At 36.5% G+C, this 57,671-nt stretch carries 40 protein-coding genes (1 of these 40 running past the window's edge); 28 read left to right on the forward strand and 12 right to left on the reverse strand.

Annotated features, from left to right (window positions below; translation table 11 throughout):
* The first annotated feature begins 113 nt into the window (after window positions 1-113).
* Entirely contained in the window at window positions 114-362 is a 249-nt protein-coding gene (locus ABEB31_RS13665) for a hypothetical protein (protein ID WP_347052182.1), read from the forward strand.
* A gap of 44 nt (window positions 363-406) precedes the next feature.
* Here the strand turns inward: ABEB31_RS13665 and ABEB31_RS13670 are convergent, their stop codons facing one another.
* Entirely contained in the window at window positions 407-610 is a 204-nt protein-coding gene (locus ABEB31_RS13670) for a hypothetical protein (protein ID WP_347052183.1), read from the reverse strand.
* Window positions 611-735: 125 nt separating this feature from the next.
* Entirely contained in the window at window positions 736-2,163 is a 1,428-nt protein-coding gene (locus ABEB31_RS13675) for an FAD-dependent oxidoreductase (RefSeq protein ID WP_347052184.1), read from the reverse strand.
* A gap of 198 nt (window positions 2,164-2,361) precedes the next feature.
* On the opposite strand from ABEB31_RS13675, the gene ABEB31_RS13680 reads away from it, so the two are divergent.
* The 6 genes from ABEB31_RS13680 (at window position 2,362) to ABEB31_RS13705 (ending at window position 10,487) form a co-directional block, all read left to right on the forward strand.
* Window positions 2,362-2,556 (forward strand): hypothetical protein, encoded by a 195-nt coding sequence (locus tag ABEB31_RS13680; protein WP_347052185.1) that lies wholly within the window; start codon window positions 2,362-2,364, stop codon window positions 2,554-2,556.
* Window positions 2,557-2,763: 207 nt separating this feature from the next.
* Window positions 2,764-3,399: a hypothetical protein gene (locus tag ABEB31_RS13685; protein ID WP_347052186.1), complete on the forward strand. Its 636-nt coding sequence runs from the start codon at window positions 2,764-2,766 to the stop codon at window positions 3,397-3,399.
* Window positions 3,400-3,569: 170 nt separating this feature from the next.
* On the forward strand, window positions 3,570-4,013 hold the full coding sequence (locus ABEB31_RS13690) for a hypothetical protein (RefSeq protein ID WP_347052187.1): 444 nt from the start codon (window positions 3,570-3,572) through the stop codon (window positions 4,011-4,013).
* 676 nt (window positions 4,014-4,689) lie between these two features.
* On the forward strand, window positions 4,690-7,878 hold the full coding sequence (locus tag ABEB31_RS13695; protein WP_347052188.1) for a SusC/RagA family TonB-linked outer membrane protein: 3,189 nt from the start codon (window positions 4,690-4,692) through the stop codon (window positions 7,876-7,878).
* A gap of 11 nt (window positions 7,879-7,889) precedes the next feature.
* The gene (locus ABEB31_RS13700) at window positions 7,890-9,314 is read left to right on the forward strand and encodes a SusD/RagB family nutrient-binding outer membrane lipoprotein (RefSeq protein WP_347052189.1); all 1,425 of its coding nucleotides are present in this window, start codon (window positions 7,890-7,892) and stop codon (window positions 9,312-9,314) included.
* Window positions 9,315-9,506: 192 nt separating this feature from the next.
* Window positions 9,507-10,487, forward strand: a complete 981-nt coding sequence (locus tag ABEB31_RS13705) for a YheT family hydrolase (RefSeq protein ID WP_347052190.1) — start codon at window positions 9,507-9,509, stop codon at window positions 10,485-10,487.
* Between the two features lie 138 nt (window positions 10,488-10,625).
* Here ABEB31_RS13705 and ABEB31_RS13710 read toward each other — a convergent pair whose 3' ends face one another.
* A complete protein-coding gene (locus ABEB31_RS13710; RefSeq protein WP_347052191.1) occupies window positions 10,626-10,943 on the reverse strand; it encodes a hypothetical protein in 318 nt (105 codons plus the stop codon).
* Window positions 10,944-11,157: 214 nt separating this feature from the next.
* On the opposite strand from ABEB31_RS13710, the gene ABEB31_RS13715 reads away from it, so the two are divergent.
* Window positions 11,158-12,576, forward strand: a complete 1,419-nt coding sequence (locus ABEB31_RS13715; protein WP_347052192.1) for an MFS transporter — start codon at window positions 11,158-11,160, stop codon at window positions 12,574-12,576.
* A gap of 96 nt (window positions 12,577-12,672) precedes the next feature.
* Here the strand turns inward: ABEB31_RS13715 and ABEB31_RS13720 are convergent, their stop codons facing one another.
* The 5 genes from ABEB31_RS13720 to ABEB31_RS13740 all read right to left on the reverse strand — a co-directional run bounded on the left by ABEB31_RS13720 (window position 12,673) and on the right by ABEB31_RS13740 (window position 22,719).
* A complete protein-coding gene (locus tag ABEB31_RS13720) occupies window positions 12,673-13,908 on the reverse strand; it encodes a sensor histidine kinase (RefSeq protein ID WP_347052193.1) in 1,236 nt (411 codons plus the stop codon).
* Between the two features lie 8 nt (window positions 13,909-13,916).
* Window positions 13,917-20,291, reverse strand: coding sequence for a HAMP domain-containing protein (locus ABEB31_RS13725; RefSeq protein ID WP_347052194.1), 6,375 nt, complete (start codon window positions 20,289-20,291; stop codon window positions 13,917-13,919).
* A 60-nt stretch (window positions 20,292-20,351) separates the two neighbouring features.
* On the reverse strand, window positions 20,352-20,783 hold the full coding sequence (locus tag ABEB31_RS13730; protein ID WP_347052195.1) for a response regulator: 432 nt from the start codon (window positions 20,781-20,783) through the stop codon (window positions 20,352-20,354).
* The gene (locus tag ABEB31_RS13735) at window positions 20,783-22,231 is read right to left on the reverse strand and encodes a sensor histidine kinase (RefSeq protein ID WP_347052196.1); all 1,449 of its coding nucleotides are present in this window, start codon (window positions 22,229-22,231) and stop codon (window positions 20,783-20,785) included. Before ABEB31_RS13735 ends, ABEB31_RS13730 begins: the two co-directional genes overlap by 1 nt.
* A 110-nt stretch (window positions 22,232-22,341) precedes the next feature.
* The gene (locus tag ABEB31_RS13740) at window positions 22,342-22,719 is read right to left on the reverse strand and encodes a response regulator (RefSeq protein WP_347052197.1); all 378 of its coding nucleotides are present in this window, start codon (window positions 22,717-22,719) and stop codon (window positions 22,342-22,344) included.
* Between the two features lie 452 nt (window positions 22,720-23,171).
* Between ABEB31_RS13740 and ABEB31_RS13745 the strand changes: the two genes are divergently transcribed.
* The 6 genes from ABEB31_RS13745 (at window position 23,172) to ABEB31_RS13770 (ending at window position 29,706) form a co-directional block, all read left to right on the forward strand.
* Window positions 23,172-24,680, forward strand: a complete 1,509-nt coding sequence (locus ABEB31_RS13745; RefSeq protein WP_347052198.1) for a DEAD/DEAH box helicase — start codon at window positions 23,172-23,174, stop codon at window positions 24,678-24,680.
* Window positions 24,681-24,845: 165 nt separating this feature from the next.
* Window positions 24,846-25,226: a response regulator gene (locus ABEB31_RS13750; protein ID WP_347052199.1), complete on the forward strand. Its 381-nt coding sequence runs from the start codon at window positions 24,846-24,848 to the stop codon at window positions 25,224-25,226.
* A gap of 444 nt (window positions 25,227-25,670) precedes the next feature.
* Window positions 25,671-26,663 carry an L-histidine N(alpha)-methyltransferase gene (gene egtD, locus ABEB31_RS13755; RefSeq protein WP_347052200.1) on the forward strand — a complete coding sequence of 331 codons (993 nt, stop codon included), beginning with the start codon at window positions 25,671-25,673 and terminating at the stop codon, window positions 26,661-26,663.
* Window positions 26,664-26,673: 10 nt separating this feature from the next.
* On the forward strand, window positions 26,674-27,858 hold the full coding sequence (egtB, locus tag ABEB31_RS13760; RefSeq protein WP_347052201.1) for an ergothioneine biosynthesis protein EgtB: 1,185 nt from the start codon (window positions 26,674-26,676) through the stop codon (window positions 27,856-27,858).
* Between the two features lie 51 nt (window positions 27,859-27,909).
* Window positions 27,910-29,085: a MalY/PatB family protein gene (locus ABEB31_RS13765; RefSeq protein ID WP_347052202.1), complete on the forward strand. Its 1,176-nt coding sequence runs from the start codon at window positions 27,910-27,912 to the stop codon at window positions 29,083-29,085.
* Between the two features lie 201 nt (window positions 29,086-29,286).
* A complete protein-coding gene (locus tag ABEB31_RS13770; RefSeq protein WP_347052203.1) occupies window positions 29,287-29,706 on the forward strand; it encodes a response regulator in 420 nt (139 codons plus the stop codon).
* 15 nt (window positions 29,707-29,721) lie between these two features.
* On the opposite strand, the gene ABEB31_RS13775 is transcribed toward ABEB31_RS13770, so the two are convergent.
* The 4 genes from ABEB31_RS13775 to ABEB31_RS13790 all read right to left on the reverse strand — a co-directional run bounded on the left by ABEB31_RS13775 (window position 29,722) and on the right by ABEB31_RS13790 (window position 35,031).
* Complete coding sequence (locus tag ABEB31_RS13775) at window positions 29,722-31,233, reverse strand: PAS domain-containing sensor histidine kinase (protein ID WP_347052204.1); 1,512 nt, start codon at window positions 31,231-31,233, stop codon at window positions 29,722-29,724.
* Between the two features lie 195 nt (window positions 31,234-31,428).
* The gene (locus ABEB31_RS13780; protein ID WP_347052205.1) at window positions 31,429-31,572 is read right to left on the reverse strand and encodes a hypothetical protein; all 144 of its coding nucleotides are present in this window, start codon (window positions 31,570-31,572) and stop codon (window positions 31,429-31,431) included.
* A gap of 48 nt (window positions 31,573-31,620) precedes the next feature.
* Complete coding sequence (locus ABEB31_RS13785; RefSeq protein WP_347052206.1) at window positions 31,621-31,995, reverse strand: hypothetical protein; 375 nt, start codon at window positions 31,993-31,995, stop codon at window positions 31,621-31,623.
* Window positions 31,996-32,403: 408 nt separating this feature from the next.
* Window positions 32,404-35,031 (reverse strand): glycoside hydrolase family 3 C-terminal domain-containing protein, encoded by a 2,628-nt coding sequence (locus ABEB31_RS13790; protein ID WP_347052207.1) that lies wholly within the window; start codon window positions 35,029-35,031, stop codon window positions 32,404-32,406.
* 282 nt (window positions 35,032-35,313) lie between these two features.
* Here ABEB31_RS13790 and ABEB31_RS13795 point away from each other — a divergent pair, with 282 nt between their 5' ends.
* The 14 genes from ABEB31_RS13795 to ABEB31_RS13860 form a co-directional block, all read left to right on the forward strand.
* A complete protein-coding gene (locus ABEB31_RS13795; RefSeq protein WP_347052208.1) occupies window positions 35,314-36,348 on the forward strand; it encodes a LacI family DNA-binding transcriptional regulator in 1,035 nt (344 codons plus the stop codon).
* 312 nt (window positions 36,349-36,660) lie between these two features.
* On the forward strand, window positions 36,661-38,826 hold the full coding sequence (locus ABEB31_RS13800) for an alpha-glucuronidase family glycosyl hydrolase (RefSeq protein ID WP_347052209.1): 2,166 nt from the start codon (window positions 36,661-36,663) through the stop codon (window positions 38,824-38,826).
* 176 nt (window positions 38,827-39,002) lie between these two features.
* A complete protein-coding gene (gene uxuA, locus ABEB31_RS13805) occupies window positions 39,003-40,166 on the forward strand; it encodes a mannonate dehydratase (RefSeq protein ID WP_347052210.1) in 1,164 nt (387 codons plus the stop codon).
* 157 nt (window positions 40,167-40,323) lie between these two features.
* Window positions 40,324-41,436, forward strand: coding sequence for an endo-1,4-beta-xylanase (locus ABEB31_RS13810; RefSeq protein ID WP_347052211.1), 1,113 nt, complete (start codon window positions 40,324-40,326; stop codon window positions 41,434-41,436).
* 247 nt (window positions 41,437-41,683) lie between these two features.
* Window positions 41,684-43,123, forward strand: a complete 1,440-nt coding sequence (locus ABEB31_RS13815; RefSeq protein WP_347052212.1) for an MFS transporter — start codon at window positions 41,684-41,686, stop codon at window positions 43,121-43,123.
* A gap of 24 nt (window positions 43,124-43,147) precedes the next feature.
* Window positions 43,148-44,173 (forward strand): glycoside hydrolase family 43 protein, encoded by a 1,026-nt coding sequence (locus ABEB31_RS13820; protein ID WP_347052213.1) that lies wholly within the window; start codon window positions 43,148-43,150, stop codon window positions 44,171-44,173.
* A gap of 33 nt (window positions 44,174-44,206) precedes the next feature.
* The gene (locus ABEB31_RS13825; protein WP_347052214.1) at window positions 44,207-44,926 is read left to right on the forward strand and encodes an NUDIX hydrolase; all 720 of its coding nucleotides are present in this window, start codon (window positions 44,207-44,209) and stop codon (window positions 44,924-44,926) included.
* A 277-nt stretch (window positions 44,927-45,203) separates the two neighbouring features.
* Window positions 45,204-45,860 (forward strand): fructose-6-phosphate aldolase, encoded by a 657-nt coding sequence (fsa, locus tag ABEB31_RS13830; RefSeq protein ID WP_347052215.1) that lies wholly within the window; start codon window positions 45,204-45,206, stop codon window positions 45,858-45,860.
* Between the two features lie 562 nt (window positions 45,861-46,422).
* Window positions 46,423-49,512 (forward strand): SusC/RagA family TonB-linked outer membrane protein, encoded by a 3,090-nt coding sequence (locus ABEB31_RS13835; protein WP_347052216.1) that lies wholly within the window; start codon window positions 46,423-46,425, stop codon window positions 49,510-49,512.
* Window positions 49,513-49,524: 12 nt separating this feature from the next.
* Window positions 49,525-51,462: a RagB/SusD family nutrient uptake outer membrane protein gene (locus tag ABEB31_RS13840; protein ID WP_347052217.1), complete on the forward strand. Its 1,938-nt coding sequence runs from the start codon at window positions 49,525-49,527 to the stop codon at window positions 51,460-51,462.
* Between the two features lie 168 nt (window positions 51,463-51,630).
* Complete coding sequence (locus ABEB31_RS13845; RefSeq protein ID WP_347052218.1) at window positions 51,631-53,361, forward strand: glycoside hydrolase family 43 protein; 1,731 nt, start codon at window positions 51,631-51,633, stop codon at window positions 53,359-53,361.
* A gap of 73 nt (window positions 53,362-53,434) precedes the next feature.
* Window positions 53,435-54,670: an SGNH/GDSL hydrolase family protein gene (locus tag ABEB31_RS13850; protein ID WP_347052219.1), complete on the forward strand. Its 1,236-nt coding sequence runs from the start codon at window positions 53,435-53,437 to the stop codon at window positions 54,668-54,670.
* 61 nt (window positions 54,671-54,731) lie between these two features.
* Complete coding sequence (locus ABEB31_RS13855; protein WP_347052220.1) at window positions 54,732-57,449, forward strand: alpha/beta hydrolase-fold protein; 2,718 nt, start codon at window positions 54,732-54,734, stop codon at window positions 57,447-57,449.
* Between the two features lie 18 nt (window positions 57,450-57,467).
* A protein-coding gene (locus ABEB31_RS13860) for a glycosyl hydrolase 115 family protein (RefSeq protein ID WP_347052221.1) crosses the window boundary here: on the forward strand, window positions 57,468-57,671 show its 5' portion. The gene runs 2,325 nt beyond the window's last position; the window shows 204 of its 2,529 coding nt (coding positions 1-204); its start codon is at window positions 57,468-57,470; the stop codon falls past the right edge of the window.

The following is a 57,671-nucleotide window of genomic DNA, read 5'->3' on the forward strand; positions in this document are numbered from 1 at the left end:
TATAAAGTGTTGATAAATAATTGATTGCAGATAGTGTTAAATTCTTCATTTGAATGATTAATTGTTTTAAATTTATCATTATATGAAAGTTAAATAATCGAAACTATTTGCAAATGGAAAGAGCTATACAATTACAGGTTCGCAAGGAACTAGACGGAAAGCAGGAAGTAAATGTAATTAAACTCAAAGGCAGTTTAATTACCAAAGGTTACACTGATATTATACACATCAGCGATAAAGATGAAGAGTTTTACATCAATTCGTTTGCTACGAAGATTGAAGCACGTAATGAAGTAAAAGAATTTATTCTTGATTTTATAAGTAAAGAAAACTTAAGTAATACAATTAGTGTTCTGGCATAAAGCAATTTACGCCAGAACACTAATTAATAATTATGATATTATTTTTATAGAGAAGCTGTAAAAATATTATTTTGATCCAGATATATCTGCTGATCCTGAAAAGCGTTATCTGGTTTTTCATCCCAATCTCCCCAGTCTCCTACATAAGTTTTACGAAATATAAGCTCATTATTATCTCCGTTAAAAACCAAAGTGCGGTTGGTACGAGTTTCGTTGTTTTCGCTGAAGTTGATCTGTAAATTTTTCATGGCGCAGTATGTTTGATTTGTAAGTCCAAAATTATAAAACCGCTGCATGAATTTTGTTACATGATAATTTCAATTTGTTATCTAATTCACATGTTTTCAGAAAACTAATATATAAAAGGATGTTTTTAATTCTTATTTTTTTTGTTTCTGCCACGTGGTTCATCGCATTCATGGAGTACGATTTCAGAATGTAAAAATTGTGCTGCGTCTGCAGAATCCTTTACTTTGACGGCACTTCGCTCCAGCATTTCGGCTTCAAAATCATTTAAAACCCTGTCTCTTATTCCAAACTCTTTCCATTTGGATCGGGCATTACAGCCTTTTAAAATTTTTCTGGCCAGTTTTAAAGCGTCTAATAATGCCTGATTAGCACCCTGACCTTTAAACGGACTCATAGGATGTGCTGCATCTCCTATTAAGGTCAATTTTTCATTTTTTTGTAAAGTTATCCGATCTGTAAGTTCTCTGTCATACACCGGATATCCCGAAATCAGTTTTTCATGTGTTACCTGTAAAATCTGCGGAATGGGCGAATGCCATTGAGTTCTGCGTAAAGCTTCTTCCTTAAGTGCTGTAGGTCCCTGTGCACTTAGTTTTTTAGCGTCATCTTCAGACATGGGAAAACTAAGCTGCCACATTACAGATTCTTTATCATAAGGCATCACATAAATTCGTTCGTTTCCATTTGCAGTCTGAAAGACGGTTGCAGAGTCTAATAGTGGACTTTCAATTTCTTCAAGTGCACTTAACGGGCAGATTCCTAAGATTACTATACAATCTAGATAACGAAGCGGTGTCCGTGTATCGCCGATGACCAATTTGCGAACCGTGCTGCGTATACCATCCGAACCCACTACCAAATCTGCTTTTGATTTTTTTATTTTTCCATTAAATTGGAAATTCAGTTCTATCTGATCTTCAGACTCTGAAAGATCAATCAACTGATGGCCCCAGTTTACAGTGTTTGGATCAAGTTGTTCCAGCAAAGCCATTCGTAAAGATTGTCTTGCAATATGAATATTAGTTTGTTTTGCCGGCATTTCATGCTGAGAATCCATCCATTTTCTGATTCCCCATTCGCCAAGAATTTTTCCTTCTGTATTATGAACCACATGCCTTGTAGAAATCACTCCATCTAATGACGTAATTCCCAAGCCTTTTATGGCTTTACTGGCCTGTTGAAGAGTTAATCCGTAACCCTGGGATCGGGCATCAAAATGATCATCGCGTTCGTAGATTGTAAACGGAATTCCTCGATGTAAACACGCAACGGCCAAAGCTACGCCGCCAATGCCGGCACCAATTATAGCAACATGGGGATAATTGTAATCTGGTTCAGGAAGGGTTTGGGATTGAATTAGACCGGAACCTGAACAATTAGAACATACATGTAGATGAGCTTTTGGAGCAACGGGCGGGGTATCGGTACTTGCTGATCTTTCATATTCGGCCAGTTCCATTTTATAACGACGCTGAGCCTTTTTAGTTAGTCCCCGATTAATCTTGCCTTGTCCATTACATTCCGTACAAACGGCCCACATCTTTTTTTGCATCAAATACTTGTATTATAATTTAGAACAACTATAGCTCTATGAACGCAAAATTAAAGAAATGTTAGCTATTAAAGTTCAAACTTTTAAAGTATCGCTATTATTAACAACCCTGTTATTTTATAATTTTTTAGAATGATTATATAAGCCATCTTAAACACAGATAAAGTAATTTTATAAAACATTTAAAACTAAGAAATTATGGACTCAAATAATCAGACTCAGAAAAATCCTGACAATAACAGGGCAGATCATCGAAGTGATACCAGAAAGCATCAGTATAAAGATCATGATGAAGTGTTGACAAACGACGAAAATTATGATCCGGAAACAAAAAAATTTAAAGGTGAAGAACCTGAATTCGATGATAAATTGAATAATGAAGAAAAAAAATAACCACTAAACGTCTCAAATTGTTTGAGACGTTTTTATTTTGGTAAGGTTTTACTGGTATAACTGGAAACAGGAGACATAAATCTTCTGCTGAAGTAATTTTTAAATGATAAAAGTTGCGAACAAAAAACATTATGAGTTGATTTTTTATAGATTTGTAAAAATCTAATACAATCCCACACTTAGTTGGGTAATTATAAAATACCAGGCATGAAATCGGTTACCTCATTTTTTTTACTTTTAATGTTTGTCTATTCCAGTTCTTATTCACAGTTGAGTTCAGATAAAATATTTGAGAGTTTTAAACAGGGTGAACGTACCAACTGTTCGTCAATCGCGTTTATCAAAGCTTCTTTAAATATTTATGGACTGGATAATCTTTTTATCAGCGAAAAGACAGCTGATGATTCTTATAAAATAACCCTAAAAAACAACGCGACATTTAATTTGAATAGTCGTGAATTAAATCGTGCAAAAGTCTCGGCGGATTTTGTATTTATAAAAGACAATTGTGATAGCGAAAAAATAATAGATTATGCTGTACTGACTTATGCTGTAATGGCAAAGTACAAGCAGATTATTGACAATGAAGCAACTTTTGAAGAAGCTTTGGAAGACTTAGAAGATGGTGCAGTTTATACGCCGACCATTTATAAATATCTGGGATTTAAATTAGGAAAACAAATTCAAAAGTTAAAACGCGAAACGGGAAGCGAATTCTGTGGTGTTGTGGCGTGGTCCAAAGCACACGCGGTTTTTGTCTGTGAGGATTTTATGGATTATTACGGAAATAAAAAGAGTATTTACATTAAATATCCAGGGCGTTTTAGAATTATCAAATCCTGATAATACGTACAAAATAAGCTAAAGTACTTCGCTTATCAGTAAATATTGTACTAATTTCCTTATCTGTATTATTATATTGTTACAATATTGGGAAAAAGGCATTAATAAAATTGCTTTTTAAGTTAATTTATATATTTTTGCTTTCATTGAAAAACCAAATCTATTAGAATATGAAGAGAAAAATTACTTTATTATGTGTCCTTTTCTTCTTGACGACGGCAGCTGTTTCAGCACAGGCAAAAAATGCACCAAGAAGTATCATCAGTACAACAGCTTTAATCCGTAAATACCATGATCAGAAAGAATTGAGTGGTATGCAAAAAGGAGAACTTTTAGAATTGTACATTGAAAGAATTAAAGTTTTAGTGAAAACCCTTCCATATATTGCTTTGGTTACTAAACCAGGTGTTACAATGGCAGATTTGGGAATTCCGGACGATAGTGAAAATAAAAAAATATTAGACGGACAAGCAGAAGGAACTACAACATTCCTGGATACAACTGTAGAATTTCAAAGAAAAATGATGCCGTATTCTGATAAAGGAAATTTGATTGCTGCTATTTTATTTTACGAAAACACATTGAAATCTTTACACGAGTTTAACGAGATGTAATACCTTTTTTCAAAGTAAATTATAACCTCCAAAGTCATTTGATTTGGAGGTTTTTTTGTGTTTATACTTTTCTTTTTCTGCAATTTAATTCAATAACTTCTTTCGCTAAATGTTTAAATATTGATTTATTTGATCTTTTATAGGCGGAAAATTCATTTTCAATACATTAAATTTTTAGTATAATTCTTATAAAATATAAAATTTTAGCCAATGGTTAAGTATTTTATTTTTAGTCATTTACATTCAGCTCTTGAACTTAGTTAACAATTCTTTGACAAAAAATTCAGTTAAAATTTGCTAAATATCATTTTTAACATACTTTTGTTCTATCAAATTGGTAGAGTTTAAAAAGAGGGACTTCCTGTGATGTGCGATCTTCTCCCAGTATATTTTCAAAGACGAAAACTAAATTAGAGATTTACTAAGAGGAGTATTGAAAATTTAATTTTTCCTCTTAATCAGATATAAAACTTAGAAATAAAGTCCGAATGAGAATTTAAGAATGTATAAGCCAGTTAAATAAATAATTAAAAATTAATAAAATGAAAAAACGAATGTGCAGATAAGAGAAAAAATTTCTGTTTTTACAGAAATGACGAAGCTTGAATAAATTGTCATCTTTAAGGAAGCTGCAAAAAACGAAACCTGCTGTCCTTGTTTAAAAAATAATTAAGTAATGAAAAAAACATTAAATTGCTATATAGGGTTGTGCATTTTGTTGATTTCCATTGGGGTTAAAGCTCAGGAAACAAAACCATTAATTCAATCTAAACTGGAAGGAACGGTTATCGATGCCGTTACAAAAGAACCTATAATTGGTGCTTCTATAAATATCAAAGGCACTACTCACGGCGTTATTACAGATTTTGACGGGAAGTTTTTCTTCCAGACCGGACAAAAATTGCCTTATACTTTATTGGTGAGTTTTATGGGGTATAAAAAAGCAGAAGTGGTTGTAAATGATAATCCTGTAATCATTAGTCTCACCGAAGAAGAAAATAAATTATCCGAAGTAGTGGTTACCGCACTTGGAATTTCAAAAGAAAAAAAATCTTTAGGATATACAACACAGGCTGTAAAAGGTAACGAGTTAGTAAATTCAAAAGAGACCAATTTCTTAAACAGTCTTTCCGGGAAAGTAGCGGGTGTGCGTATCACCAATTCTCAGGGAGATATGGGATCTTCCCGTATTATTATTCGTGGAGAAACCTCTATTGCAGGAAATAACCAGCCGCTTTTTGTAGTGGATGGAGTTCCGGTAGATAATTCGCAATTGAATGCAGGAGGAGCAACGCGTGATTTTAAAAATGCGATTTCCGATTTAAATCCGCAGGATATTGAGACACTGACCGTTTTAAAAGGGCCAAATGCCGCAGCGCTTTATGGATCGCGCGCGGCACATGGTGTAGTTTTGATTACCACTAAGTCCGGAAAAGGTCAAAAAGGAATTGGAGTAAACTTTAGCACAGGAATAACCGTGTCGCAAGTGGCCACTTTACCAAGTTTTCAGAATTCATTTGGACAAGGATCAAACGGAAGGTTTAGTTATGTAGATGGTAAAGGGGGCGGAATTAACGACGGAGTTGATGAAAGCTGGGGACCAAAATTAGACGGTCGTCTGATTCCTCAATTTTCATCTAATGGTGTTGCGGTTCCGTTTGTAGCTCATCCTAATAATGTGAAAGATTTTTTTAATACCGGTATTACGTATGATAATAGTATATCGGTTGCGAAAGCAGACGAAAAATCAGATTTCCGTTTGGGAGTAAACAATCAGAAACAATTAGGAACCGTTCCTAATAGTGAAATTAATAAAACAAACGTTTCTTTTAATGCAAATTACCAAATTGCAAAAGGTGTAAAAGTAGGCGTAACCGGTAATTATATTGTTACAGAGTCACCGGCTCTTCCTGGTGGTCCTTCCGGAGGTCGTGCTGCCGGAGTAATGTTACAGTTTTTATGGTTCGGACGTCAGGTTGACATCAATGAACTGAAAAATAACAGAGAGGTGAACTGGAATAACAGTTATTACAGCAATCCGTATTGGAACGCTTATTATAACACTACAAGTCAACAACGTAATCGTTTAATTGGAGATATCCACTTAGATGCAAAACTGGCAGAAGGATTAAATTTTAAATTCCGCACAGGAGTAGATTATTACAACGACCGTAGAAAATACACGATTAAGTATGGTACAAACGGAACACCTTTCGGATCTTATGCCGAAGATGCTTATACGGTAAAAGAACAAAATACGGAAGGAATTTTTACCTATACGAAAAAGATTGCTGAAGATTTTACTGTGGATGCGCTTGCCGGATTTAATGTTCGTAGCCACAGCGATGCCAACAACTATCAGAAGGCACCTCGTTTAGCTGTGCCGGATTTGTATACCTTAACAAATTCACGTGATCCCTTAACCTCATCAAATACATTATCAAGACTGAAAGTGTATAGTACTTATGCTTCGGCACAATTTGGATATAAAAATTATGCGTACTTAAACCTTACAGCACGTAATGACTGGTCTTCTACATTGCCAAGCAGCAACAGATCTTATTTTTATCCTTCTGTCAACGGAAGTTTAATTCTTTCTGAAGCTTTGAATTTGAAAAGCAGTACGCTAGATTTCTTAAAAGTAAGAGGGGGCTGGTCTGAAGTGGGTAATGATGCAGATCCGTACCAATTGGCCACAGTTTATAATTTTCAGACTGCTTTTGACGGAAATCCGATTCAGACTTCATCTCAAAGAAAACTAAATGAAAATTTAAAACCGGAAACAACGCGTTCATCTGAAGTTGGCTTAGAAGCTTCTTTCTGGAAAAACAGACTTCATTTTGATGCTGCGTATTACAGCACGAACAGTTTCGATCAGATTTTAGAAATAAAAACTACAGCTTCCAGCGGTTATACTTCACAATTAATTAATGCCGGTAAAATTAATAATCAGGGTATTGAGGTTCAATTGGATGGAAATCCTGTTCAAACCGAAAATTTCAAATGGAATGTGGCTTTAAATTATTCGAAAAACAAAAGTAAAGTTGAAATTTTGGATTATGAGAAACAAATTCAAAACTATACTATAGGTACATCCGGAGGTGTCGATGTTTTAGCATCTGTAGGACAGGCTTACGGAGCGCTTTACGGAACTGCTTACGAGCGTGATGCCAGCGGAAACATTGTGGTGGGCGCCAATGGTTTGCCAAAAGCAGATCCGACAAAAAGAGTTTTAGGACATTATACGCCTGATTATTTAGCAGGACTTACTAATACGCTGACCTATAAAAATCTGGAATTGTCATTTTTAGTTGATGCCAGTGTAGGAGGAGAGCTTTTCTCAGGAACAAACAGAACCGGAAATTATACCGGAGTTTTAGCGCAGACTATGCCGGGACGTGATGCTGCTAATGGGGGATTAAGTTACTATTATCCTTCTGATAATACAGCAAATCAGAAAACTTTGGTAACTGGAGGAGCTGCTCCAGCGGGTGTTACCGTTTACGACGACGGAATGATTTTTAACGGAGTATATGCCGACGGAACTGCAAATAATAAAGTTATTAGTGCACAGGAATATTACAAAGCATCATACAACATTAGTGAAGCATACATTTACAGCTCTACTTTTGTAAAAATGAGAGAAATAAGACTTACTTATAATTTCAATAAGGATTTAATTAGAAAATTAGGATTAACGGGCGCAAGTCTTACTGCTACAGGCCGTAACTTATTCTTTATATACAAAGATGCACCAAACATAGATCCTGAAACGGCTTTCAACACAGGAAATGCTCAGGGATTGGAAAGTTTAGCTTTACCAACTACGAGAAATTTCAGTCTTAATCTTAATGTCAAATTTTAAAAAAACGAATCATGTTTAAAAAACTTTCATATATCGTGGTGTTTGCTCTGGCTTTCACTTCCTGCAGCGACAGTCTGGATGATATCAACAAAAATCCAAATGCAACGGAGACACCTCTGGCTCCGTATTTATTGACAGGATCACTAAAACAAGGGGCAGATTTATACTGGGGAGATGTGAACAATTTTAATTCTTCTTTGTTGTTTGTACAGCACTGGGCTAAAATTCAGTACACAGAACCAGATCGTTATGATGTTTCTAACGCTTCATTTACTACTTTGTGGGATAAAGGATATGCAACTCTGATTACAGATCTGAACACGATTATCAATTTTCCGGATGGTCAGGCCAATTCCAATTACAAAGGAATCGCTTTAACATTGCGTTCCTGGACATTTTTATTGTTAACAGATGCTTACGGAAGCATTCCGTATAAAGAAGCGGGTTTAAAGGTAACTCCGGCGTACGACACTCAAAAAGACGTTTATACAGGATTACTGGAAGATCTGAAACAAGCTCAGACGTTACTTAATACAGCAAGCGGAACAGTGAACGGAGATTTGGTTTATAAAGGCGATATCTTAAAATGGAAAAAACTGGTAAATTCGCTGCGTTTAAGAATTGCGTTGCGAATTTCGGATCGTGAACCTGTTTTGGCAAAACAGGCTGCGATTGATGCAACAGCTGATGCAGCAGGCGTTTTTACAAGCAATAACGATACCTTTAAGTTTACGTATATCAGTTCGCCGCAGCAAAATCCGGCTTCTGCCTGGTTTGAAACTCGTGATGATTTTCGTATTTCGAAAACCATGGTAGACAAATTAAAAGAATTTTCAGATCCGCGCTTACCGGTTTATGCACAATTACCGTCAGATGCAAGTGTAGGAACTTATGTTGGAGGCGCAAACGGATTATCAAACAGTGATGCTAATAGTCAGGGATTTGCCAAAACATCAAAACCCGGGACTTATTTTCTGACTTCGACATCTCCTGCTGTTATTGTTTCCTATTCTGAAACGCTTTTTAATCTTGCAGAAGCAGCAGCGCGTGGATACATATCCGGAGATCCGGAGCAGCTTTATAAAAATGCTATTACGGCCTCTTTTAATCAATTCGGAATTACAGATGCAGCAACGATTACAAATTATTTAAATCAGGCTTCTGTAAAATACGATGCAACAAATTTTGCCAAATCAATAGGGACGCAAAAATGGATTGCTTTTTACGGTCAGGGTCTGGATGCTTTTACCGAATGGAGAAGATTGGATTATCCTGTTCTGACAGCCGGTCCAAATACTGTCTTGGACGGACAGATTCCGTCTCGTTTCTTTTATCCGGGAACGGAGCAATCATTAAACGGAACCAGTTATCAGGCGGCAGTAGCTGCTCAGGGTAAAGATTTATTGACAACGAAACTATGGTTTGATGTAAAATAACCAGTTAATCCTCAAATTATAAAAATGGCGTCAACGATTTCAGTTGGCGCCATTTTACTTTTTATATTGAAATTATTTGATGCTAATAAACTTATATGCTCAGAGAAGTTGTTTTTACATAAAATAAAAAGTCAGTATCGTCTTATCTATTGATTGATTTCTTAGATTTGTATAACAACAAATTTTTGTCTTATGCCTTTAGTAGAACAGTCAGAATATAATTTTCCTTCTATACTTCATCGCAACAGGCATGTTTCTACCATTTATGCCGCTTTGTTCAAAAAATTTGAAGTTCCCGGGTATACCAGAGAAAAACAGGAGTTAAAAGATGGAGATTTTATCAACATAGATTTTATCCTGAATGATTCGAAAAAAGCCGTTATTTTATGTCACGGTTTAGAAGGCGATTCTCGCAGAACTTACAATAATAGCTGTGCTGCGTATTTTCAGCAGAAAAATTTTTCGGTTTTCGCATGGAATAACAGAACCTGCGGTGGAGAAATGAACCGTTTGCCAAGGCTATATCACCACGGTGCAGTAGATGATCTTGACGAAGTGGTTCAGTTTGTTTTAAAAAAAGGTTTTGAAGACGTTTACTTAATTGGCTATTCCATGGGAGGAGTCCAGCTTCTCAATTATTTAGGTTGGACAAAAGTAGACGAGCGTATTAAGGCAGCAGTTTCTATCTCGGTTCCAACGCATATTGCAACAAGTGCGGCCCAACTTAAGAAAGGTTTTAACCGGGTTTACCTCAAAAATTTTACTATTGATATTAAAAGGAAACTGAAACACAAAGCAGAACAGTTTCCGGATTTTATAAACCGCGATCAGATTGATAAAATTTCTTCTTTTGATGAAGTTGACCAGTATTTTACGGCGCCATTGCATGGATTTGCAAGTCGGGATGATTATTACCAGCAGGTTTCTCCCGAATTTTCTCTCGAAAACATCACGACTCCGGTTTTAATTATCAATTCACTTGATGATCCTTTTCTTGGCGAAAGATGTTATCCGAGAGTTATTGCCCAAAACAGTGCTTATGTTTATTTAGAAACCCCAAAATACGGAGGACATTGTGCCTTTCCTATGCGCAACTCCACTTATTCGTACGCTGAAAAAAGAGCGTATGATTTTTTTGAAACCTGTAAAATCAGAGAAATTATAAAATCATAGTTTTTGCAATGCAGCATTCTTAAAGAAAGTAAAAAGTCTTCGGTGTAAAAGAATGCAAATTCATGTATAAAATAAAAACATGTTCCTCTCATAAATGAAAAGAAACATGTTTTTTATTTTTTTCAGTACAGCTATTGCTTAATTGTGAACAGAGCTGTTTTCAGTTTTAATTGAATTGACAAGATTTTCTGCTCCGTTAGCAACAGATTCAAAATTGTCTTCCAGTCCAGACTTTATCACATCTTTGTATTTTGCAAGACCGATTCCGATAATTGGAATTGAAAGTTTTCCAATAAAAGAGGCCGCTTGTTTTTTACCTGTTTTATCAAGGTAAGCAGATAATAGTAAGGAACCTAGCGCTCCGCATAAAATATAATGTCCAGGAATATTGGCGATTTTACTTTCAATAAGTTCTCTAATTTCATCGAGGTTTTCCTCATTTATTAAATTTTCCATAAGAATTTTTCAGTTAATATTACAGTATACTAAACTAGAAGAATTACAGCGATTTTTGTTATATAATTAATAATCTGCCTTATATAATTAGCAGAGAATCTGTTTAGTTCTGTTTCAATAATTATATAAAAATCAACCTAATTGCTGTAATAATTAGCAGTTTTTAATTTTCGAAATTTAACCTGAAAATTATTTGGGCGCACAAATTAAAAATATGGAATCAGTTACGAAGGAAGAGAAGAAACAAATCAAAAAGAAGAAAAACAGGACAGCGGCTCATTTACTGCCTTGGGTAACGGCTGTAGCCATGTTTATTCAGTCTTTAGACGGAACAATTCTAAATACGTCGCTTCCATCCATTGCCAAAGACATGCAATATTCTCCTTCTCAAATGCATTCGGTTATTGTGATTTACGCATTGACTCTTGCCTTGTTTATTCCGCTCTCAGGTTGGCTGGCAGATAAGTTTGGTACAAGAACAATGTTTATGACAGCGGTTGCACTTTTCGTAGCCGGATCACTGTGCTGCGCACTTTCTGTAAATCTTCTTACTTTTAACTTATCCCGTGTATTGCAGGCTATCGGTGCTTCTATGATGGTACCTATTGCCCGATTGGCTATCTTATATCAATATCCGAAAAGCAAACTGCTGAAAACCATGAACTTTATTACCATTTTTGGTCTTTTGGGAATGGTGGTGGGACCCAGTTTAGGAGGATTTCTTTCTGATAATCTTTCCTGGCACTGGATTTTTCTGGTCAATGTTCCTATTGGAATCATAGGTATTTCAATGGCAAAAAGAATTATGCCCAATTTTAAAAAGGCAGTAGGAAAGTTTGATTTCCGTGGCCTTATCTACTTTAGTTTAGCGTTAATTGTGATTACTATGATGCTTGAACTCGTAAGCGGAGGTTTGACAAACTGGTTTATTATATTGGGAGGATTATTGCTTTTTAATGCACTCGCAGCTTTATATTATTATCATTATAAACATACTGAAAAGCCAATAATTGACCTAAGATTATTAAATATTAAAACTTTAAGAGTGGGCTTAACGGGCAGTCTTATAACCAGACTGGGAATCGGAGGACTTCCATTACTTTTGCCGCTTATGCTGCAAACTGGTTTTGGCTATTCTGCCTCGGTGTCGGGATTGCTTTTATTGCCGTCTGCACTTGCCAATGTGGCGATAAAGCCGTTTATGGTTCGTATTATCAAAGCTTTAGGTTATCGCACCGTTCTTATTAGTAATACGATATTACTCGGAGTCGTTTTAATTATACTAGGATTTGTAGAGCGTGATACTCCTTTAATTTATTATATTATTCTGATGGTTTTTTATGGCTTTTTTACTTCGATACAAATGTCGGCCATGAATACCATTACACTTGTCGATCTCGATGATAATACAAAAAGCGGTGGAAACACTATGCTGGTAATTATGCAGCAGTTATCGATAAGTTTCGGGGTTTCGGCGGCGAGTTTGGTTTTGTCTTTCTTTGGATCTGAAACTGTAGGATTTAGTATTGTAGAATCATTTCATTATACTTTCATTGTACTGGCAGCCATTACAATCCTTTCAAGTGTTACATTTCGCCGACTCAGTGATTCTGACGGGCGTGGTTATTTATAAAGGTCTTAAAACTAGCTTCTATAATTTCGAAAGAAAAAATTAAACTCTGATTCAGAAGATTTTAAGGTCTTTGCATCAGAGTTTAAATTGTAAAATTTATTGTGGAATGTAGATATTAATCGTTGCTCCCTGCATAGGTTGTCCATGTGCAGCAATCATTCCGTTATGGCATTCGACTATTCGTTTTACAATAGCGAGACCAATTCCTGTTCCTTCATAGGTGTCTTTACTGTGTAACCTTTGAAAAACACCGAATATTTTTTCACCGTGTTCAGGTTCAAAACCAATTCCGTTATCTTTAAAACTGATATGACAATAGTTTTGATGAGGCTGCAATTTATCATTCTGAAATTCTACTCCGAATCCGGTACGGCTTTTTATTTCCACCTGAAGCGGAATATCTTTTTGCGAAAATTTTAAAGCATTGTTTAAAAGATTTTCTGCAAGCTGAATAAATAGAAAAGGGATAATACTGACCATTCCATGAAAATCAGTAACGACGACCGCATTTTTTTCTTTTAAATTTTCTTCTAATGCCGTTTTGACATTTTCAATTATATGATTGAGGTCTGTATTTTCAAAAACCCGATCTGTCTCATTTGTATTAGAAAAGGCCAACAGATCGTTAATTAAATCACGCATTCTTTTTGCGGCATGCAGAATTCTGTCAAATTTTGCCTTACCGTCTGCACTCAGATTGTCATATTCACGGGTCAGAATCATATTGGTAAAAGTTTCAATCTTACGCAAAGGTTCCTGAAGATCATGACTCGAAATGTGGGCAAAGGCGTCCAGTTCTGCATTTTTCCTCTGCAATTCGGCCGCAAATTTTTCAATTGCCGCATATTGGGCAGACAATTCCTGATTGGATTTAATTATTTTGGCATTCAATAAATTGGTTTCCTGCTCTTTTTGTCGGAGTTCTCTGTTTTTTCTGTAGAGATCAGCAAAAACCATGACTTTCGCCTGAAGGATTTCAGACGAAAGCGGTTTTATCATATAATCAACAGCACCAGACTGATATCCTTTAAAGATATAATCGGATGTATTCATGTTTGCTGTTAAAAAAATAATCGGTACATCTTTAAGTTTATCGCTTTCGCGGATGAGTTCTGCTGTTTCAAATCCGTCCATGACCGGCATCTGCACATCCATCAGTATAATGGCAAAATCCTGGCTTTTTAAAAGTATTCGCAAAGCGTCCTTACCCGATGATGCTTCAACGAGTTCGTAGCCTTTATCGGCAAGTACAACCTGCAGCGACAGCAGGTTTTCCTTTTTGTCGTCTACTATTAAAATTTTTACCGGATATTTTTCAACGGAGTCTTTCATATCAGTAATTATTTTAGCCATACTCTCATTAAAGAAGATAATTGTTCCACATTAACCGGCTTTGTAATATAATCAGATGCTCCCGACTCAATGCATCGCTGTCTGTCACCCTTCATTGCTTTTGCTGTAACTGCAATGATAGTAAGGTCTTTATGTTTGTTGTTTTTACGAATAATTTTCATCGTTTCGTATCCGTCAAGTTCGGGCATCATGATATCCATCAGGACAATATCAATCGAATTATCGTCATTTAAAATTTCTATTGCTTCATGACCGCTTTCTGCACTTATAACATCTAATCCGAAACGTTCGAGGGCAGTAGTAAGGGCAAATAAATTACGCACATCATCATCTACAAGAAGCACTTTTTTATTTGTAAGCACATCTTCTTTCAAATAATAGGTTTCTATTCTTTGCTTCATTTCCTGCGGAAGTTCTGTATGAATACGATGCATGAAAAGGGCAGTCTGGTCTATAAGCTCTTCCATTGATGTTGCACTTTTCGTAATAATACTGTGCGCAAAACGGTTGAGTTTACTGCGTTGCTTTTTATTGACATCTCCTGCCGAATGAATGATTACCGCTGTTTCCTGACCGCTGATATTGTTTTCAAGATCGGTAATTAAATCCAGTCCGTCTGCATCAGGAAGAACTAAATCTAAAATAATGCAGTTAAAAGATTTCTCTTTTATAAACTGAATTGCTTCTTTGGCTGTTGCTGCTGTTACGATTGTAATATCTTCTCCATGAATGGCATTTTTAATTCGTTCCAGTTCATCCGGATTATCATCTACAACGAGCACATTTTTATCTTTTTTGTTTTTAAGATCGTGTATATCATTAAAAAGCGAATTTAAAATATCGTTTTTTACCGGTTTGATAAGGAAATTTCTGGCGCCTCGTTTCAGACCTTTGTTTCGCTCGTCCTCGCCCGAAATAATGTAGACAGGAATATGACGCAGTGTAAAATCGGTTTTTAACCTGTCCAGAATTTTCCATCCGCTGGTGTCCGGCATATTAAGATCCATAGTTATGGCATGAGGCTGAAAATGATTAATATAATCAATTACGTCATTTCCTTTGGTTGTCACAATGGCTTTTATATTGTGCTGATGGGCTCTTTCCAGCAGAATTTTGGCAAATGTAATATTATCTTCAACAATTAAAACAATGGTGTCCTCAGGTTTAATATCGGTTCGGTCATCACCAATTTCATCCGCAAAATACAAATCGATATCCGATTTATTGAAACTTGCAGAAGGAAGTGATTTCAGTCGGCTTTTTCCTGCGTGAAGCACATTGGTTTCATCATTAACTGTAATGTCGTCGATTTCAGGAATATGAACGAATTTCAATGGAAGGAATAGGGTGAATTTACTTCCGATATTAGAGTCACTTTCCAGTTCGATACTACCGCCTAATAAATCAGAAAGACCACGGCTGATAGAAAGTCCAAGACCTGTTCCACCGTATTTACGACTCGTAGATCCTTCGGCTTGTTGGAAAGCTTCAAAAATGATGTTTTGCTTTTCTTTAGAAATACCAATTCCGGTATCTGAAATTTCAAATGCAACCACTGCTTCGGCATTATCCAGACTGGCATTTTTGGTTTTCCAATTTTTTTCTGCTTTATAAATATTAAGTTTTACTTCTCCTTTTTCTGTAAATTTAAATGAATTTGACAATAAATTTTTAAGAATTTGGTTCAGTCGCTGTGAATCGGTTTCCATAACTTCAGGCAGGTTTTGATCCATGCTGATTTCAAAATTAAGATGTTTTGCCTGAGAAATAGGGTTGAAGGTCGATTCTACAAATCGGCTTATTTCATTAAAACTAATCGGGTTATAGTCGACAGAAATATAACCGGACTCAATTTTAGAAAGATCCAGAATATCGTTAATTAATTGAATAAGGTCATCACCGCATGAGTTAATTGTTTTGGCAAACTGAATTTGTTTTTCAGATAGATTTCCGTCCCTGTTGGCAATTAATTCATTCGCAAGAATCTGTAAACTGTTTAGAGGAGTTCTTAATTCGTGCGACATATTAGCAAGGAATTCCGATTTGTATTTGGAGGTTAAAGTCAGCTGATCTGCTTTCTCTTCCAGTGCTTTTCGGGCAACCTCAACTTCCTGGTTTTTAAATTCCACTTCTTCCTTTTGGTTGGCCAGCAAAATGGCTTTTTCTTCCAGTTCCTCATTTGTATTTTTCAATACTTCCTGCTGACTTTTCAGCTCACTTGCCAATGATTGCGATTGTACCAGTAATTCTTCTGTTCTGGAATTTGATTCAATGGTATTAATTACAATACCAATACTTTCTGTTAGTCCTTCAAGGAAATCCAGGTGAATCTGACTAAAAGTATCAAGAGAAGCCAATTCAATAACGGCTTTTAGTCTTCCTTCAAAAAGAACCGGAAGAATGATAACGTCTGTTGGTCTTGCATCTCCCAAACCAGAGTTGATTCGGATATAATCTTTTGGAATATTGCTTAAAATAATTCTTTCTTTTTCTACCGCAACCTGACCAATTAAGCCTTCGCCCATGGCATATTGCTCACGGGAATTTTTTCTTTTTATATAAGCGTATGAAGCGATCAGATTAAGTTTTGAATCCATAAAATCTTCGCCTTCTTCCAGAATATAGAAAAGACCGTGCTGTGCCGTTACAACCGCAGCAAGTTCTGATAAAATTTTTCTCGTTACAGCATTTAACTCTTTCTGACCCTGAAGCATTTGCGTAAACTTTGCTAAATTCGATTTCAGCCAGTCCTGTTCCTGATTACGAAGCGTTGTTGCTTTCAGGTTGGAAATCATCTGGTTGATGGTATCTTTTAAAGCTTCAACTTCACCTTTTGCTTCCACACCAATTGTTCGCGTTAAATCCCCTTGTGTTACAGCAGAAGCAACCTCAGAAATAGCACGTACCTGAGTAGTCAGATTTGCAGCCAGCTGATTAACGTTTTCCGTTAAGTTTTTCCATGTACCCGAAGCTCCCGGTACATTGGCCTGACCACCCAGTTTTCCTTCGGCACCTACTTCTCGCGCCACAGTAGTAACCTGATCGGAGAAAGTGGCCAGCGTATCAATCATTTCGTTAATAGTATCGGTTAATTGCGCTACTTCACCTTTGGCATCGATAGAAAGTTTTTGTTTCAGATTTCCTTTGGCTACCGAGGTTACTACTTTGGCAATTCCACGAACCTGACCTGTTAAGTTGGATGCCATAACGTTAACAGAATCCGTTAAATCTTTCCAGGTTCCTGCAACACCTTTTACTTCCGACTGTCCGCCCAGTTTTCCTTCGGTTCCTACCTCACGCGCTACACGCGTTACTTCAGAAGCAAACGAATTTAACTGTTCCACCATCGTATTGAATGTGTTCTTCAAATCTAGAATTTCTCCTTTTACGTCAACGGTAATTTGTTTAGAAAGGTCACCATTTGCTACAGCTTTTGTTACATCGGCGATATTACGTACCTGACCGGTTAAGTTAGACGCCATCTGATTCACCGAATCGGTCAAATCTTTCCAGGTTCCTGCAACTCCGGGTACGAAAGCCTGTCCGCCCAGTTTTCCGTCGGTTCCTACCTCACGTGCCACACGGGTTACCTCAGAGGCAAAGGCACGAAGCTGATCCACCATCGTATTTACGGTTTCCTTCAATTGCAGGATTTCTCCACGAACGTCGGCAGTAATTTTTTTAGACATATCTCCATTTGCCACGGCAATGGTTACCTCAGCAATATTACGTACCTGCGTGGTTAAGTTACCCGCCATTTGATTCACCGAATCGGTCAAATCTTTCCAGGTTCCTGCAACTCCGGGTACGTTTGCCTGACCTCCCAATTTTCCTTCTGTACCTACTTCACGCGCTACACGGGTTACCTCAGAGGCAAACTCACGAAGCTGGTCCACCATGGTATTTAGAGTTTCTTTTAACTGAAGAATTTCTCCACGCACGTCCACCGTAATTTTTCTCGACATATCACCGTTAGCAACGGCAATCGCCACATCGGCAATATTACGTACCTGAGCGGTAAGGTTTCCGGCCATTTGATTCACCGAATCGGTTAAATCTTTCCAGGTTCCTGCAACTCCCGGTACGTTCGCCTGGCCTCCCAGTTTTCCTTCTGTTCCTACTTCTCGTGAAACCCTTGTTACCTCCGAAGCAAAACCTCGAAGCTGATCCACCATGGTATTGATGGTATTTTTTAATTCTAAAATTTCTCCTTTTACGTCAACCGTAATCTGGAGCGATAAATCTCCTTTTGCTACCGCTGTTGTTACTTCGGCAATATTACGTACCTGACCGGTTAAGTTGGATGCCATCTGGTTTACCGAGTCTGTTAAATCTTTCCATGTTCCGCCGACACCTTCAACCTGAGCCTGACCTCCCAGCTTTCCTTCAGTACCAACCTCACGTGCTACACGGGTTACCTCAGAAGCAAATGAATTCAGCTGACCCACCATTGTATTAATAGTATTTTTAAGCTCAAGGATTTCCCCTTTGGTATCAACCGTAATCTGGCGTGATAAATCTCCTTTTGCCACCGCTGTTGTTACCTCCGCAATATTACGTACCTGACCGGTTAAGTTAGATGCCATCTGATTAACAGAATCGGTCAAATCTTTCCATGTTCCGCCGACACCTTTTACTTTAGCCTGACCTCCCAGTTTTCCTTCGGTTCCTACCTCAAGCGCCACACGGGTTACCTCAGAAGAGAAGGAATTCAGCTGATCCACCATCGTATTAATGGTTTTTTTAAGCTCCAGGATTTCTCCTTCGGCTACAGCCGTAATTTTTTTAGACAAATCTCCGTTTGCCACAGCCGTTGTTACCTCAGCAATATTACGTACCTGACCGGTTAGGTTGGAAGCCATCTGGTTAACCGAATCGGTTAAATCTTTCCATGTTCCGCCGACACCTTTTACTTTGGCCTGACCTCCCAGTTTTCCTTCAGAACCTACTTCACGTGCCACACGGGTTACCTCGGCACCAAAAGAGTTCAGCTGATCCACCATGGTATTGATGGTATTTTTTAATTCGAGGATTTCTCCTTCAACGTTTACTGTAATTTTTTTAGAAAGGTCACCTTTTGCTACCGCTGTTGTTACTTCGGCAATATTACGTACCTGACCGGTTAAATTAGAAGCCATCTGGTTTACAGAGTCGGTCAAATCTTTCCAAACGCCACCAACACCACGAACTCTTGCCTGACCACCCAGTTTTCCTTCCGAACCCACCTCACGTGCCACACGGGTTACCTCAGAAGAGAAGGAGTTCAGCTGATCCACCATGGTATTAATGGTGTCTTTAAGCTCAAGGATTTCTCCTTTTACGTCAACGGTAATTTTTTTAGAAAGATCGCCTTTTGCCACTGCTGTTGTTACATCTGCAATGTTACGCACCTGACCCGTAAGGTTAGATGCCATCTGGTTAACCGAATCGGTTAAATCTTTCCAGGTTCCTCCGACACCTTTTACCTGCGCCTGACCACCCAGTTTTCCTTCAGTTCCTACCTCACGCGCTACACGGGTTACCTCAGAAGAGAAGGAGTTCAGCTGATCCACCATGGTATTGATGGTATTTTTTAATTCCTGAATTTCTCCTTTTACGTCTACGGTAATTTTTTTAGATAAATCTCCTTTTGCCACCGCTGTTGTTACATCGGCAATATTTCGCACCTGACCCGTAAGGTTAGAGGCCATTTTGTTTACAGAATCGGTCAAATCTTTCCACACACCACCAACACCTCTCACTTTAGCCTGACCTCCCAGTTTTCCTTCAGTACCCACCTCACGTGCCACACGGGTCACCTCCATAGAAAACAAATTAAGCTGTTTTACCATTCCGTTTACTTCTTTTGCAATTCGAAGAAATTCTCCCTGAAGCGGATTCCCTTCAATAGAAAGCGGCATTTCCTGAGATAAATTTCCTTTTGCAACAGAAGTGATTACATGGGCAATTTCGATTGTTGGATGTACAAGATCTGAAATTAAGGTATTAACAGAATCAACACAGGAACTCCACGATCCGCGGGCGCCATCAAGAACAACGCGGTTGGTTAACTTTCCTTGTTTACCGATGCTTTTTCCAACTTTCTGAAATTCAAAAACCATTCTTTCATTCAAATCTATGATTTCATTTAAGGTATCACAGATAGATCTTTTCATTCCGTTTTGATCGGTAGGAAAACGTTGTGAAAAATTACCGTTTTTAACTTTCATTAAAATTTTTAAAAATTCGGCGTCAGATAGAATAGATTCTTCTTCTGATTCTTTTTTTCTTTTACGGCCGGATCCTTTTACCTCTGTAATTACAGGCAAAGCAATATGGATTTCGCTTTCGGCCGTTTTGTTAGTTGGTTTGGTTTTTTTCATAACTGGGGGAGTTGATATATTGGTTTGGGAGTATTGATTATTTACTGAAATGTTTTGGCGTTATATGTTTTCGTCTAATATTATTTTTCTCAGATGAAATTGCACAAATGCATCCATCGAGTCAGGTCTTTTGGTGTTGTCTGTATAATTGAGTGGTTTTATAATGTAGCCTGAAATGCCTAAATCTTCTGCGGTATCTCTGTCGGTACTTTCTGAAGAGGTAGTCATAATAAACACCTTTAGATTTTTAAGTTTATCATCTGTTCGTACTATTTTAAGGAATTCGATACCATTCATTTTTGGCATATTAATATCCAGCAGAATAACATCGGGTATAAGCGGACTTACTTCATCCCGCAGCATCTTTAAGGCTTCAAGGCCATTGTACGCCGTATGAAAAGCATAATCAATCATAAGCTTTTTCAAAGAACGCTCAACAGATATGATATCGAGTTCATCATCTTCAATAAGGAGAATTGTCGGGGTCTTCATTATATAGGAGTATTGCTCCAGGTGAAAATAAATTCTGTTCCTTCACCGGGACTGGATTTTACATTAATTTGTTCTTCTCGGTCATCTATAATTTTTTTGACAATCGCCAGACCGATTCCGGTACTTTCAATTTCGTTTTTTTCGCGCAATGTCTGAAAAATTTCAAAAATTTTGTGATGGTATTCAGGTGCAATCCCGATTCCATTATCTTTTACTGAAAACTGGTAAACTGTATCTAAATTTTCGCATTTAATCTCTATAACTGGATTTTCTGTTTTAGAATATTTAACAGCATTGCTAATCAGATTAGAAAATATCTGTTCGAGTTTTAAGCGTTCCGTATACAATTCAGGAAGACCATGAATGAGCAGCTTAAAATTTCTCGGAACAATTGACTGTGTAATTTCATATACAAGCGCATTTGTGTCAACCAATTCCGGATTTGTCCTGCGATTGATGCGCGCGTAATCGAGCAGCCCATTAATTAACGCTTCCATACGCTGGGTTCTTGCGGGAATTATTTTCAGATAGTTTTTTAAGGTAGGAGAGAGCTCATCTGATAAATCTTCTTCAATCCAGGAGATGACATTGTAAATCCCCCTCAATGGCGCCTTTAAATCATGAGAAACTACGTAAGCGAATTTATTAAGTTCTTCGTTTTTATTCTCCAGTTCATGAATGTTTTTCTCAAGTCGGTGCGACATTATATTTAATGACGATGAAAGTGCACTTAATTCATCATTCTTAGTGTCATTTACAATAGTAAAGTGTCCTTTGGAAATAGTATCAGCCTGATGTACCATAGAAGCAATGCGGTTGGTAATCATGATTACTATGTAGGCAGTGCTGCAGATTCCCACAAAAATGGTAAGTAAAAGAAAAATCAGAGAGTAGGTTCTCGTTTTGTTTAAGGAGTAGAGGAGCATATCGCTGTGGTGCCTGCGAATCTTATATTCGATTTTATCAAATGTCTTGAATTTTTTGCTTATCGAGTCATTAATATTTTTCCCGACATGTTTTTTTAGCTTGTTCTCAAATAACTGCATATAAGCAGATGAGTTTTCTCTTCTTGCAACTATCAGTTCCGAAGTATAATCAAGCCATTCATTATGCAGGGAGGTTATAGAATCCAGAATAGACGTCTGGACTTCATTGTTGCCTGTAAGTCTGCGTTGTTCGATAAGGTAACGCGGCACATTTTTCAGTCCGCTGTAATAAGATTCCAGAAAAGCAGGATCACTGGTTAGAAGAAATCCGCGGACTGCGCTCTGCATTTCAAGGATTGTGCGGTGTGTTTTATTTGAATTTCGAATGACAGCTTCTGAATGCGAAAGAAACTGGGAGTTAAGATTTACCTTACGTGCCATTCGATAATTCGTATACGAATCTGCTGCTGAAAGCAGGATAACGAGGATAAAGGCTAAAATAATCTGAGCTGATAGTTTCATAGCTGTTCTGCAAAAGCCAATATCCGGCGTTCTGCACTAAAAGTAACAAAAAAAATAATATAATTTATACCAATACCTGCGTCAGCATACTTAAAAAACGGTATGGATCATTAATGTACGTACTGCGTAAGAATCTTTTTTAATTCGTTCAGATCGCTCGGTTTTGATATATAGCCAGTTGCGCCATAATTTCTGGCTTTAATTTTTATTTCATCAAATAATGAAGTCGAAAAAATTATTACGGGAATATTATTTAAGATATCCTGTTGTTTGATCGCTACCAGAAATTCAAATCCGGACATAATAGGCATATTAATATCCAAAAATATGACATCGGGTGAAATTTCTTTTCTAATCAGTTTGTTTAGTGCCTCCACAGGATTTTGAAGGGAAGTATAATCTGCAGCTGAGACCGCCTGTAGCGCCTCCATAAAAAATTCGCAGTCATCGATATCATCGTCTATTTGAAGTACATTTTTATAAATCATAATTGTTTTTATTGTGTTATACAGTCCGCCAAGTTCGCAAAATTCGATTCTCAGTTAATAATTGAGAAATAGAATTGTTGCGTTAATTTATTTTTAAAATGGATTTATATGATCCGGCAGTTACGAAAATGTAATATCAAAAAGTGCCGGAAACCGTACTTTTCAAATGTGAACAAGAAAGGATTATAATAAATGTCTGTGTAAAGTTGCTGCATATATAATTTTGGATAATTCTTATGTGAAAATAAGGTATGTGTCTATCATGGATTTTATATAATTAAAGCTTCGACTTATATAATTAACATGCTAATTGTGGTAAATAAATTTTTTGAATTTTTAGAGAGAGAACTCATTTTATAATATATAAGTTTAATAATATAAGATAATGGAACAATCATATAATAATGTGTATCTGCACTATAATACATTTACAGGTATAAAGACAGCACATTATGGAAACGAAGATAAAATCCAAAAACTCATTTTACGCTTATCAGGAAAGAGATATTCATAAAATTTTTGACCACCTGATAGAAAGTGATACTATAAAATTATTATATCAGCTTCCGACAGGCGGAGGCAAAACGGTTGTGTTTTCTGAAATTGCCAGAAGATTTATTCAGGAGTTTAATAAAAAAGTAATAATCCTGACACATCGCAAGGAATTAGCGACGCAGACATCTGCAACTTTAAAAAAAATGGGTGTAAAAAACTGCATCATTAACAGTAAGACCAAAAATCTTAAAGAGGAATGTGATTGTCATGTTGCGATGGTAGAGACCCTTAGAAACCGAATAAAATCGAAAAAAATAAAAACAGACGGTGTCGGACTCGTAATTGTTGACGAAGCACATCACAATTCTTTTCGAAAATTAATGAGTACTTTCAAAAAAGCGTCTGTCATAGGTGTTACGGCAACTCCTTTTAGTTCTGATGTTTCCAAACCAATGAAAAAACATTATAAGGAACTCATAACAGGTGACACGATTTCAGATTTGATTGCCGATGGTTTTCTTGCTAAACCTAAATCGTATGTATACGAAGTAGAGCTCAATTCTTTAAAAACAGGATTGCATGGCGATTATACAGTAAATTCTTCTAATGAATTATATGGTTCAGATGCAATGCAGGAGCTGCTGCTAAAGGCTTATAAAGAAAATGCATCAGGAAAAAAGACGATTATTTTTAATACCGGAATTGCAGCATCACAAAAAGTATTTGAAACTTTTACCGCAGCCGGCATTCCCATAAGACATCTCGATAATAAAACCTCTGATGCAGATCGTAAAGAAATTTTGAAATGGTTTAAAAAAACAAAAGACGCCGTTTTATCTTCCATTTCAATCCTTACAACCGGATTTGATGAACCATCTGTACAAACTGTTATTCTTAACCGTGCTACTACGTCGATCACGCTTTACCATCAGATGGTGGGACGCGGCGCAAGGAAGCTTCCGTCAAAAAAGACTTTTTCAATTATAGATTTAGGTAATAACATCCAGCGTTTTGGACCCTGGGAAAACCCTATTGACTGGAAATTTGTTTTTGAACGTCCGGAAGAATTTGCCAAACAGCTTCATTATCAATCCAATGGTTCTTCTGTTCAGTCACATGGTATTTCTACAGAATTACGCGCACACTTTCCCCATACGTTAGAAATGACTTTTGATGTGGAAAGTAATTATCATGAGGCGGTTGATTTAGATAAAAAACCAAAAATTGTTATTCAGCAGTCTATCAGACAGCATGCAAAAATGTGCCTTGATAATGCTGAAACTTTATCTCAGGCAATTGCACTGGCAGAGTTATTACAGCCCGAGATCGACTGGCGTGTAAAACAGTATGTAAAATGTATTGATAACGCCAGTAAAAACTATAAAGAATGGCTGATGCAGGATTATCAGAACCGATTACAAGGGTTAATTATAAAGTTATTTCCCAGAATAAAGGCAGCAAGTTAAGATCAGAACGATAAAAATAGTGCGATAAATAATGTGCAAAGACCTGTTGTTGACGGTATAATCCCTTGATAAATTAGAATAAAAAAAATCATTTTTATTTTTGCCACTATATAAAACCTATATTAAAATTGATTCGTATATTGTAAATATAATAACAAGATTAAGATGAGTACGAAAGAAATACTTCTTGTCGATGATGATATCGATGATTTAGAAATTTTTATTGAGGCGATTGAGTCTCTTGATAAAAACGTGAAATGCCGAACTTCGCTAAGTCCAAAGCTAGCCCTTGAGGAACTCATTCAGGCAGATAATTTGCCTGACTTAATACTTTTGGATTATAATATGCCGCAAATAAATGGATTAGAATTTTTAAAACGACTACAAAGCGATACAAGACTTGCTGCCATAGAAGTAATAATTGTATCTACTCCCGAAGAGGAAGTTATGGTGCCGTGGCTGAATAAGAATGGTGTAAATGTTAAATATATATCCAAACCAAGTGATTTTGCAGAACTGAAAACAGTACTGAATGATATTTTGTAAATTTCATTCTGATGAACGTGACTGTTTATTAGATTACCCAAATTCTTGATTTTTCAAAGTAACGTAAATTATCGCAATATTGTTCCCTGACTTACTGTTATAGGATCTTGGCAATAAAGGCGTCTTATAATTAAAGTTTGGGCCTCGTGTCCCCATTTTTTTTCCGAGGTATACTCGGTCAGTACTTTTTTATATATAAAGTTCCGGTGAAGCATAATCATCGGAGTATTCTTCTGTACGTTTAAAAATTTTACTCTTATTTTTTACTCTTATTTTTTGCGTTTAAAGCAGGGATTCTTAATCTTGTTGTGCTATTTTTTTTACTATTATTTAAACAAAGAAGTTCAAACTGCCGGAATAAAAACGTATCTTTAAGTAGAGAGAAATTGTTGAAGTCTTCGGGCTCGCAAACTATATTACTATAAAGCAATAAAAAATATTACAATGAAATCACAATTAAATACCAATACTATATATATTAATGATGAGGTCGAAACTAATAATCAGTTTTTAGAAGATGTTTTAGACGGACTTCATCAGGAACCAAAGCATTTACAATCTAAATATTTTTATAATAAAAAGGGCGATGCACTTTTTCAGGAAATAATGGCTATGCCGGAATATTATCTTACGCGCTGTGAGATGGATATTTTCCAGAATAAAACGCAGGATCTCGCTACAATAATTACGGGAGACCATAGTCCGTTTGAACTGATAGAACTTGGTGCCGGAGATGCTTCAAAATCATTGCATTTACTACAATATCTTAAGAAAAACAAAGCTCAGTTTACTTATATGCCCATTGATATTTCGGGCAATATATTATCGGTTTTAGACAAGAAACTTCATGATACTATTCCAAATCTCGATATCACACTCCTTGAAGGTGATTATTTTGATATGCTCAAAAAGACATCCAAACTGTCTGCACGAAGAAAAGCCGTTTTGTTTTTAGGAAGTAATATCGGTAACATGGAACTAAGTGAGGCTGCCGAATTCTGTAAACAATTGCGAAAAAACCTCAACAAAGGAGATATTGTTTTAGTGGGTTTCGATTTAAAGAAGGATCCGAAGATTATTTTAAAAGCTTATAACGACCCGCAGGGAGTTACTGCAGCATTTAATCTTAATTTACTTGAACGAATAAATAACGAACTCAAAGCCAATTTTGATTTGACGCTATTCGAACATTATCAAAATTACGATCCATTAAGTGGCGCTTGCAGAAGTTATCTTGTAAGTCTTGACAATCAGAAAGTAAACATTGGAGCTGAAACTTTCCATTTTAAGAAAGATGAGGTTATTTATATGGAAGTTTCTCAGAAATTCTCATTGGATGATATGGAAAATTTGGCCGTCTCTTCTGGCTTTAAAACCATAAATACCATAACAGACAGTAAGGAATGGTTTGCAGATACTTTCTGGATCGCTGATTAATTATATTTTTATGAAAGAAGCTGAAACACTAAAAATAAGTACTGTATCACTTTTGGAACAGTATAAAAATATACGGGCACATTCTGAAGAAATCTGCCGTCCGCTTGAAATAGAAGATTATGTCGTACAGCCCATAGCAGATGTTAGTCCGCCCAAATGGCATTTGGGACATACCACCTGGTTTTTTGAAACTTTTATTCTGATGCCTAATTTTAACGGTTATAAAGAGTACAATTCCCAATATAATTTTGTTTTCAATAGTTATTATGAAACTGTAGGAGCAAGGGTCGTACGTACCGACCGAGGTAATTTAAGCCGTCCTTCTGTTGCTGATGTTTACAGTTACCGTGCTTATGTCGACCAGCATATGGAAGCTTTTTTACAAAATGAAATTGAAGACGAAGAGTTAATTGCTTTATTAGAATTAGGATTAAATCACGAACAGCAGCATCAGGAGCTTTTATATTACGATATAAAATACATTCTGGGTCATAATCCGCTTTTTCCGCCATACAGCAACCAACTTGTATTTCAAAAAAAAGAAATTCAGGACAATGGATTCATACAGATCAAAGAAGGTGTTTACGAAATAGGGTTTGAAGGCAATGGCTTTAGTTTTGATAACGAATCGGCCCGGCATAAAACTTATTTAGAAACCTATGAAATTGCGACAACATTGGTAAATAATGCTGATTATCTTCATTTTATTGAAGATGATGGATATTCTGATTTTCGTCACTGGCATTCTGAAGGCTGGGAATGGGTCAAACAGCAAAACGCAAAAGCACCGCTTTACTGGCATTTTATAGATGGAAAATGGATGCAATACACCTTAAATGGATTACAGGAAATTGATCCGGTTGCAGCGGTATGCCACATCAATTTTTATGAAGCATCTGCATATGCTGCCTGGAAAGGGATGCGCCTGCCAACAGAAGCAGAGTGGGAAGCGGCGTCTGATTTCTTTGATTGGGGCGAACGCTGGGAATGGACCAGCAGTGCTTATCTGCCTTATCCGGGTTATAAAAAAGAAGCCGGAGCGATAGGAGAGTATAATGGTAAATTTATGGTAAACCAATGGGTTTTACGAGGTGCGTCTGATGCAACTCCCAAAAATCACAGTCGTAAAACATATCGTAATTTCTTTCATCCAAAGCTTCAATGGCAGTTTAGCGGTATACGGCTTGTGAAATAATAGTTCAGGGCAACAGTTTTGTAACGTGTAATATTTAATTGAAGACATTTTATGAAGTACAATTTTGATGAAATCATTGATAGAAAAAATACAAATGCTATTAAATGGGAATCTTCGTCACTGGATATCTTACCAATGTGGATTGCCGATATGGACTTTAAAACAGCGCCTGAAATTATTGAAGCATTGCAAAACAGGATTTCTCATGGTGTTTTTGGGTACACTCAAACCCCTGAACATTTTTATATTTCTATACAAAAATGGTGGAAAAAAAGATACCAGCTTGCCATTGAAAAAGAATCGATAATTCCGGTAAGCGGTGTAATCCCGGCTTTGTCTGCTGCCATACGATCGCTTACAGAAAAAGGAGATCAGATTATAATTCAGCCTCCGGTTTACAATCATTTTTATAACAGTATACAAAATTGCGAACGTGAAATTGTCGAAAATAATCTAATTTATAGTAATGGCTCTTATTCTATTGATTTTGAAGATTTAGAACGAAAAGCAGCAAATCCAGGCACTAAATTACTTTTAATTAGCAATCCCCATAATCCTGTCGGGCGCGTGTGGACAAAAGAAGAATTGCTAAACATAGCATCGATCTGCCAAAAGCATAATATTATTGTAATTTCAGACGAAATACATTGTGATCTTGTATTTAATGAATACAGGCATATTCCATTTGCTTCATTAGACCATCACTCGGCTAAAAATACCATTACATTAGCATCCGTTAGTAAGAGTTTTAATCTGGCAGGATTGCAGGTGGGCTATATTTTTACACAAAACACAGCTTTTCTAAACGGCATAAAATCCATACTTCAAATGCAGGAAATGGAATTATTAAGTCCGTTTGCTATAGAATCCCTGATTGCCGCGTATGATAAAAGTGAAAAATGGCTGGAAGATTTAAAAGAATATATTTATCAAAATTATATTTTTCTGGCACAATTCATTACATCAGAACTTCCTCAAATTAAGGTTGTTCCGCTTCAGGCCACTTATCTGGTCTGGTTGGATTGCAGCGCTTTAAAAGTATCTTCAGATCAAATTGCAAAAAATCTTTTGGAAGATGAAAAACTCTGGATCAATTCAGGATCACTCTACGGAAATGCGGGCGAAGGTTTTCTCCGTATAAATATTGCCTGTCCAATTAAAGTGCTTTCTGAAGGTCTGGAACGTTTAAAAAGAAACGTAATAGCTACTTATATCCAAACAGATTAAGTGGAAAAATATATTTTAAATACCATTAAAGGCGAAATATCTTATAAAATTAAACAAAAAAGAAAACGCTAAATTGCCTTAATACGTGACCTTTACAAATTGGCAATGCGATTGAAGTTTGTTTTTTGCTTGGAGAATCAGTACTTTTACCGCATGCTAATTCAAATTGGATTAAATAAATCCTGAAAGACAATTTTGAAAATGAATAAATCTGGTGAAATTTTAGTGGTTGAAGACGATCAGGATGACCGTGATTTTCTTTCGGACATATTTGATAGTCTCGAGTATCCAAATAAAATTGTTTATTTTGAAGACCCTACTACTGTAATACCGTACCTTAAGTCTATGAATAATAGACCTTTTATGATTCTTTCTGACATAAATATGCCCAAACTTGACGGATTTGAATTAAGAAAACTGATCAATCAGGATAATCATCTTTCGAGGAAATGTGTACCCTATATATTTTTAAGTACTTCAGAAACTCCTGAAAATGTAGAAAGGGCTTTTGAATTATCAGCCAATGGTTACTTTAAAAAAGAAAGTAATTTTTCAGTTTATAAAAGTATGATCAGCGACATAATTACGTATTGGAAAAGAAGTTCAATTCCAATGGTATAAAAGCTGGGTGTACTTTTAAATTGCGTTACGATTTTGTTTTAAAGGAAGTGTAACCGTAAATTCTGCGCCATTATCTATTTCACCGACAGCATTTATTGTTCCGTTGTGTCTTTGTACAATTTTACGGCAAAGCGCCAGACCTAAACCATTTCCCTGAAACTGGTCTTTGGAATGAAGTCTTTCAAATTCGTTAAATATCCTTTCAGCAAAAATAATATCCAGTCCGATGCCATTATCTTTTATATGAATCTGAACATATTCAATACCTTCTTTCTCTACAATTGAAGATGATATGGTAATGCGCGGAGGCAGATCTGCCTTGGAAAACTTAAGGGCATTCTGAATCAAATTATAAAAAAGCTGATGCAAAAGGATTGAAGATCCCTCTACTTTTGGAAGTGGATCTGCGATAAAAACGGCATTTTTTTCCATTATAACCAATTCCAAATCGGTTTTTATACCCTCCAGAATCTCATTAAGATCGACATTTTTAATGCTTCTCACAGGATTGTTTAGAGTGGAATAAGCTAACACTCCTTCAATCATATTATTCATCCTGTCAGCAGAATAATGTATTTTATTAAAATATTTTTCGATGTCCGCATTAATCGTAGGTTCTACTTCTTTTCGTAAAAGATCCTGAAAAAACTTTATTTTTCGAATCGGTTCCCTTAGATCGTGACTCACAATATTGGCAAATTGCAAAAGATCCTCGTTCGAACGCTGAAGTCCCTGCGTATTGTTCGTAATTTGCTTTTTAAGTTCTTCTTCAAATTCTTTTTGTGTATGGATATCCTGCACAAGTCCAATTATTCTTTCGGGATTTCCTTCCGTATCATATAAATATCTGCCGTTTACTTTCACCCAGCGCGAGATATCATCTTTCTCTATAATTCGTGCTTCATAAGTAAGCTGATTGGTCTGTTTTGCTTTTTCATGTGCATTATTACGGGCTTCCTTATCATCGGGATGAATTTTAGAAATAAGATCCCAGCTAGTCATATCCTGGTTCTCAACCGACCAGATATGATTAAAGGTACCACAAGTGGTAACCTTTTTGGTTTTTAGATCGGCTTCGTAAAAACCAAGCCCGGACGATTCTATCGCCATTATTAATTTTTCTTCCGAAAGTTCTTTCTGATGTTTTGCCTGATGAAGTTCTGTCACATCTGTTCCGGTATTCATCACGGCATATACCGCACCTTCCGGATCAAAAAGCGGAATAAAACTGTAATTATAATAGTGCGTTTTTAGGGTTCCGTCAATTATTAAATCAACTCTTTTATCTGTAACATAAAAGGGTACACCAGTTTTGTAGACTTCTACAGCCTGATCGTGTATCAGTTGCGACTTAATTTCTGGAACCACCTCAATGTATTTTTTTCCAATTACATTGTCACCTTTTCCCCAGGCATTAATCATTGCAGGATTTACAAATTCTACAATAAGGTCCTCACCAGTATAAACCGCCAAAGGAAGCGGAGTAACCTTAAGTATTTCGTTTAAAAGATGCAAATTTTGATACATTAGAAAGTGATTGATATTTTAGACTAAATGTCCGATACTTTCAATGATGTACTGTTACATAATAATGAAATAAAAGTTACAGAACTTACGGGTCAAATTAAGGTTGTAGTAAAATGATTTTCTCAAATAAAACCGCTAAACTTCTCAAGTTGTATATTTCTCCAATTCTTAAAGTTAAGCTTACAGATTAACTCTTTATTCCAAACGATACGTCATGATATCTGTTCCTTTCACTTTTGTAATTATCTGTTTTACATTTGTTTCAATCAAATTTTCTTTGCCATTCTTACTATAGGCAACAAATTCGCCATTTGGCAATTTATCTGTTATTACATACATATGCCAGCCGTAGCCAGATGGCAACGACACTATTACATATCGTCCATTTTAAAGTTCGGTATCAATTGTCTTAAACAGATTTTGAAGTGGAAATTTATTGTCTCTGACAGTGTTGAACTTACGATGGAAACGGATGCCATTTAATAATAAATTATCAAAGTTTCCAAATGTGCCATCCATTTTATTTTCCCAAATCTTTTGGTAATTATAAAAGTTGGCATCTACTTTTTTGTTTAGCTTGAGCACCATTTCTATACTTGACGGAATACAGGATTTGTCATAAATCTGGCTATGTGTATTAATAGCTTCGTATTTATAAAGGAGCTTATCTGAGGATTGTTGAGCGATTGCTTCAGATATTGCGAATACAATAATTGCGGCAGCTGCAGCCCTTAAAAGAATTCTGCGGATTGTTTTTTTCATATTAAATAATTTATTTTATACTATTTAAATCATAAGGAAGTTTTGATCCCTTTAGAGAAAAGAACAGTTTCTTTACAGATGATCCGGATCTGATAAACTGCCGTGTTTTCTTCTGCCAAAGTACTATATCGGCGCAAGAATATTCTCTCATTCCGTTTCATAATTGTGTCAAAATGATGCTTATGAAATAAAATAGAAGTAAAAAAAATGAAAAAACAGCTGATCATTTAAAGGTTCCATTTTGTGTAGATATATTACTGAAATTTTATAACAGAAAAATATCTGTAAAGTATAAAATCAATATTGGGAAGCGCTGAGAGGTAGATTCTAAATGTATGATTGGGATAGAAGGAACAATAGGACTTGTCCCTTCATCTATCATCTTAGTTTATAATATTATAGTTTTTTTTATTTTATTAACTCAATAAATTGTGTAACAATAGTGTTATCTGTGACGTTTTTTTCGTCTGGCTGGCTGCCTCCGATGGCAATTTTGAGTTTCCCGCCATATACTTTTAAATCTCCATCAGAAGTAACATACGATAAATCTTCCGGCGAAAGTTTAAAAATAACCGTTTTGCTTTCTCCGGCTTTTAAACTTATTCTTTCAAATCCTTTAAGGCTTTTTAGAGGTGCTTTTATGTTCAGATCAGTATTTATAACATACAATTGCGCGACTTCTTCACCTTCGATTTTACCAGTATTTGTTATTCTAACAGAAACTTCCGTTTCAGCTACTTTTTTAATTGGAGAAGAAACTTTTAATTCATCATATTTGAAAGTAGTGTAACTAAGTCCATATCCGAAACCATACAAAGGTGTTCCCGAAAAGTAACGGTACGTTTTATTGTTCATGCTGTAATCTGCAAAAGAAGGCAAATCTGCATCACTCTTGTAAAATGTAACAGGCAATCTTCCCGCCGGATTGTAATCTCCAAAAAGAACATCGGCAACAGCTGTTCCTGCAGACTGACCTCCATACCAGGCGTTTAGAATTCCGGGAATATTTTCAGCTTCCCACGGAATGGCAATTGCGCTTCCTGTCATCATGACAAATACAACCGGTTTTCCGGAAGACTTTAAAGATTTTAAAAGATCTGTCTGAACTTGTGGCAGCAGGATGGAAGTACGGTCACCGCCGCTGAAACCAGGGAAATTTACCGGCATTTCTTCTCCTTCAAGTTGTGGAGATATACCGCCCACAAAAACAAATGCATCCGCATTTTTATGACGTTCTATTAGCTTTTTAAAGTCAGTTTTTTCAAAATTTCCAGTATTCAGGGCGACATTTGCTTTTCCTTCACCCTGCCAGTATTCCAAAACCAGCTTGTACACCTGATTCTTTTTGGTAATTAATTTAAAAGTCTTTTCTCCCCAGCGGTTTTTACTCCAGGCATTTACAACTTCTTTTCCATCTATTAAAAAGCGGTATCCATCATCGGCACTAATTTCAAAAGTGATAGAACCGTCACTATTTGCTGTAAAATTGGTCGTGTAACGTGCAGAGAAATGATTGGCTTTTATGTTATTGACAACCAGTGCACCTTCCTGCCAGAAATTATTGATTTCTGATTCTGTTCTGATTGTTTCAGGCTTTCCGGACAGATTGGTATTGTTGAAATATTCTGCCTTAAAACCTTGTTTTCCTTCATAAGAAAATTGTTTTTTAAGGTTTTGATAAACCAGTAAAGTATCATTCGTAAAATTAATTGCTTTTTCATAGACCACATCTGTATTGGCGCCTAATTTTTCTTTAATACCTTGCAGTACAGTAGTTAATTTACTAGGAGTTCCGTTGTAATTTCCCAAGATAGATATTTTGTTGTCAGCATTAGGGCCCAGGACAACAACCTTTTTCAGATTCTTTTTTAAAGGAAGAATATTTTGCTCGTTTCGAAGTAAAACAATCGACTGTCTGGCCATTTTCAGGGCATGATCCTGATGTTGCTTACTTTCCAGAACCGAAGCGGGTGTCTGTGCATATTTTACCATCGAAACCGGATCAAACATTCCCAGTCTGAAACGAATCATAAAAAGGCGTTTTACAGAAACATCTATTTGTTTTTCGCTGATTTTCCCGTCCTTTACTGCTTTTACCAGAGCTTTGTAAGCGTCTGTACCACAATCAATATCGGTACCGTGCAAAACAGCATCTGCAGAAGCACTTTCGGCATCGGGATGCGTTTTATGGCTTTTGAAGAAATCGTCAATGGCCCAGCAATCCGAAGTTACATAGCCATCAAATTTCCATTGATTTCTCAAAATATCCGTCATTAAAATATCACTGGCGCAACAAGGCTGTGTTCTAAAGGCATTGTAAGCACACATTACACCGGCTACTTTAGATTCTGTAATTAATTTTCTAAATGCGGGCAGATAAGTGTCCCAAAGTTCATACGGCGTAACATCCACATTAAAAGTATGGCGCAGTGATTCGGGTCCGCTGTGTACAGCATAATGTTTTGCACAGGCAGCAGCTTTCAGATATTTAGGATCATCACCCTGTAAACCCCGAACAAAAAAATCACCCAAAACTCCGGTTAGATAAGGATCTTCCCCATAAGTCTCCTGTCCGCGTCCCCAACGCGGATCACGAAAAATATTTATATTGGGTGTCCAGTATGTCAGGCCAAGGTAACGTTCATTGGTTCGGTTAAGTTCTACTGCTTTATTGTAAATGGCTCTTCCTTCAAGAGCAGAATAATCAGCCATTTTAAATAAAGAATTTTTGTCAAACGTTGCTGCCATTGCAATTGCCTGAGGATAAACAGTGGTTTTAAAAGGCGTTCTTGCGACACCGTGCAAAGTTTCATTCCACCAGTCGTATGCAGGGATTTCAAGCCTTGGAATCGCCGGAGCGGCATTTAGCATTTGAGCTACTTTCTCTTCCAATGTCAATTGACCAACCAGATCGTCTACCCGTTCTTCAAAAGTAAGATTAGTATTTCGGAATGTAAATTTCGGCGTTTTGTTTTGTGCCGAAACGCAAATTGACATCAACATAATAATCTGTAAAGCAATATTTTTTGTTTTCATCTAAATAAAATTTTATGGAAAGGAATTATGTTTTATATTCTGGAATAGCCGGCTAAAAGAAGTTACAACCGATTGTGTAAAGAAATGGAAAATAATTTTAAATTAAAATTTTTATCTGGTAATTTTTGTCAGTTTAATATTTTAAAAGTTAATTTTATACTATTAATTGGGTATTTTGATTCAGTTATAAATAAATCAGCATAAAGAAATAAGTATTTAAAAAGTATGAGAGCGCTTTAAGATGTCTTTAAATTATATATATTTACGCCTAATTGTATAATAATGGAAGAACATAGACATGTAACGATTTATGACATTGCCGAGAAACTTAATCTTGCCACTTCGACAATTTCACGCGCCTTAAAAGATCATCACAGTATTAGTGATAAAACTATAAAAAAAGTCAAAAAAACTGCAGAGGAGATGGGTTTTGTTCCCAATACTCTGGCTGCGGGATTACGGGGTAATAAATCTAAAACCATTGGTGTTTTAATTCCGACTATAACGCAGCCCTTTTTGTCCTCATTAATTAGCGGTATAGAAGTGACTGCCAGAAAATCTGATTATTCGGTTATTATCATGCAGTCGCACGATTCTTACGAAGAAGAGGTTAATATGGCAAAATCACTCTACAGCAGCAGGGTAAGTGGTGTAATTTGTTCCCTGGCAATGGAAACGAAAGATACATCACATTTCCAGCAGTTTTCCAATAATAATATTCCGCTTGTATTTGTTGACCGTGTTCCCAAAGGTTATAATACTTTCCGTGTCGTAATTGACAATTATACCGCAGGTTATAAGGCAACTAAACATCTTATCGATCAGGGTTGTACAAGAATTGCACATATGACAACCGGATCTGAATTTGGTAATCTTTATAACGAAAGAAAAAGAGGCTATGTCGATGCATTAGCAGAACACAAGCTGCCGTTGGTAGAGGAGTTAATTATTAAGCTGGATGCTATGACTTATGAAGAAGGAGTAAAGGCAAGCAATAAACTTTTTGACCTGAAACAAATCCCGGACGGACTTTTTGCTCCCGGAGATATTCTTGCCGTTAGTGCAGTGCAGACCGCCAAGAAACGCGGAATCAAAGTGCCGGAAGACTTTGCTATAATTGGTTTTAATAACGATCCTATTTCTGAAATAATCGAACCCAATATCTCAACGATAACGCATCCTGCAGAAAAAATGGGAAAAGCGGCCGCTACAATTATCATCGAAAACATTAAATCACTTAAAGAAGAAGAGGAAGCTAAAGAAATTACATTTCTGAATACAGAAGTTTTGGTACGCGAATCTTCCAGAAGAGGTTAGATTTTTAAATATCATAAAAAGAAGCTGTTGGAGTATTTTGACTCTCACAGCTTCTTTTTTTTTGCGAATAACTTTAGATCTGAACTATTCATTTGTTTTGTATCCTGATTCAAATTTAGGATCATTTGATTTTATAAAAATAGCAAAATTCAGAATTTAATTTTTTTTATTGAACATTTATTGTATTTTAGCACAACCGATTGCATTTGTTATAATATTTTTAATAATGTATTTTTTTATAGTTATTTTTTGATATTATATTAATTAATGATCAAATGCTTAATTTATAATTAAAGAGTGAACAGTGATAAAATGAAAAATAATAAGAAAATTTTTTTTGGAATAGTTGTTCTGTTTTTTGCGGTTTTCTCTTCAGCATCAGCTCAGAAAGATTATAAATTATGGCTTCAGTACGATTTAGTTGCGAACAAAGATTTGAGATCAAAATATCGTAATGAAATTAAAGGAATCGTTTCTTTTGGGAAAAGTGAAACGATGAGTATTGCATCCAGAGAATTAGAAGAAAGTTTGAATGCTATGCTTGGTGCTAAAATTGATGTTAACTTAAAATTAGAACAGTCTCCTTTAATTATTGGTTCGCTGTTTTCATTGAATTCAGACATCCAGAAAGCCGCACAAATAGATGCTACTCTAATAAATGACGAAGGTTTTGTTATTAAATCTATTTCAGTAAAAAATAAAAAACACATTCTAATCACCGGAAAAAAGGACATTGGCGTTCTGTATGGCGTTTATAGTTTTTTAAGATTGATTCAGACCAACAAATCCATTGAAAATTTAAACATAATAGATTCACCAAAAACTAACATCAGGATATTAAATCATTGGGACAATCTCGACAGAACCGTAGAAAGAGGTTACGCCGGATTTTCGTTATGGAACTGGCAGAAACTGCCGGATTTTATCGATCAGCGATATGTTGATTACGCCAGAGCCAACGCCTCAGTCGGAATTAACGGCACTGTCTTAACAAACGTAAATGCGAATGCATTGATCTTAACGCCGCAGTATTTAGAGAAAGTAGCTGCTTTAGCCAACGTTTTCAGACCGTACGGAATAAAGGTTTATTTAACTGCAAGATTTTCTGCACCAATAGAAATTGGAGGTTTAAAAACTGCCGATCCAAAAGATGCCGGTGTAATAAACTGGTGGAAAGAAAAGGCAAAGGAAATCTACAAAGCGATTCCGGATTTTGGAGGTTTTTTGGTAAAAGCCAATTCAGAAGGGCAGCCCGGTCCGCAGAATTACGGGCGCGATCATGTCGACGGGGCCAATATGCTGGCAGACGCTGTATCACCTTTTGGCGGTGTTATTATGTGGAGAGCCTTTGTATATTCGGAGCACGATGCCAATGACCGTGCGAAACAGGCTTATGCAGAATTTCAGCCGTATGACGGAAAATTTAAAGACAATGTAATCGTTCAGGTAAAAAACGGAGCGATCGATTTTCAGCCGAGAGAACCGTTTCATCCGCTACTTGGGGCAATGCCAAAGACGCCTTTAATGATGGAATTTCAGATTACGCAGGAATATTTAGGTTTTAGTACACATTTGGTTTTTCTGCCAAAATTATTTCAGGAGGTTTTAGAATCAGATACTTTTCAAAAAGGAAAAGGTTCAACCGTGGCAAAAGTAATAGACGGCACTTTATATAAAAATAAAATCACAGGCATGGCAGGTGTTGCCAATATTGGAAACGACCTTAACTGGACCGGACATCCGTTTGCGCAGGCCAATTGGTACGGCTTTGGGAGACTGGCATGGAATCCGTATTTGGACTCCGAAACTATCGCAGAGGAATGGATAAAATGTACTTTTTCTACTGATGATAATTTTGTTCGCCCAATAAAACAGATGATGATCGATTCGCGCGAAGCAGTTGTTAACTATATGACACCTTTGGGGTTACACCATATTATGGATACAGGGCATCATTACGGCCCGGGACCCTGGGTAAGTAATTTATCCCGACCGGAATGGAATCCCGTATACTATCATAAAGCAGATAAAAACGGAATTGGTTTTGACAGATCAAAAACGGGAACAAATGCCGTAGCACAATATGCGCCTGAAGCTGCTGCTATTTTTGATAATTTAGAAACCTGTCCGGAAAAAGATTTATTGTGGTTTCATCACGTTTCCTGGGATTATAAGCTTAAAAACGGACAAACTCTTTGGGACGGAATGGCGCTAAAATATCAGGAAGGTGTAAATGAGGTAAAAGCAATGCAGGATATCTGGAATAAATCTGAAAAATATGTAGACAGCCAGCGTTTTAGAGAAGTGCAAATGTTATTGAATATTCAACATAAAGAAGCAAAGTGGTGGCGGGATGCCTGTCTGCTTTATTTCCAACAATTTTCAGGTAAGGAATTACCGGCAGGCGTAGAAAAACCAACGCAGACTTTAGAATATTTTAAATCCTTAAAGTTTCCGTTTGCACTGGGAAATGGCTAAAAACTTCTGGAATTAAGTATAACCGATGAAAACGATTCGCTATAAGAAACAAGGTTCTTATATAAATTTTACGATTTTAGAAAAAAATCCGTTTAATCCGCGTTCCAGAAGTACAGTTTGAGGAAGAAACATTTTCGATTTTTAATTTTAAAAAAAGCACAAAAATCATGATCACAATGCAGCAGACAATGCGATGGTTTGGCCCGCAGGACAGCGTAAATTTAATCGATATCAAACAAGCCGGCGCAACAGGAATTGTAACTGCCCTGCATCATATTCCCGTTGGCGAAATCTGGACAGCTGAAGAAATTAAAAGCAGACAGGCAATCATAGAAAATGCCGGTTTAGAATGGTCTGTTGTCGAAAGTCTGCCGGTTCATGAAGAAATAAAACGAGCTTCTGGAAATTATCTTCATTATATAGAAAACTATAAATTAAGTCTAAAAAATCTGGCTGAATGCGGTATCAAAATTATCACCTATAACTTCATGCCCATTTTAGACTGGGTTCGAACCGATCATAATTTTATTAATCCCGATGGGAGTAAAGCGCTGTTATACAATCAGGAAGCTTTTACTTATTTTGATGTCTTTTTGCTGAAAAGGCCGGGGTCGGAAAACGATTATTCGGAAACGGAAAGAGAAAAAGCACTGGAATTTGGTAACAAACTTTCAGCAGCAGAAAAAGATTTGCTTTTTAAAAATGTATTGTTAGGGCTGCCGGGAAGTAAAATACATTTTACAGCAGAACAGATTCTCTCTTTATTAGATAATTATGCCGAAATAGACAATGCCAAATTACGGGAAAATCTTATCTATTTTTTAAAAGAAGTGGCGCCTGTTGCAGAAAGACTGGGTGCTAAATTAGCAATTCACCCGGATGATCCTCCTTTTTCAGTTTTAGGATTGCCCAGAATTGTTTCAACAGAAGAAGATATTAAAGCCATTTTTGAAGCAGTGCCATTACCAGCAAACGGACTTTGTTACTGCACTGGTTCGCTAAGTGCAGATCCTAGAAATAATCTGGAGAGAATTATTGAAGATTGTAAGGACAGAATTCACTTTTTGCACTTGAGAAACACCTTCCGCGAAAGCGCAACTGTTTTTAGGGAATCAGAGCATTTAAAAGGAGATGTAAATATGAGTGCGATTGTAGAAAAATTACTGCTGTTAATGAATCAAACCAAAGTAAGCCTGCCGATGCGACCCGATCACGGATTTCTGCACGCAGTTGATGAAGGAAAAGAAACGTATCCGGGATATTCTTTAACCGGAAGATTAAAAGGTCTCGCCGAATTGAGAGGTTTAGAAATGGGAATTGCTTATAAATTGAATAATTAAATATGTGTGATTTAAGTTTCCTAACAGGTTTCTAAAACCTGTTAGGTATTTTTTTGAAACCTACATTATACCTACGCCAAACCAGGCAGGTTTTTAAAACCTGTCGGTTTACGTTGAAATAACAAAACACTAACTATCAACCGAAAAAATAAAAACAATGAAAAAAATAAACCACTATATACTGCTATTATCTCTCACGGTTATAAGCAGCTGCAATGCTCAAAAAGCAAAGGAAAATAGCTTAAAAGATAGTTTTAAAAAAGATTTCTATATAGGAACTGCTTTAACGGTGGCTCAGATTGAGGAGAAAAATGCAAAAGAAGATTCTTTAATTAAAAAAGAATTTAATGCAATTACAGCTGAAAATGGCATGAAATCGATGTTTATCCATCCCGAAAAAGACAAATATGATTTTGCATTAGCAGATAAATTTGTGGCTTACGGTAAAAAGAATAAGATATTCCTTCACGGACATACGCTAATCTGGCACAGCCAATTGGCACCCTGGATGGAAAAAATTAAAGACAGCACCGAAATGAAGGCTTTCATGAAAGATCATATCACTACGATCGTTTCCAAATACAAAGGAAAGATCGATTCCTGGGATGTTGTCAACGAGGCGCTTAACGAGGACGGCACTTTAAGAAAATCCGTTTTTCTAAATACACTTGGTGAACGTTACTTAATAGATGCTTTTAAACTCGCAGCGGCGGCAGATCCGAAAGTGGATTTGTATTATAACGATTATAATATCGAAGAACCCGCAAAAAGAGCCGGCGCAATCCAATTGATTAAGAAAATAAAAGCGGCAGGGGGAAAAGTCGATGGAGTAGGGATTCAGGGACATTGGAGACTGGAAAGCCCTTCTGTTGAGGAAATAGAAAAAAGCATCGAAGAATATGCTGCTTTAGGACTTAAAGTTGCTATTACAGAATTGGATATTACCGTTTTACCGAATCCATGGGACCTGAAAGGAGCAGATGTAAATCAGAATTTTGAAGGAAGTGCAAAAATGAATCCCTATCCTAAAACACTTCCTGATTCTGTTCAGACGAAATTGGCAGAACGTTACGCTTCTATTTTTAAAGTTTTCCTAAAACACAAAGATAAAATAAGCCGCGTTACTTTTTGGGGAGTTCATGATGCGCAGTCCTGGTTAAACGACTGGCCTATAAAAGGAAGGACAAATTACCCGTTACTCTTTGATACTGCCTTAAAACCTAAAAAAGCATACAATAGTGTTATCAGCTTAAAGAGAGTAAAAAAATAAAATTTAGATCTAAATCCATTTTGTTTTTACATTTTTTCCAACAAAGTGGTGTTTTTAATCGATTTGACGTAATAAAGCACCACAGATTTGGAGAATATGTTTTTTTACTTACTTTTACACAACCGATTGTTTAAATGAGTTGTGGCTTTTATTGAGTTCTTTCTAAAGAAAAGTATTAAAGTCAGATGATTTATTTGTTACAGTAAAAAGCTAACCGCCAGACTAACCCGCAAACTACAAAATACCAATGAATAACATTTCACAAAAATTATCCATCAAAGAGAAAATTGGCTACAGCCTAGGAGATCTCGCTGCTAATTTGGTTTTTCAGACTCTGATGACGTACCTGGCTTATTTTTACACTGACATTTACGGATTATCGCCAACAGATTCTTCAATAATTATGTTGGTTGTCGGATTAATTGCCGCATTTGTTTTTAACCCGGTTATTGGCGTTTTGGCGGACAGAACAAATACAAGATGGGGAAAATTCAGGCCCTGGATCTTATTAACTGCCATTCCGCTGGGAGGAGTAGCTTTACTGGCTTTCTCGACCCCGAATTTTTCCTATTATGGAAAAGTGATTTACGCGATCGTTACTTATACTTTATTACTTGTTTTTTATGCCAGTAACAATTTGCCATATTCCGCTTTAAGCGGTGTAATAACAGGCGATATGAAAGAAAGAAACAGTATGTCGGCTTATCGTTTTGTGGCCGTGATGTTTGCGCAGTTTTTTGTACAGGTTTTTATGCTGGGAATTATTAAAAGTGCAGGAAATGGCGACAAGGCGGTAGGAATCGAAAAAGTAATGACAGTACTGGCCATTGTTGGAACCATCATGCTGCTGATTACTTTTCTGACTACAAAAGAGCGAATTATTCCAAAACCCGAACAAAAATCAAGTATCAGGGAAGATTTGACCGATTTGATGAAAAACAGACCGTGGGTGATTATGCTGACTCTTACAACATTGGTTTTTATCACTCTGGCAATGAAAGGCGGATCGTATGTATATTATTTTGAGAATTATGTGGATAAAGAAAAATTAACACTTTATATCCAGCCAATTTTAAATGTATTATCAGATGTTGGATTGAATTATTTTGGAAGCGATGCCGTTTCAGCAGGTTTTGGATTGTTTAATGCAGGCGGGATTATTTTTATGATTGTCGGAATTACTTTGTCTAAAACTTTGGCGGACAAATACGGAAAACGAAATATTTTCGGATTATTTTTATTCGTTTCGACTTTGTTCATTATGGCCTTTTACTTCTTTCCGCCAACCTCAATCGGTCTGATGTTTTTTTCACAGATTCTGCATGGTTTTTTCTATGGCATTACGATTCCAATCTTATGGGCCATGATTGCCGATGTTGCCGACTACTCCGAATGGTTAAATAACCGCCGTGCCACAGCCATTATATTTTCTGCTATGATGGTGGGTTTAAAAGCCGGTTTAAGTATCGGTGGCGCTTTGACCACCTTGTTTCTTGGGTATTTTCAATACGTCCCAAATTCTTTAACACAAACAGAAACTGCCATAAACGGCATCAAACTACTCGTAAGTATTTTTCCTACAATCCCTTTTATAATTGGGGTCGTATTGCTGTGTTTCTATAAAATCAATAAAAAAATGGAAGTTCAGATGGAAACAGATTTAAAAGAGAGAAGAACCAATTATTAATTATAAAAGTATAAAAAAGAGAGTATGCCTGAAGATAGTATTGAACAAATTAATTTTGAGCAAATTAATAAATCGGCCATTTCAAAACCCTTAGTAAAACATATTTATACGGCAGATCCTTCAGCACATGTATTCGACGGTAAAATTTATATTTATCCATCACATGATATTGATGCCGGGATTCCGTTTAACGACAATGGCGACCATTTCGGAATGGAAGATTACCATGTGTTTTCTATGGAGAATATTAATTCGGAAGCCAAAGATCACGGACTGGCTTTGCATGTAGATGATGTTGCGTGGGCAGAAAAGCAAATGTGGGCACCTGATGCAGCCTGCAAAAACGGAAAATATTACTTGTTTTTTCCGGCTAAACGTCCAAACGGAATTTTTCAGATTGGAGTTGCTGTAAGCGATTCTCCCGTTGGTCCTTTTGTGCCTGAAAACGACGCAATCCAGGGAAGCTATTCTATAGATCCGGCTGTGTTTGAAGATCAGGACGGAAAGCATTATATTTATTTTGGAGGTATCTGGGGCGGTCAGCTTCAAAAATACAGAAATAATATTTACGATGATGCCCACGAAGAACCAACAGGGAATGAACCGGCGCTTGGCCCCATAGTAGCACTGCTTACCGATGATCTGCTGCAGTTTGCTGAAGAGGCAAAAGAAATTAAAATTCTGGATGAAAACGGAGCGGTTTTGAAAGCCGGAGATAACAATCGTCGTTTTTTTGAAGCGGCATGGATGCACAGATACAACGGAAAATATTACTTTTCATATTCTACCGGAGATACTCATTTTATTTGTTATGCGACAGGGGATAATCCCTATGGACCGTTTACTTATCAGGGAAAAATTTTAAATCCTGTAGTAGGATGGACCTCACACCATTCGATTATCGAAATCGAAAATGAGTGGTATTTGTTTTATCACGATTCAAGTCTTTCAAATGGCGTAACGCATCTGAGAAGTATGAAAGTTGCAAAAATCGAATACCTGTCAGATGGATCAATTGTAACTATAGATCCTTACGGTAAAGAAGATTGACGATTTAGCTTAATTGATTTAATTTGATTTTCTATGAAAAATGAAGAAATGCAAAACTGCCCAAACAACCCTGCATATTCCGAGAATAAGATAGAAATTGATTGTGTAATATTCAATTTTGAAGATGATAGTCTTAAAGTCATGCTGGCGAAACAGCAGGATGATTTAGGAAATACCATTTGGGGTCTTGCTAATGACTGGACTAAAGAAAATGAAACAATTTCGGGTACAGCGAGAAACATTTTAAAAAAGTATATCAAAATTGATGATTTCTTTTTAGAACAGCTAAAAGCATTCGGATACCGTTCTCCCGAATCACAGCATGAAGATATTGCAATTGCCTATTATGCCTTAGTCAAAAGAGAAAAATGCATTACGGAAGAAGAGGAAAAAAAGAGTAATCCTGATGTAATGTGGATCGGAATTAATGAAATATCAGATCTCAATGCTAAACATAAAGTGATATTAGATTATAGCCTGCAGGAATTGCGAAAGAATATTTGCAACAGCGCAATAGGTTTTAATCTGTTGCCCGAAAAATTTACCTTACTGCAGGTGATTCATCTCTATCAGGAAATTTTAGGTATTGAAGTCAATAAATCCAACTTTAGAAGGAAAATTTTGCAGACAGGAATGATACAGGGTTTAAGCGAAAAAGAGGAAGCCGTCTCGCACAGAGCTGCTAAATTTTATAGCCTAAACATTCCGAAACAGGAAATGTTTGCCAATAGAAAATTTGATTTTAATTTTTAAAAATAAATTGAAAAAGATGGCTAGTGAATTGTGCTCCTAAAAATTCCACCGAATAAATATTAATAAAAAACAAATTTGAAAAAAAATAAAATTCAAATTATCTAATATGATAGCCTAAGAACGTTATAGTACCCAAATTATTTATTAAATAGTATTGTATCCGTTCTGTTGCAAAGAATTTTCCGGTATGTAATCATAATCGGAGGTGCTTTCTTATTTTTTATTTTCAATAATAATATTAATTATCAACCACTTACAAATAATAAAACAATTAATTATGAAATTTTTTATAGACACAGCCAATTTGCAGGATATTGCAGAAGCTCAGGCAATGGGGGTTTTAGATGGTGTTACCACTAATCCGTCTTTAATGGCAAAAGAAGGAATTACAGGAAAAGACAATATTTCAAAACACTATCTGGCGATTTGCAAAATTGTTGAAGGCGATGTTTCTGCAGAAGTAAATGCTGTAAATTGCGATGGAATGATAAGCGAAGGTGAGGAACTGGCGGCGCTACACCCGCAAATTGTAGTGAAATTGCCTATGATCGCAGACGGAATTAAAGCCTGCAGATATTTTCATTCAAAAAACATCAGAACCAATGTAACTTTAGTTTTTTCAGCGGGTCAGGCACTTCTTGCAGCTAAGGCCGGTGCCACATATGTTTCTCCTTTTTTAGGAAGGCTGGATGATGTCTCTACTGACGGACTGCACTTAATAAACGAGATTAGACAGATTTACGATAACTACAATTATCAGACACAAATACTCTCTGCTTCTGTTAGACATACCATGCATATTGTAAATTGTGCCAAAGCAGGATCCGATGTAATGACGGGGCCTCTTTCGGCAATTAAGGGTTTATTAAAGCATCCGCTTACAGATATCGGACTGAATCAATTTATAGAGGATGCTAAAAAAATGAAACTATAATAATGTTATAACTTTTATAATCATATAGTTAGATATAGGGTTTCTTTCAGAATTTCTTTACTTAATACTGCTTTTAATCTTCAATTGAAAGTAGTATTTTTTTTTATCAAAGTAACAATCGATTGTTTTTAGAGCTAAAATTGAATCCAATAGATTCAAAAGTTATTGTTTAATAAGATTTACGGGGCGTTTAACTCTTAGTTTTGAAATAAATATTTCATTTTTACTATTGATGATACTTCATTACTGAACTTACAAATTACAAAATAGGATATTTTACTTTTTTGAGATTAATTACGAAAGAATAAAAAACAGTTTATTTTCAATAAATTTCACTACAACGTTGTAGCTTAAATTGATAATTATTCAATAATTTGAGCTAAAATATTTAATAAGTATTTTTTAATTCTACAATTTTTAGAAACATCACAAAAAAAAATATACACAACCGATTGTGTTTATTGTTTAAATTTATATATTTGTAATAATTACACTTAAAAGGAAAGACCACATTTTTTGACTTTTAAGATTAACATGACTAACTAACAAAAACCAATTTTTTATGACTAATTTTTTTATTACGATTAAATCAAAGTATTTAAAAAGCTTTGGTTTTCTGATCCTCATGTGTTTGTTTTCATTTCAAATGAAAGCACAAACTACGGTTACCGGAACAGTATCTGATTCTAAAGGTCCGATTCCTGGTGCCAATGTCAATTTAAAAGGTACTAAAACCGGAGTAAGTACCAGTTTTGATGGTACCTATTCTATTAATGTACCTTCTAATGGTATTCTTGTCATTAGCTTTATTGGTCTTAAATCCAAAGAAGTTGCTGTAAACGGGCAAACAAAACTCAATATTGTGCTCGAAGAAGATTCTAATTCCTTAAAAGAAGTGGTGGTTATCGGATATGGTACACAGCGAAAAGAAGCAGTAACCGGATCTGTAGCTTCAATTGGCGGTAAGGAATTAAATGAAGTGCTGTCTGCCAATATAACGCAGGCATTGCAGGGAAGACTGGCTGGTGTAGAATTATTGCAGACTTCTTCTAAGCCAGGTGCGGCCATGCAGATTCGTATTCGTGGTACCAGATCGCTTACAGGAAGTAATGATCCTTTAATTGTACTGGATGGAGTGCCTTTTGCAGGTTCAATTGGAGATATAAATCCTGTAGACATTAAATCTATAGATATTCTGAAGGATGCTTCTGCAACAGCTATTTATGGTTCACGCGGTGCAAATGGTGTAATATTGGTAACCACAAATAAAGGACGTAAAAACCAAAAAGCCTCATTTACTTATAGTGGTTATAGTGGTATAAAACAGGTATTTGGTCAATATGATATGATGAATGGTGCTAAATTTGCAGCTCTTCGTGACTATAGTGGTCTTTATACCGATGGTTTGGATGAATCAAGGTCAACCAATACAAACTGGCAGGATAAACTTTATGGTGCCGGTGAAATGATTAGTCATGACGTTAGTGTAACAGGAGGTGCAGAACGCAGTTCCTATAATGCAGGTTTAGGATATTATAAAGAAGAATCTGTTTTACCGGGACAGTCTTTTGAGCGTTTTTCGCTGAGAGCAGGTTTAGACCAACAGATAGGAGGAGCTTTTCGTATCGGATTTAGTACAAACAGCAACTATGCAGTTACAAACGGTGACAATATTGGTACAGGAACTACTTTGGGAACTTCTCCCTTGGCAAGTGCGTATAATGCAGACGGTTCCTTAAAAAGAACAGTACGAATGGCAGCAGATGAACAATGGGTCTACACAAGAGAATCTATCAATAATCTGGGAGAATCCTATGTGAATTTAAACAAAGCATTTAGTTCGTATAATAATATTTTTGCTGAGGTAAAGATTCCGGGTGTAGAAGGTTTGAAATATCGAATGAATACAGGATTGAATTTCAGAACAGCCAATAATGGTTATTATGAAGGACAGGGTGTATTTGATGTTAATCCGGCAACAATATCAGAAGCGGCTATACGAAACGAAATGTCGACTCAGTGGCTTATCGAAAACTTAATTACGTATGATAAAACTTTCTCAGAGAAACACACAATTAACTTTGTAGGTTTGTATTCTAATGAGCAATATACGGGTAATACATCCAGAATAACCAGAAAAGGGATAACTTCTGATGCATTTCAGTTTTATAATTTAGGTCAAAGTGAAGAACCTGTAATTATTCCTCCCGGAGATCAGGATTATACACAATGGGGATTAAGTTCTTATATGGCAAGAGCGATGTATTCTTATGATAATAAATATTTCATTTCAGGAACGGTTCGTTCAGACGGATCATCAAGATTGTCAGAAGGAAATAAATGGGTAACTTATCCGGCAGTTTCGGCAGGATGGACGCTTTCTAATGAATCTTTTATGAAAAAGATTTCATGGATTAATTTAATAAAATTACGCGCGGGTTACGGGGAAACTTCCAATCAGGCCGTTAATCCATATTCTACTTTGGGATCTTTAAGCACAAGACCATACAATTTTGGAAACACAAATTCAACCGGAGTTTATGTAACCGAATTACCAAACGCCGATTTAGGCTGGGAGTATTCTAAAACATGGAATTACGGATTAGATTTTGGTTTCTTTAATAACCGTCTTACCGGTACTTTAGAATATTATAAAACCAACACAAAAGATCTGCTGCAAAGAGTAAATCTTCCTGTAACATCTGGTGTTAGCAGTTACGTAGCCAACGTAGGAGAAAGCGAAAACAAAGGATATGAAATCTCTTTAAACGGAGTTATACTGGATAATCCGGACGGTTTAACATGGTCGGTTGGCTTTAATTTATACAGCAATGACAATAAACTGGTTAAACTGGCATCGGGAGCAACGAGAGATGAAGGGAATTCATGGTTTGTAGGACATAATATTAATTCTATTTATGATTTTGAAAAAGTGGGTTTATGGCAGGAAGGTGATCCTTACATGTCTATCTTAGAACCTGGACCTACCGGAGTTAATCAGCAGGGAACTATAGTAGGATCTGTCAAAGTAAAATATACCGGAGATTTTAATCCCGATGGTACACCAACACGTGCTATTAATGCAAGTGACAGGCAGATTATCGATACAGATCCTGATTTTCAGGGAGGTTTCAATACAAACTTAACCTACAAAGGATTTGATTTTTCTGCTGTTGGAGCATTTAAAAGCGGTGGAGTATTGGTAAGTACTTTATATGGAGGAGCCAGTTATCTTAATCTGCTAAATGGCCGAAGAAGTAATGTGGATGTAGACTACTGGACGCCGGACAATACAGATGCAGAATTCCCAAATCCAAGAGGAATCAGAAGTGGTGATAATCCAAAATACATGTCAACCATGGGATATTTTGATGCTTCTTATTTAAAAATCAGAGCTTTGACTTTAGGATATACTTTGGATCAGGAATTTATGAGAAAAATGGGTATAGAAAAGCTGAGACTTTATTTTACTGCACAAAATCCTTTTGTATTCTTTTCTCCTTATCATAAAATGTCAGGAATGGATCCGGAAACAAATTCATACGGAGATGAAAATCAGGCAGTAAGTTCATATCAGCGTCGATTTTTGGTTATCGGAACAAATACACCAACAACCAGAAATTATTTATTAGGAATTAATTTAACATTTTAATCCAGAAGAACTATGAAACGATATATTTTAAAGAAATTAATTATAGGATCAGTTGTTTTGTTCTCCTTTGCAGGCTGTTCTGATATTTTAGAAGAGAAACCACATGATTTTTATGAGCCGGGATATTTTAAAACGGAACAGGGAGTATTACAGGGATTAACTTCCCATTACGCTCACTTACGCTGGATATACGGTCAGGCTTATTATTACAATGCTACTCAGACGGGTACAGATGAATACACCTACGCACAACAGGCCGACGGAAACTTTAAGGACCATGATCTTTCCGGAGTTGGAGTGATTAATCCTATTACCAGCCGTGCCGATGTAGTTTGGAATAACTCTTATAATGACATCAATACAGCCAGCGGTATTATCGAAAATGGTGCAGCAGTAGGGGTTGCAACGAGTTTAATTGCAGAGTCAAAATTTTTCAGGGCTTTCGATTACTTTCTATTAGTACAGACATTTGGAGGTGTACCTTTAGATTTAGGTGCGGGAGAATTGAAATTCAACACCAAACCTTCCAGATCTTCTAAGAGAAATACTGTAACAGAAGTCTATACAAAAGCCATATTTCCGGATTTGACAGCAGCTGTAAACGAATTACCAGATGCACCAAGGCTTACAGGTACAGCAACCAAAACTTTAGCAAGACTAATATTGGCAAAAGCGTATCTTACTTACGGATGGTGGCTCGAGAATCCGAACAATATTCCGACTTATCCTGATACGCCAAGAACAGATCCTGACGGACATGATGCTCAATGGTATTTCCAACAGGCTTATAATGTTGCATTAGAAGGAATTAATAACCCGGGAACTTACGGATTATTACCCTATTATTATGATGTAAATCTGGGATCAAATGACCGTAATAAAGAGATGATGTTATATGCAGATCATACTCAGGCAAGTGAATATTATAATGGAGGAAGTCTCACCTACGGTAGTGGCGGTTCTCCGGACAACTTCGCCGGCTGGATGGGAACCTGGGACTATACTGCTATTAGAAGTAAAAATGCTGCCGGCGCTGCGGTTTCGCCTGTACAAAGAGCAGCAGACCAATTTTTAGGACGCCCGTGGACCAGAATGGCGCCGCCAATCGAGGTTTTTACAAAAACTTTTGCAGATAAAACAAATGATTCCAGATATGACGGAACGTTTACAACCACTTATCGCGGTAACTGGAACTTAACAGGAACGGGATTAACAGATGTAGCCACACTTTACAACGCAAATTCGTTACCGGTTAAACCGGGTGATGCTATTTTATCTTTCCTTAATGATGAACCGGCAACGCCGATTAACTATACAGCGGGAAGCAGTAATATTGGCGCAGGAATTTTACCGGGAAGAGCTGATTATGTAATTTCTCCACTGGGAATAAGCCGAAGAGTATATCCGGGTTTATGGAAATACGGACCTTATCGTACAGATAATGCAGGTGGATTAGGGCAGCCTAATGCCGGTAGTACAAGACCTTATCCTATTGCTAAATTTTCGGAACTTTACTTTGTGGCGGCAGAAGCAGCGGTAAAAGGAGCGGCCGGAGCAATGTCGGCAAGAGATCTTATTAATGTAATACGTGCACGTGCAGGAAAATGGCGCTGGTTTAATAATGGTAATGTTGCAAAATCGGCAGACAATAGTGCTTTGTTAACAGGTGCAACTCCTACTGTAATCGATATTAATTATATTTTGGAAGAACGTTCGCGAGAGTATTTCGGTGAAGGATATCGTTGGTTTGATTTGGTAAGAACGCAAAAATGGAACGAACTTGCAGGGAAATATTCTATTGGAGGTCCAAATATTGGCGATCATACCCCACAGGTTATTACAAGAACGATCGAACCGTATCACTATTTGCGTCCAATTCCACAGGGACAAATGGACGGAATGGAAATGTCTGCTTCAGAAAAAGCAGCTTATCAAAATCCCGGATATTAAACCGAACTTTCATCAGGTTTAATTACAATTTAAATGCTAATTTACAGATCATATTACTTCTGGTCTTAAGTTCATTAGTTAAAGCCGAGGAGTAAAACACTCGGCTTTTAATTTTATCGAAAAAAGAACTAAGGCATCAAATATTAAAAAAATAATAATACCTAAGCAATGAAGCAGCAACACCTATTTATTTTACTTTTTGTACTATCTGTTTTTTCTTCTAAAGATCTAAAAGCCCAAAATACCGGCACAAAGAAGCAAACTCAAAAAGCACCTGTATTTTCTAATGTAATTTATCAGGGAGACGATCAGATTTATAAAAAATATCCTTTAAAAGCAGACGAATTTTATTCTCCTCTTTTACAAGGCTGTTATCCGGATCCGGCCATTACCAGAAAAGGAGATGATTATTATATGGTTTGTTCTTCGTTTGCGATGTTTCCGGGAGTGCCAATTTTTCACTCTAAAGATTTGGTTAACTGGACAGACCTGGGCGGCGTCTTAAATAAAGTATCCGAATTTAATCCGCATGATACCGGTATCAGCCAGGGTGTGTATGCGCCGGGCATCACTTATAATCCTCATAATGATACGTTCTATATGATTGTAACGGCATTTACAGGAAAAATGGGTAACATTATAGTAAAAACAAAAGATCCGAAAAAAAGTTGGGGAAGTCCTATTAAATTAGACTTTAACGGAATTGACCCTTGCATTTTTTTTGATGATAATGGTAAAGGGTACGTAGTTCATAATGATGCTCCTGATAAAGGAAAAGAATTATACAACGGTCATCGTGTAATTAAGGTATGGGAATACGATCTGGAAAAAGATCAGGTAATTCCGGGAACCGACAAAATCATAGTCGATGGTGGTGTTGATCTTTCTAAAAAACCAATATGGATAGAAGCGCCTCATTTGTATAAAAAAGATGGACATTATTATTTAATGTGTGCCGAAGGTGGTACAGGAGGAAACCACAGTGAAGTTATTTTTATCAGTGACAGTCCGAAAGGGCCATTCAAACCATCCTCAAATAATCCGATTTTAACCCAAAGATATTTTCCACAAAACAGACCTGATAAAGTTGATTGGGCAGGCCATGCCGATTTAGTTCTGGGACCCGATAATAAATATTACGGTGTATTTTTAGGCATCCGTCCAAACGAAAAGGACAGAGTAAATGCAGGTCGTGAAACCTTTATACTGCCGGTAGACTGGTCGGGAACTTTTCCTGTTTTCGAAAATGGCTTAGTGCCGATGGAACCAAAATTAAAAATGCCGAAAGGTGTAGAAAATAAAACAGGTAAAGATGGTTTTTTTCCTAACGGTAATTTTACGTTTACCGAAAATTTTACGTCAGATAAGTTAGATTACAGATGGATAGGTCTTAGAGGTCCGAGGGAAAATTTTATTTCAGTGACAAAAAAAGGTTTGCAGATTAATCCTTTTGAAGTTAATATTAAAGAGCTAAAACCAACTTCTACGCTTTTCTACAGACAACAACATAATGCTTTTTCATTTTCAACAACATTAGATTACAAACCGGAATCCGAGAAAAATCTTGCCGGAATTGTATGCCTGCAAAATGAACGTTTTAATTATGTTTTTGGCGTGACCAAAAAAGGAAAAGACACTTTTATACTATTGGAAAGAACAGAAAAAGGGGAATCACAAATTATGGCAAGTGCAAAAATTGAAATTAAGAAACCGTTGCGTCTGCAGGTAAAAGCAACCGGAGATAAGTATCAGTTTAGTTATGCTGTAAACGGAGTTGATTTTGAAAATCTTGGAAGTGAAGTTTCCGGAGATATTCTTTCAACCAATACAGCTGGCGGATTTACCGGTGCACTAATAGGTTTATATACCACTGCAGCCAATACTGCAGAACCTAAATAATAGGGAGAAAGTTTAATGCCTTAGAATTTTTTTATACTTAAACACCGATGATTTTACATTTTAAAAGATAAATATGATCAAAAGATATTCAAAATACATATTGTTTTTGCACTTGTTTATTTTACTGACAGGATGTAAAGTCAATCATACAGCATCAAAAACTACTGACAAATCAAACAACAAAAATTGGGTCGGTACCTGGGCGTGTGCTCAAATGTTGGTAGAACCCAACAACATGCCGCCTGCACCCGGACTTGAGAACAATACACTGCGACAGATAATTAAAGTTTCAATTGGCGGGGAAAAGATTCGATTGCGTTTTTCGAACTTATTTAGTGATCAGCCTACGGTTTTAAAATCAGTAAGCATTGCAAATGTAATTGATGCTCCGTCTGTTGAAAAAACGACCCAAAAAAATCTAAGTTTTAACGGAATGTCAGAAGTAACATTAAATCCCGGTCAGGAAGTATTTTCAGATGAGGTAGATTTTAAATTACAACCGGGTCAGCTTTTAGCGATTACCATTCATTACGGAAAAGCATCAGAAAAAACATCCGGACATCCGGGTTCGAGAACGACTTCTTATATTTTAGAAGGAAATCAGGATGATAATGCCACTTTTTCGGGAGCGGTAAAAACAGACCACTGGTACACGATTATGGGAGTAGATGTCACGGCATCCAAGAATGCAGCTGCTGTGGTTTGTTTAGGAAACTCCATTACAGACGGACGCGGATCTGGTACCAACAAACAAAATCGCTGGACAGATATTTTAGCGGCTAGATTAGCAACAGATAAAAACACTAAGAATGTTGGTGTCCTAAATTTAGGTATAGGAGGAAACTGCGTTGTAAAAGGTGGATTAGGTCCAACGGCATTAGACCGATTTGATCGTGATGTACTTTCTCAATCTGGAACAAAATGGTTGGTTATTCTGGAAGGAATAAACGACATTGGAGGAATTAAACGTGCAGAAGATGCGCCCGCCAAAGCACAGGAAATCATTGAAGCTTATCAAATTATGATTGACAAAGCACATGCAAAAGGGATAAAAGTATATGGCTGCACAATCCTGCCTTTTGAAAAATCATTTTATGATGCGCCGTTTAAACAGGATGCAAGAGATATAGTAAATGCATGGATAAGAAATAATCACTTTGATGCAATTATAGATTTTGACAAAGAAATGGCTGCTGAACCGGGATCTAAAACCATTTTGTCAACCCTGCACGATGGTGATTATTTACATCCGAATGAACTTGGCTACCGCCGAATGGGTGAAGCTATCGATTTAAATTTATTGAAGTAAAATCAGGACAGCATACGGCTTTTTAACGGCTGATGTTGAATAACAAATTTATTAAAATAATATGAAAGCAATAATCAGATTTTTTGCCGTTGTAATCCTTTTTTCAATAGGACAAAATGCGTATTCCCAGGATCCTAATTTCCATATTTATTTGAGTTTTGGTCAGTCCAATATGGAAGGTGCCGCGCCAATCGAACCGCAGGACAAACTGAATGTAAATTCTCGTTTTCAGGTTTTAGAGGCCGTAAATTGTCCGGATCTGGGCCGTGAAATGGGTAAATGGTATACTGCAGTTCCGCCTTTATGCCGATGTAAAACAGGATTTACCCCAACAGATAATTTCGGAAGAACAATGGTGGCCAGTCTTCCTGAGAATATAAAAGTCGGAATTGTAAATGTTGCCGTAGGAGGCTGTAAAATAGAACTTTTTGATAAAGATCAAGTCGAAAGTTACGTAAAAACAGCACCGGACTGGATGCTTGGGATGATTAAGGAATATAATGGAAGTCCGTATGCAAGATTGGTACAAATGGCAAAAATTGCACAAAAAAGCGGCGTTATAAAAGGAATTTTACTGCATCAGGGCGAATCGAATACGGGCGATACACTTTGGCCGAAAAAAGTCAAAATTGTATATGATAATTTGATGAAAGATCTGAATTTAGATCCTAAAAAAGTGCCCTTACTTTCTGGCGAAACTGTAAATGAAGAACAGAATGGAAAATGCGCCAGCATGAATAAAATTATTGCAACACTGCCAAAAACTATTCCAACGTCCTATGTTATTTCGTCCAGAGGATGTGCGGTAGCTCCCGATTTTTTACATTTTAATTCGGATGGATATAAAGAATTAGGAAAACGCTATGCTTTAAAAATGCTATCCTTAATGGGGTATAAATCTGATACTAAATCTGAACCTTTTATTGTTCAGGCACCGTTGGGTTTTGACCAGTTAAATACGAGTATACCAGCCGGAAAAGTTGAAACTATATCTTATGAATCCAAAACAGTTGGAACCACCAGAAAAGTAACCGTTTACACGCCACCGGGATTCAGTACAAAGAAAAAATATCCTGTCCTGTATCTTTTACACGGAATTGGAGGAGATGAAAAGGAATGGCTTAATGGTGGAAATCCGCAGATTATATTAGACAATTTGTATGCAGAAGGCAAATTAGAACCCATGATTGTCGTAATGCCAAACGGAAGAGCCATGAAAGATGACAGTGCTTCCGGAAACATAATGGCACCGGAAAAAGTACAGGCATTCGCCAACTTCGAAAAAGATTTACTAAATGATTTAATTCCGTTTATAGAAAAAAAATATCCGGTACTCAAAGACAGAGAACACCGCGCGATTGCCGGTTTATCGATGGGTGGAGGGCAATCCCTGAATTTTGGTTTAGGTAATTTAGACAAATTTGCCTGGGTAGGAGGATTTTCTTCGGCACCTAATACTAAAGTGCCTCAGGAATTAGTACCTAATCCGGAAGAAACAAAAAAGAAACTAAAGCTCCTGTGGATTTCCTGTGGAGATAATGACTGGCTCATCGAAAATAGTAAGCGTACCCATGATTATCTGTATAAAAATGATGTGCCTCATATCTATTATATTGAACCCGGCGTTCACGACTTCAAGGTATGGAAAAATGGATTATACATGTTTTCACAATTTTTATTCAAACCTGTAAATCAGTCTGCTTATGCAAAATATACTATTTTGGGTACAGCGGCGGAGACTAATATACGCAATGCAAAATATCCTCAGATATTGCCGGATAACAGGGTAATGTTTAAATTGAATGCTCCGGAAGCATCAAAAGTTCAGATTGACTTAGGCCGAAAGTACGATATGCAAAAAGACGAACAGGGTTTATGGGCGGTTACGACAGATGTAATCAACAAAGGCTTCAATTATTATTCGCTATTAATTGACGGTACAGCAGTGGCAGATCCATCAAGTGTAACTTTCTACGGAATGAGCCGTATGGCAAGCGGAATAGAAATTCCGAATAAGGAAGGTGCTTTTTATGATTTAAAAACAGTGCCCCATGGCGATATCAGAATAAAAAAGTACTTTTCAAAAACAACCAATTCGTGGCGCGAAATGTACGTTTACACACCGCCAGGTTATGAAAATGCTACTGAAAAATTCCCTGTTTTGTATCTGATGCACGGCGGCGGCGAAGATCAGACCGGATGGTCGGCGCAGGGAAAAGCCAATCTAATTCTTGATAATCTGATTGCTGAAAATAAAGCCAGACCCATGCTAATTGTTATGCTTGACGGAAATATGGGAAATACCGGTGGAGTTGCCGGTTTTAACGAAAATGCATTAAAAGCATTTGAAAAGGAATTAAAGAATGAAGCTATTCCTTTTGTCGAAAGTAATTTTAAAGCAGCAACCGATTCTAAAAACAGAGCGCTGGCAGGTCTATCAATGGGAGGACTTCAAACACTTTATACCGGAATTAAAAACTCTGAAATGTTTTCCAGCATCGGTGTGTTTAGTTCAGGATGGTGGGCAAATAATACCCAATTATCAGATCCGCAATATGAATTTATGGCAAAGAATACAGAGGCAATAAATGCCAATCTGAAAACATTCTGGATTTCGATGGGAGGTAAGGAAGATATCGCTTATGAAAATTGCAAAATTATGATGAAGAAGTTTGATAAAATGGGAATTAAATATAGCTACAGCGAGTATTCCGGTGGTCATACCTGGCCGGTTTGGAGACATGATTTAATGCAATTTTCACAAGTATTGTTCAAATAAGAATTTTAAAAATAAGCCATGAAGAGTTTTTCTAAATTTATTATTACCGTCGTCATTTCTTTGTTTTTCACCATAACAAAAGCTGCCCAGCCTTTCTTAACTACAGAAAAGGTACAGAATGTTATGGTTTTAAAAGAGAAATCCAAATCACTTTCTTTTTTTGTAAATTCAGGAACAGATGCGGGAATTTTGCGCGCAGTATATAATCTTCAATCCGACTTT

The sequence above is a fragment of the Flavobacterium olei genome (genome assembly GCF_039749035.1).
Classification (GTDB): Bacteria; Bacteroidota; Bacteroidia; order Flavobacteriales; family Flavobacteriaceae; genus Flavobacterium; species Flavobacterium olei.

Coding starts and splice junctions, on each gene's coding strand:
- ABEB31_RS13665 (WP_347052182.1), top strand. CDS start 114: ATGGAAAGAGCTATACAATTACAGGTTCGCAAGGAACTAGACGGAAAG.
- ABEB31_RS13670 (WP_347052183.1), bottom strand. CDS start 610: ATGAAAAATTTACAGATCAACTTCAGCGAAAACAACGAAACTCGTACC.
- ABEB31_RS13675 (WP_347052184.1), bottom strand. CDS start 2,163: ATGCAAAAAAAGATGTGGGCCGTTTGTACGGAATGTAATGGACAAGGC.
- ABEB31_RS13680 (WP_347052185.1), top strand. CDS start 2,362: ATGGACTCAAATAATCAGACTCAGAAAAATCCTGACAATAACAGGGCA.
- ABEB31_RS13685 (WP_347052186.1), top strand. CDS start 2,764: ATGAAATCGGTTACCTCATTTTTTTTACTTTTAATGTTTGTCTATTCC.
- ABEB31_RS13690 (WP_347052187.1), top strand. CDS start 3,570: ATGAAGAGAAAAATTACTTTATTATGTGTCCTTTTCTTCTTGACGACG.
- ABEB31_RS13695 (WP_347052188.1), top strand. CDS start 4,690: ATGAAAAAAACATTAAATTGCTATATAGGGTTGTGCATTTTGTTGATT.
- ABEB31_RS13700 (WP_347052189.1), top strand. CDS start 7,890: ATGTTTAAAAAACTTTCATATATCGTGGTGTTTGCTCTGGCTTTCACT.
- ABEB31_RS13705 (WP_347052190.1), top strand. CDS start 9,507: ATGCCTTTAGTAGAACAGTCAGAATATAATTTTCCTTCTATACTTCAT.
- ABEB31_RS13710 (WP_347052191.1), bottom strand. CDS start 10,943: ATGGAAAATTTAATAAATGAGGAAAACCTCGATGAAATTAGAGAACTT.
- ABEB31_RS13715 (WP_347052192.1), top strand. CDS start 11,158: ATGGAATCAGTTACGAAGGAAGAGAAGAAACAAATCAAAAAGAAGAAA.
- ABEB31_RS13720 (WP_347052193.1), bottom strand. CDS start 13,908: ATGAAAGACTCCGTTGAAAAATATCCGGTAAAAATTTTAATAGTAGAC.
- ABEB31_RS13725 (WP_347052194.1), bottom strand. CDS start 20,291: ATGAAAAAAACCAAACCAACTAACAAAACGGCCGAAAGCGAAATCCAT.
- ABEB31_RS13730 (WP_347052195.1), bottom strand. CDS start 20,783: ATGAAGACCCCGACAATTCTCCTTATTGAAGATGATGAACTCGATATC.
- ABEB31_RS13735 (WP_347052196.1), bottom strand. CDS start 22,231: ATGAAACTATCAGCTCAGATTATTTTAGCCTTTATCCTCGTTATCCTG.
- ABEB31_RS13740 (WP_347052197.1), bottom strand. CDS start 22,719: ATGATTTATAAAAATGTACTTCAAATAGACGATGATATCGATGACTGC.
- ABEB31_RS13745 (WP_347052198.1), top strand. CDS start 23,172: ATGGAAACGAAGATAAAATCCAAAAACTCATTTTACGCTTATCAGGAA.
- ABEB31_RS13750 (WP_347052199.1), top strand. CDS start 24,846: ATGAGTACGAAAGAAATACTTCTTGTCGATGATGATATCGATGATTTA.
- egtD (WP_347052200.1), top strand. CDS start 25,671: ATGAAATCACAATTAAATACCAATACTATATATATTAATGATGAGGTC.
- egtB (WP_347052201.1), top strand. CDS start 26,674: ATGAAAGAAGCTGAAACACTAAAAATAAGTACTGTATCACTTTTGGAA.
- ABEB31_RS13765 (WP_347052202.1), top strand. CDS start 27,910: ATGAAGTACAATTTTGATGAAATCATTGATAGAAAAAATACAAATGCT.
- ABEB31_RS13770 (WP_347052203.1), top strand. CDS start 29,287: ATGAATAAATCTGGTGAAATTTTAGTGGTTGAAGACGATCAGGATGAC.
- ABEB31_RS13775 (WP_347052204.1), bottom strand. CDS start 31,233: ATGTATCAAAATTTGCATCTTTTAAACGAAATACTTAAGGTTACTCCG.
- ABEB31_RS13780 (WP_347052205.1), bottom strand. CDS start 31,572: ATGTATGTAATAACAGATAAATTGCCAAATGGCGAATTTGTTGCCTAT.
- ABEB31_RS13785 (WP_347052206.1), bottom strand. CDS start 31,995: ATGAAAAAAACAATCCGCAGAATTCTTTTAAGGGCTGCAGCTGCCGCA.
- ABEB31_RS13790 (WP_347052207.1), bottom strand. CDS start 35,031: ATGAAAACAAAAAATATTGCTTTACAGATTATTATGTTGATGTCAATT.
- ABEB31_RS13795 (WP_347052208.1), top strand. CDS start 35,314: ATGGAAGAACATAGACATGTAACGATTTATGACATTGCCGAGAAACTT.
- ABEB31_RS13800 (WP_347052209.1), top strand. CDS start 36,661: ATGAAAAATAATAAGAAAATTTTTTTTGGAATAGTTGTTCTGTTTTTT.
- uxuA (WP_347052210.1), top strand. CDS start 39,003: ATGCAGCAGACAATGCGATGGTTTGGCCCGCAGGACAGCGTAAATTTA.
- ABEB31_RS13810 (WP_347052211.1), top strand. CDS start 40,324: ATGAAAAAAATAAACCACTATATACTGCTATTATCTCTCACGGTTATA.
- ABEB31_RS13815 (WP_347052212.1), top strand. CDS start 41,684: ATGAATAACATTTCACAAAAATTATCCATCAAAGAGAAAATTGGCTAC.
- ABEB31_RS13820 (WP_347052213.1), top strand. CDS start 43,148: ATGCCTGAAGATAGTATTGAACAAATTAATTTTGAGCAAATTAATAAA.
- ABEB31_RS13825 (WP_347052214.1), top strand. CDS start 44,207: ATGAAAAATGAAGAAATGCAAAACTGCCCAAACAACCCTGCATATTCC.
- fsa (WP_347052215.1), top strand. CDS start 45,204: ATGAAATTTTTTATAGACACAGCCAATTTGCAGGATATTGCAGAAGCT.
- ABEB31_RS13835 (WP_347052216.1), top strand. CDS start 46,423: ATGACTAATTTTTTTATTACGATTAAATCAAAGTATTTAAAAAGCTTT.
- ABEB31_RS13840 (WP_347052217.1), top strand. CDS start 49,525: ATGAAACGATATATTTTAAAGAAATTAATTATAGGATCAGTTGTTTTG.
- ABEB31_RS13845 (WP_347052218.1), top strand. CDS start 51,631: ATGAAGCAGCAACACCTATTTATTTTACTTTTTGTACTATCTGTTTTT.
- ABEB31_RS13850 (WP_347052219.1), top strand. CDS start 53,435: ATGATCAAAAGATATTCAAAATACATATTGTTTTTGCACTTGTTTATT.
- ABEB31_RS13855 (WP_347052220.1), top strand. CDS start 54,732: ATGAAAGCAATAATCAGATTTTTTGCCGTTGTAATCCTTTTTTCAATA.